At 70.8% G+C, this 55,863-nt stretch carries 52 protein-coding genes and 4 tRNA genes (2 of these 56 cut by a window edge); 27 read left to right on the top strand and 29 right to left on the bottom strand.

What is annotated here, in order from left to right; all coding sequences use genetic code 11:
* The 4 genes in view from J5V16_RS01665 to J5V16_RS01650 are tightly spaced (at most 47 nt apart) and all read left to right on the top strand, a layout consistent with a single transcriptional unit that may run on beyond the window.
* On the top strand, nt 1-1,218 hold the 3' portion of the coding sequence (locus J5V16_RS01665) for a BNR-4 repeat-containing protein (protein ID WP_208494207.1). The gene continues 120 nt to the left of window position 1, outside the view; the window shows 1,218 of its 1,338 coding nt (coding positions 121-1,338); its start codon lies beyond the left edge, outside the window; its stop codon occupies nt 1,216-1,218.
* Nucleotides 1,219-1,265: 47 nt separating this feature from the next.
* Nucleotides 1,266-2,912: a serine hydrolase domain-containing protein gene (locus J5V16_RS01660; RefSeq protein ID WP_208494206.1), complete on the top strand. Its 1,647-nt coding sequence runs from the start codon at nt 1,266-1,268 to the stop codon at nt 2,910-2,912.
* Between the two features lie 10 nt (nt 2,913-2,922).
* Nucleotides 2,923-3,594: a winged helix-turn-helix domain-containing protein gene (locus J5V16_RS01655; RefSeq protein ID WP_208494205.1), complete on the top strand. Its 672-nt coding sequence runs from the start codon at nt 2,923-2,925 to the stop codon at nt 3,592-3,594.
* On the top strand, nt 3,594-4,637 hold the full coding sequence (locus J5V16_RS01650) for a HAMP domain-containing sensor histidine kinase (protein ID WP_208494204.1): 1,044 nt from the start codon (nt 3,594-3,596) through the stop codon (nt 4,635-4,637). Before J5V16_RS01655 ends, J5V16_RS01650 begins: the two co-directional genes overlap by 1 nt.
* 2 nt (nt 4,638-4,639) lie before the next feature.
* Here the strand turns inward: J5V16_RS01650 and J5V16_RS01645 are convergent, their stop codons facing one another.
* The 4 genes from J5V16_RS01645 to J5V16_RS01630 form a co-directional block, all read right to left on the bottom strand.
* On the bottom strand, nt 4,640-5,659 hold the full coding sequence (locus tag J5V16_RS01645) for a WXG100-like domain-containing protein (RefSeq protein ID WP_208494203.1): 1,020 nt from the start codon (nt 5,657-5,659) through the stop codon (nt 4,640-4,642).
* Entirely contained in the window at nt 5,656-5,985 is a 330-nt protein-coding gene (locus tag J5V16_RS01640; protein ID WP_208494202.1) for a hypothetical protein, read from the bottom strand. Before J5V16_RS01640 ends, J5V16_RS01645 begins: the two co-directional genes overlap by 4 nt.
* Nucleotides 5,985-6,338 (bottom strand): YbaB/EbfC family nucleoid-associated protein, encoded by a 354-nt coding sequence (locus tag J5V16_RS01635; RefSeq protein ID WP_208494201.1) that lies wholly within the window; start codon nt 6,336-6,338, stop codon nt 5,985-5,987. Before J5V16_RS01635 ends, J5V16_RS01640 begins: the two co-directional genes overlap by 1 nt.
* A gap of 134 nt (nt 6,339-6,472) precedes the next feature.
* Nucleotides 6,473-7,465, bottom strand: coding sequence for a 2-dehydropantoate 2-reductase (locus tag J5V16_RS01630; RefSeq protein WP_208494200.1), 993 nt, complete (start codon nt 7,463-7,465; stop codon nt 6,473-6,475).
* Nucleotides 7,466-7,664: 199 nt separating this feature from the next.
* Here J5V16_RS01630 and J5V16_RS01625 point away from each other — a divergent pair, with 199 nt between their 5' ends.
* Nucleotides 7,665-9,440 carry a bifunctional metallophosphatase/5'-nucleotidase gene (locus tag J5V16_RS01625; protein WP_208494199.1) on the top strand — a complete coding sequence of 592 codons (1,776 nt, stop codon included), beginning with the start codon at nt 7,665-7,667 and terminating at the stop codon, nt 9,438-9,440.
* Nucleotides 9,441-9,491: 51 nt separating this feature from the next.
* Here J5V16_RS01625 and J5V16_RS01620 read toward each other — a convergent pair whose 3' ends face one another.
* Nucleotides 9,492-10,145: an NADPH-dependent FMN reductase gene (locus J5V16_RS01620; RefSeq protein ID WP_208494198.1), complete on the bottom strand. Its 654-nt coding sequence runs from the start codon at nt 10,143-10,145 to the stop codon at nt 9,492-9,494.
* Between the two features lie 181 nt (nt 10,146-10,326).
* Here J5V16_RS01620 and J5V16_RS01615 point away from each other — a divergent pair, with 181 nt between their 5' ends.
* Nucleotides 10,327-11,517 carry a M20 metallopeptidase family protein gene (locus J5V16_RS01615; protein ID WP_208494197.1) on the top strand — a complete coding sequence of 397 codons (1,191 nt, stop codon included), beginning with the start codon at nt 10,327-10,329 and terminating at the stop codon, nt 11,515-11,517.
* A gap of 56 nt (nt 11,518-11,573) precedes the next feature.
* Here J5V16_RS01615 and J5V16_RS01610 read toward each other — a convergent pair whose 3' ends face one another.
* Nucleotides 11,574-12,965: a GntP family permease gene (locus J5V16_RS01610; RefSeq protein WP_208494196.1), complete on the bottom strand. Its 1,392-nt coding sequence runs from the start codon at nt 12,963-12,965 to the stop codon at nt 11,574-11,576.
* 51 nt (nt 12,966-13,016) lie between these two features.
* Nucleotides 13,017-13,520 (bottom strand): gluconokinase, encoded by a 504-nt coding sequence (locus tag J5V16_RS01605; RefSeq protein WP_208494195.1) that lies wholly within the window; start codon nt 13,518-13,520, stop codon nt 13,017-13,019.
* 148 nt (nt 13,521-13,668) lie between these two features.
* On the opposite strand from J5V16_RS01605, the gene J5V16_RS01600 reads away from it, so the two are divergent.
* The 3 genes from J5V16_RS01600 (at nt 13,669) to J5V16_RS01590 (ending at nt 16,416) form a co-directional block, all read left to right on the top strand.
* A complete protein-coding gene (locus J5V16_RS01600) occupies nt 13,669-14,373 on the top strand; it encodes a FadR/GntR family transcriptional regulator (protein WP_208494194.1) in 705 nt (234 codons plus the stop codon).
* An 89-nt stretch (nt 14,374-14,462) separates the two neighbouring features.
* On the top strand, nt 14,463-14,906 hold the full coding sequence (locus J5V16_RS01595; RefSeq protein ID WP_243900568.1) for a DUF4383 domain-containing protein: 444 nt from the start codon (nt 14,463-14,465) through the stop codon (nt 14,904-14,906).
* Nucleotides 14,907-15,348: 442 nt separating this feature from the next.
* Complete coding sequence (locus J5V16_RS01590; protein WP_208494193.1) at nt 15,349-16,416, top strand: hypothetical protein; 1,068 nt, start codon at nt 15,349-15,351, stop codon at nt 16,414-16,416.
* A 110-nt stretch (nt 16,417-16,526) separates the two neighbouring features.
* Here J5V16_RS01590 and aceB read toward each other — a convergent pair whose 3' ends face one another.
* Entirely contained in the window at nt 16,527-18,116 is a 1,590-nt protein-coding gene (gene aceB, locus J5V16_RS01585; protein WP_408612358.1) for a malate synthase A, read from the bottom strand.
* 109 nt (nt 18,117-18,225) lie between these two features.
* The gene (gene aceA / locus J5V16_RS01580) at nt 18,226-19,539 is read right to left on the bottom strand and encodes an isocitrate lyase (RefSeq protein ID WP_243900567.1); all 1,314 of its coding nucleotides are present in this window, start codon (nt 19,537-19,539) and stop codon (nt 18,226-18,228) included.
* A gap of 130 nt (nt 19,540-19,669) precedes the next feature.
* Here aceA and J5V16_RS01575 point away from each other — a divergent pair, with 130 nt between their 5' ends.
* The 5 genes from J5V16_RS01575 (at nt 19,670) to J5V16_RS01555 (ending at nt 25,306) form a co-directional block, all read left to right on the top strand.
* Nucleotides 19,670-21,301 carry a helix-turn-helix transcriptional regulator gene (locus tag J5V16_RS01575; protein ID WP_208494191.1) on the top strand — a complete coding sequence of 544 codons (1,632 nt, stop codon included), beginning with the start codon at nt 19,670-19,672 and terminating at the stop codon, nt 21,299-21,301.
* Nucleotides 21,302-21,325: 24 nt separating this feature from the next.
* Entirely contained in the window at nt 21,326-22,123 is a 798-nt protein-coding gene (locus tag J5V16_RS01570) for a metallophosphoesterase family protein (RefSeq protein ID WP_208494190.1), read from the top strand.
* A 317-nt stretch (nt 22,124-22,440) separates the two neighbouring features.
* Nucleotides 22,441-23,280: an alpha/beta fold hydrolase gene (locus tag J5V16_RS01565; RefSeq protein ID WP_208494189.1), complete on the top strand. Its 840-nt coding sequence runs from the start codon at nt 22,441-22,443 to the stop codon at nt 23,278-23,280.
* Between the two features lie 180 nt (nt 23,281-23,460).
* Complete coding sequence (locus J5V16_RS01560; protein WP_208494188.1) at nt 23,461-24,069, top strand: hypothetical protein; 609 nt, start codon at nt 23,461-23,463, stop codon at nt 24,067-24,069.
* A 271-nt stretch (nt 24,070-24,340) separates the two neighbouring features.
* Nucleotides 24,341-25,306, top strand: coding sequence for a helix-turn-helix transcriptional regulator (locus tag J5V16_RS01555; RefSeq protein ID WP_208494187.1), 966 nt, complete (start codon nt 24,341-24,343; stop codon nt 25,304-25,306).
* Between the two features lie 222 nt (nt 25,307-25,528).
* Here J5V16_RS01555 and J5V16_RS01550 read toward each other — a convergent pair whose 3' ends face one another.
* The 6 genes from J5V16_RS01550 to J5V16_RS01525 form a co-directional block, all read right to left on the bottom strand.
* Entirely contained in the window at nt 25,529-26,767 is a 1,239-nt protein-coding gene (locus tag J5V16_RS01550) for an MFS transporter (protein ID WP_208494186.1), read from the bottom strand.
* 235 nt (nt 26,768-27,002) lie between these two features.
* On the bottom strand, nt 27,003-27,407 hold the full coding sequence (locus J5V16_RS01545) for a VOC family protein (RefSeq protein WP_208494185.1): 405 nt from the start codon (nt 27,405-27,407) through the stop codon (nt 27,003-27,005).
* Between the two features lie 10 nt (nt 27,408-27,417).
* Nucleotides 27,418-27,861 (bottom strand): helix-turn-helix transcriptional regulator, encoded by a 444-nt coding sequence (locus J5V16_RS01540; RefSeq protein ID WP_208494184.1) that lies wholly within the window; start codon nt 27,859-27,861, stop codon nt 27,418-27,420.
* A 119-nt stretch (nt 27,862-27,980) separates the two neighbouring features.
* Nucleotides 27,981-30,353, bottom strand: coding sequence for an ATP-binding cassette domain-containing protein (locus J5V16_RS01535; protein ID WP_243900566.1), 2,373 nt, complete (start codon nt 30,351-30,353; stop codon nt 27,981-27,983).
* Nucleotides 30,354-30,444: 91 nt separating this feature from the next.
* Nucleotides 30,445-31,086 (bottom strand): LuxR C-terminal-related transcriptional regulator, encoded by a 642-nt coding sequence (locus tag J5V16_RS01530; RefSeq protein ID WP_208494183.1) that lies wholly within the window; start codon nt 31,084-31,086, stop codon nt 30,445-30,447.
* 141 nt (nt 31,087-31,227) lie between these two features.
* Nucleotides 31,228-32,532: a sensor histidine kinase gene (locus tag J5V16_RS01525; protein WP_208494182.1), complete on the bottom strand. Its 1,305-nt coding sequence runs from the start codon at nt 32,530-32,532 to the stop codon at nt 31,228-31,230.
* Between the two features lie 122 nt (nt 32,533-32,654).
* On the opposite strand from J5V16_RS01525, the gene J5V16_RS01520 reads away from it, so the two are divergent.
* Nucleotides 32,655-33,458, top strand: a complete 804-nt coding sequence (locus tag J5V16_RS01520; protein WP_208494181.1) for an SDR family NAD(P)-dependent oxidoreductase — start codon at nt 32,655-32,657, stop codon at nt 33,456-33,458.
* Between the two features lie 130 nt (nt 33,459-33,588).
* Here the strand turns inward: J5V16_RS01520 and J5V16_RS01515 are convergent, their stop codons facing one another.
* Entirely contained in the window at nt 33,589-34,257 is a 669-nt protein-coding gene (locus J5V16_RS01515) for an O-methyltransferase (RefSeq protein WP_208494180.1), read from the bottom strand.
* A gap of 400 nt (nt 34,258-34,657) precedes the next feature.
* Between J5V16_RS01515 and J5V16_RS01510 the strand changes: the two genes are divergently transcribed.
* Nucleotides 34,658-35,092, top strand: coding sequence for an SsgA family sporulation/cell division regulator (locus tag J5V16_RS01510; RefSeq protein ID WP_208494179.1), 435 nt, complete (start codon nt 34,658-34,660; stop codon nt 35,090-35,092).
* A gap of 81 nt (nt 35,093-35,173) precedes the next feature.
* Here J5V16_RS01510 and J5V16_RS01505 read toward each other — a convergent pair whose 3' ends face one another.
* The 5 genes from J5V16_RS01505 to J5V16_RS01485 all read right to left on the bottom strand — a co-directional run bounded on the left by J5V16_RS01505 (nt 35,174) and on the right by J5V16_RS01485 (nt 41,849).
* On the bottom strand, nt 35,174-36,628 hold the full coding sequence (locus tag J5V16_RS01505; protein WP_208494178.1) for a multicopper oxidase family protein: 1,455 nt from the start codon (nt 36,626-36,628) through the stop codon (nt 35,174-35,176).
* Entirely contained in the window at nt 36,615-37,070 is a 456-nt protein-coding gene (locus J5V16_RS01500) for a hypothetical protein (protein WP_208494177.1), read from the bottom strand. Before J5V16_RS01500 ends, J5V16_RS01505 begins: the two co-directional genes overlap by 14 nt.
* 125 nt (nt 37,071-37,195) lie before the next feature.
* A complete protein-coding gene (locus tag J5V16_RS01495) occupies nt 37,196-38,380 on the bottom strand; it encodes an acetate/propionate family kinase (RefSeq protein ID WP_208494176.1) in 1,185 nt (394 codons plus the stop codon).
* Nucleotides 38,381-38,409: 29 nt separating this feature from the next.
* Nucleotides 38,410-40,485: a phosphate acetyltransferase gene (pta, locus tag J5V16_RS01490; protein ID WP_208494175.1), complete on the bottom strand. Its 2,076-nt coding sequence runs from the start codon at nt 40,483-40,485 to the stop codon at nt 38,410-38,412.
* 218 nt (nt 40,486-40,703) lie between these two features.
* Nucleotides 40,704-41,849 carry a citrate synthase/methylcitrate synthase gene (locus tag J5V16_RS01485; RefSeq protein WP_208494174.1) on the bottom strand — a complete coding sequence of 382 codons (1,146 nt, stop codon included), beginning with the start codon at nt 41,847-41,849 and terminating at the stop codon, nt 40,704-40,706.
* A 283-nt stretch (nt 41,850-42,132) separates the two neighbouring features.
* On the opposite strand from J5V16_RS01485, the gene J5V16_RS01480 reads away from it, so the two are divergent.
* From J5V16_RS01480 to J5V16_RS01465, 4 genes are all read left to right on the top strand, one after another.
* Nucleotides 42,133-43,680, top strand: coding sequence for a serine/threonine protein kinase (locus J5V16_RS01480; protein WP_208494173.1), 1,548 nt, complete (start codon nt 42,133-42,135; stop codon nt 43,678-43,680).
* Nucleotides 43,681-43,817: 137 nt separating this feature from the next.
* Nucleotides 43,818-44,000: a hypothetical protein gene (locus J5V16_RS01475; protein ID WP_208494172.1), complete on the top strand. Its 183-nt coding sequence runs from the start codon at nt 43,818-43,820 to the stop codon at nt 43,998-44,000.
* A 163-nt stretch (nt 44,001-44,163) separates the two neighbouring features.
* Entirely contained in the window at nt 44,164-45,657 is a 1,494-nt protein-coding gene (locus tag J5V16_RS01470) for an MFS transporter (protein WP_208494171.1), read from the top strand.
* A 110-nt stretch (nt 45,658-45,767) separates the two neighbouring features.
* On the top strand, nt 45,768-46,412 hold the full coding sequence (locus J5V16_RS01465) for a TetR/AcrR family transcriptional regulator (protein ID WP_208494170.1): 645 nt from the start codon (nt 45,768-45,770) through the stop codon (nt 46,410-46,412).
* Nucleotides 46,413-46,490: 78 nt separating this feature from the next.
* Here the strand turns inward: J5V16_RS01465 and J5V16_RS01460 are convergent.
* The 6 genes from J5V16_RS01460 to J5V16_RS01435 form a co-directional block, all read right to left on the bottom strand.
* Nucleotides 46,491-46,590, bottom strand: a tRNA-Gly gene (locus J5V16_RS01460).
* Nucleotides 46,591-46,656: 66 nt separating this feature from the next.
* Nucleotides 46,657-46,756, bottom strand: a tRNA-Gly gene (locus tag J5V16_RS01455).
* A gap of 66 nt (nt 46,757-46,822) precedes the next feature.
* Nucleotides 46,823-46,922: transfer RNA gene (locus J5V16_RS01450), tRNA-Gly, on the bottom strand.
* 66 nt (nt 46,923-46,988) lie between these two features.
* A tRNA-Gly gene (locus J5V16_RS01445) sits at nt 46,989-47,064 on the bottom strand.
* A 116-nt stretch (nt 47,065-47,180) separates the two neighbouring features.
* Nucleotides 47,181-47,843: a GNAT family N-acetyltransferase gene (locus J5V16_RS01440; RefSeq protein WP_208494169.1), complete on the bottom strand. Its 663-nt coding sequence runs from the start codon at nt 47,841-47,843 to the stop codon at nt 47,181-47,183.
* Nucleotides 47,840-48,502 (bottom strand): GNAT family N-acetyltransferase, encoded by a 663-nt coding sequence (locus J5V16_RS01435; RefSeq protein WP_208494168.1) that lies wholly within the window; start codon nt 48,500-48,502, stop codon nt 47,840-47,842. The genes J5V16_RS01440 and J5V16_RS01435 overlap by 4 nt, the downstream gene beginning before the upstream one ends.
* A 115-nt stretch (nt 48,503-48,617) precedes the next feature.
* Between J5V16_RS01435 and J5V16_RS01430 the strand changes: the two genes are divergently transcribed.
* The 4 genes from J5V16_RS01430 (at nt 48,618) to J5V16_RS01415 (ending at nt 52,246) form a co-directional block, all read left to right on the top strand.
* On the top strand, nt 48,618-48,959 hold the full coding sequence (locus tag J5V16_RS01430) for an ArsR/SmtB family transcription factor (RefSeq protein ID WP_243900564.1): 342 nt from the start codon (nt 48,618-48,620) through the stop codon (nt 48,957-48,959).
* The gene (locus J5V16_RS01425) at nt 48,956-49,201 is read left to right on the top strand and encodes a hypothetical protein (RefSeq protein ID WP_208494167.1); all 246 of its coding nucleotides are present in this window, start codon (nt 48,956-48,958) and stop codon (nt 49,199-49,201) included. The genes J5V16_RS01430 and J5V16_RS01425 overlap by 4 nt, the downstream gene beginning before the upstream one ends.
* Nucleotides 49,202-49,274: 73 nt before the next feature.
* Complete coding sequence (locus tag J5V16_RS01420; RefSeq protein WP_208494166.1) at nt 49,275-51,659, top strand: phosphoketolase family protein; 2,385 nt, start codon at nt 49,275-49,277, stop codon at nt 51,657-51,659.
* Between the two features lie 110 nt (nt 51,660-51,769).
* The gene (locus J5V16_RS01415; protein ID WP_208494165.1) at nt 51,770-52,246 is read left to right on the top strand and encodes a DUF4188 domain-containing protein; all 477 of its coding nucleotides are present in this window, start codon (nt 51,770-51,772) and stop codon (nt 52,244-52,246) included.
* Here J5V16_RS01415 and J5V16_RS01410 read toward each other — a convergent pair.
* Nucleotides 52,243-53,226 carry a phosphotransferase family protein gene (locus J5V16_RS01410; RefSeq protein WP_208494164.1) on the bottom strand — a complete coding sequence of 328 codons (984 nt, stop codon included), beginning with the start codon at nt 53,224-53,226 and terminating at the stop codon, nt 52,243-52,245. The two genes, J5V16_RS01415 and J5V16_RS01410, sit on opposite strands and share 4 nt — an antisense overlap.
* Before the next feature lie 408 nt (nt 53,227-53,634).
* Between J5V16_RS01410 and J5V16_RS01405 the strand changes: the two genes are divergently transcribed.
* Together J5V16_RS01405 and J5V16_RS01400 are read left to right on the top strand one after the other, a co-directional pair.
* A complete protein-coding gene (locus tag J5V16_RS01405) occupies nt 53,635-53,835 on the top strand; it encodes a hypothetical protein (RefSeq protein ID WP_208494163.1) in 201 nt (66 codons plus the stop codon).
* 113 nt (nt 53,836-53,948) lie between these two features.
* The gene (locus tag J5V16_RS01400) at nt 53,949-54,428 is read left to right on the top strand and encodes an Hsp20/alpha crystallin family protein (protein ID WP_208494162.1); all 480 of its coding nucleotides are present in this window, start codon (nt 53,949-53,951) and stop codon (nt 54,426-54,428) included.
* Between the two features lie 52 nt (nt 54,429-54,480).
* On the opposite strand, the gene J5V16_RS24825 is transcribed toward J5V16_RS01400, so the two are convergent.
* Entirely contained in the window at nt 54,481-54,693 is a 213-nt protein-coding gene (locus tag J5V16_RS24825) for a uracil-DNA glycosylase family protein (protein ID WP_307792835.1), read from the bottom strand.
* A 280-nt stretch (nt 54,694-54,973) separates the two neighbouring features.
* Between J5V16_RS24825 and J5V16_RS25300 the strand changes: the two genes are divergently transcribed.
* Nucleotides 54,974-55,863: the beginning of a C39 family peptidase gene (locus J5V16_RS25300; protein ID WP_208494161.1), read on the top strand. It continues 2,035 nt past the right edge of the window; only the first 890 of its 2,925 coding nucleotides appear in the window; the start codon lies at nt 54,974-54,976; the stop codon falls past the right edge of the window.

Genomic DNA, 55,863 nt, shown 5'->3' with positions numbered 1-55,863 from the left:
CCGGTGTCGCAGACCCTCGTGGTCGGGTCGATCGCGGCCGCCGAAGGCCCCGGCGGCGAGGCCCGCTCGGGCAACGTCGAGCTCGCGGTCGTCGACCTGGCGACCGGCGCGTCGCAGGTCGTGGTCCTCCATGAGCGGTTCGAGACCGACGACCACGACGTGCCCGCCCTGTGGCGCCGCTCCGACGGCCGCTGGCTCGCCGTCTACACCAAGCACAAGACCGACGACCTGACCCGTTGGCGCATCAGCGAACCGAACGATCCGACCGCGTGGGGCCCGGAGCGGGTCTTCGACTGGAGCCCGCATACCGAGGGCCGCGGCGTCACCTACTCGAACCTGCGGGCCATGGACGGGCGGCTGTACTGCTTCGCGCGCGCGGTGAACGACGACCAGTGCGCGCTCGTCTCCGACGACGAGGGGGAGACCTGGTCGTACGCGGGCAAGCTGTTCACCAGGCCGAAGGTCGGGTACGTCAACGGCTACACCCGCTATGCAGCCGCCGGAGACCGCCTCCACCTGGTGACCACCGACCACCACCCGCGCGACTTCGACAACTCGATCTACCACGGCTACCTCGAGCACGGCGCGCTCCACAAGAGCGACGGCACCGTCCTGGACCCCCAGGCCCTCAACGGGGAAGCGCCCTCGCAGGAGGGGCTGACCACGGTCCTCGCCGCGGGCTCGCGCTGGAACGGGGTGCGGATCTCGCACTGCTGGACCACCGACATCCGCACCACCGCGAACGGCGGCGTCGCCGCGGTCCTCACCGCCCGCGCGGGCGAGGAGGAGCTCGACCTCGGCCGCCGGCGGGCCGCCCCGGACCTGCGGTTCTTCTACGCCCGCATGGCCCCTTCGGGCGAGTGGACGGTGAACGAGCTGGCGAAGGCCGGGCCCGGGCTCATGCCGCACGAGGAGGACTACACCGGGCTCGCCGCGATCGACCCGTACGACCCCGGTTCGGTCTACGTCTCCACCGCCGTGGACCCGCGCGACGGGGCGGTCCTCCCCCACCGCGAGATCTTCCACGGCCGCGCCGCGGCGGCGGGCCGGTTCTGGGCGTGGACCCCCGTCACCGAGAACTCCGATGCGGACAACCTGCGGCCGATCGTGGCCCCCGGCGACCCGTCCCGCACCCCGCTGCTGTGGTTCCGCGGCCCGATGACCGCCTCGCAGCACTACCGCTGCGAAGTGGTGCTGCTCGACATGCCGCGCCCCTGACGGCTCGTTTACGCCTGGTTCACAGCGCCGCCCTTACGGTTCGGCGCATGAGACGCATTCCCGTTCTACTCGCGGCCGCCCTGCTGGCGGCCGGCTGCACCGCCGACCCTGAAGTGGAGACCGGCGCCTCCGGGTGCGATCCCGCGTTCACCGGCGCGATTCGCGACTGGGCCGCCGCCGGGTTCAGCGGCGCGCTCGCCTGGGGCGACGGCGCCGGATTCGACTGCCGGGCCGCGTTCGGCATGGCGGACACCGAGACGCCGAATGCCGACGAGACCGTGTTCGCGATCGGCTCGATCAGCAAGGCGTTCACGGCGGCCGCCGTGCTCGACCTCGTCGACGCCGGGTCGTTGGCGCTGGACGACCGCGCGGGCGGTCTCCTGCCCGGTCTGGGCGGCCCGGCCGCGGACGCCACGGTGGAGCAGTTGCTGCTGCACACCAGCGGCCTCGAAGGCGAGTACGGCGAGGATCATCGGCCGCTCGAACGCGACGCGGCCGTCGCGCTGCTGAGCGGCATGCGGTCCGCGTTCGAGCCCGGCACCGAGTTCCTCTACTCCAACGCCGGGTACGCGCTGCTGGCGCTGATCGTGGACGAGGCGACCGGCGACTACCGCGGCTACCTGGCCGAGGAGATCCTGGTGGTCGGCGGCGAGCGGATCGGCGGGTTCTGGGACGGCGAGCCGGCCGCGCCGGGGCCGCGCGCGGTCGGCACCGTCGACGGGGCGCCCGCCGTCGAGAAGGGCGGTTTCGCCGGGCCGCACTGGGCGCTCGCCGGGAACGGCGACCTGGCGATGACCGCCGCCGAACTCAGGGACTGGACGGACGCGCTGTTCACCGGCGGGGTCGTCAGCGAGGACGCGGTCGAGCTGCTGCTGGGCACGCGGTTCGACAACGGCGACGGCACCGCGGAGATCCCCGGCTGGGTGTCGGTGGGCCCGGACCTGTTCGGCGCGCCGGTCGTCACCGCGTCGGGCGGCGGCGGCGACACCGGCCACAACGCCGTCGCGGCCTGGCTCCCCGAGACCGGCACGACCCTCGCGGTCGCCTCCAACGGCGACGGCGTCATCGCCGGGGAGCTGGTCGACGCCATCGCGCCCGCGCTCATCGCGGGCGAGCCGATCCCGGCCCCCGAGCCGCACGCCGAAATCGACCCGGCGGAACTGCGAGCGCGCGAAGGGGTCTACACCGCCGGCTCCGGCTCGACCTACACGGTCACGGCCGAGGAGGACGGCCTCCTCGTCGCGGCCGACGGCGCCGACGCCGTCGCGGCCCTGTTCGCTTCGGACGACTTCACCCCCGAGGACGTCGCCGCGCACGAAGCGGCCGTCCTCGCCCTCCTCAACGGCGAGACCGCGGCCGGCCGGGAGGAGCGCGACGCGCTCGAAGCCGAGCTCGGCGCGATCGCGGGCGTGTCGCTCGCCGGGACCACGGCCGGGAACGGGGAGCTGCAGACCTACGTGCGGCTCGGCACCGCGGACGGGGACGTGCTCGCCTGGTACGCGCTCGGCGAGCACGGCGATGTCGGCGCCGTCGCCGTCCCGACCGAGCCGCCCGCGTTTACGCTGGTGCCCATCGGTGACGGCGAGTACCGGCCCGCCGATCTCGCCGGAGCGGACGTGCGGGTCGCGTTCGAGGACGACCTGATGACCGCCGCCGGACCGGGCGGCGGGCTCGAGGCCCGCCGCGACGCGTAGAGGGGTTCATGTGCGCATCCTGCTGGTCGAGGACGACCGCGACCTCGGCCCGGTCCTGGCGCTGGGCCTGCGCAACGAGGCCTACGCGGTGGACCTCGCGGCCACCGTCGCCGAAGCCGAGGCGCTCTTGTGCTGCAACGACTTCGACGCGGCCTGCCTCGACCTCGGGCTGCCCGACGGGGACGGCCTGGCGCTGCTGCGCCGCCTCGGCGCCGATCCGGCGCTGCGCCGCCCCCGCCGCGTCCTCGTGCTCACTGCCCGCGACGCCGTGGAGGACCGCGTGGCCGGGCTCGACGCGGGGGCGGACGACTACCTCGTGAAGCCGTTCAGCTTCGAGGAGCTGGCCGCCCGGCTGCGGGCGCTCGCCCGCCGCGCCGACGTGCGCGACGCGGTCCTCACCGTCGGCGACCTGGCCCTCGACGCCGCCGCGCACCGGGCCTGGCGCGGGAACGGCGAACTCGACCTCACCCCGCGGGAGTTCTCGATGCTGCGCTACCTCATGCACCACCCGGGCCGGACCGTGAGCGCGGAGGAGCTGCTCGAGCACGTGTGGGACGCGCACGCCGACCCGTTCACCAACTCGGTGCGGGTGATCCTGAGCCGCCTGCGGCGCAAGCTGGGCGAGCCGGGGCCGATCGCGACGGTGAACGGGGTCGGGTACGTGCTGCGGGGCGCGCCGTGATGCGCTCGCTGCGCGCCCGGCTCGCGCTGACCGGGGCGCTGGCGATCTACCTGCCGGTGGTCCTGGTGTTCGCGGTGACCTCGATCGACGCGCAGGAGGTCACCGAGACCCTGCCCGGCGGCACCACCCGCCTCGTTTCGGATTCCAGTGTGGACCCGACGGGGTGGGCGTGGTTCACGGTGGCCGCGCTGCTGCCGGTCACGCTGGCACTGGCGTGGTGGTGGGCGGGTCGGGCGGTGCGCCCGTTCGAGCGGATCCGCGAAGCGGCCGAGCGGATCGAGGCCTCGGACCTGAGCCTGCGGGTGGGCGGCGCGGAGGGCACCGCGGAGGCGCGGGGGCTGGCGGCCGCGTTCGACGCGATGCTCGACCGGCTCGAGCGGTCGGCGCGGGTGCAGCGGCGGCTCATCGAGGAGACCAGCCATGAGCTGCGGACACCGTTGGCCGTCTTGATCACCGGGGCCGACGTGCTGCTGCGCCACCCCGAACCGGACCTCGCGCTGTACCGGGAGGGCTTGGAGCGCAGCCGGAACGCGGCCGAGCGGCTGCGGGACGCGGTGGGCGAGCTGCTGGTGGACGCGCGCGGGCGCGCCCGCGCGATCGAACGCCGCCCCGCCGACGTCACGGCCCTGGTGCGCGAGGTCTTCGCGGAGGTCGCGGCCTTCGCCGCTGCACGCGCGGTCCGCCTCGAACTGCGCGGGGAGGCCGCCGAAGCCCCGGTGGACGCCCCGAGCGTCCACCGCGCCATCGCGAACCTGGTCCACAACGCGGTCAAGCACGCTCCGGAAGGCACGGCCGTCACCGTCCATGTCGCACGCACCGAAGCGGGCATCGACGTGGTCGTCGCCGATGCAGGCCCGGGTGTGCCCGCGGCCGAACGGGACCGGGTCTTCGAGCGGTTCTGGCGCGGCGACCGAGCGCCGGGCACCGGCCTGGGGCTGCCGATCGCGCGGCAGATCGCGCAGGCCCACGGCGGCGACGTCGCACTCCTCGGCTCGGACCGGGGCGCCAGGTTCCGGCTGACGCTCCCGGTCCGAGTGGAGTGAGGTCAAGGGCCGCCGTTGTCCTTGCGCTCCTGCTCCATCCGGTCGTCGAGGTTGCGGCCGCGGTTGATCTCGGTCGCCGAGTACTTGAGGACCTTCTGGGCGTTGATCGGGTTCCCCCAGTTGTTCTGGAGCGGGACGAAGGACCTCTGGAGCGTGTCCATGGAGGCGTTGCGCATGTTCTGAGCGCCGTTCATGCTCAGCCGCCCGCCGTTCATGAGCGCCTTCGAGGAGCCCTTGAGGAGCTGGTCGGTGGCGGCGTCCATGGCCTTCTTGAGCCCCTGGGACTGGGCGCCGAAGGTGCGGAACGAGGAGACGTACCGGCCGAACTTCGACATGAGCTGCCCGAGCTTGCCGACGAGGTTCGCGAAGACGCTCACGGCCTTGGAGACGATGCGGGCGATCGCGGCGGCGAGGGTCGCGCCGAACGTGAACCCGGCGGTGGCGAGGGCGCTGAGCGCCCACATGATCGCCTCGGCGATGAAGTTGGTGATGATCTCCAGGAAGATCGTGCGCAGGATGCCCACGGCCACACCGGCGACGTTGACGCCGTTCGCGGTCGTCGCGGCCGCTTCGGCGCTGGAGCGCAGGACCTGCTCGAACCCGGCCGCGGCGGACCGGTAGGCGGTGGCGTCCGCGCCGTCCCAGTCCTCGACGCTCTTGAGCTCGGCCGCCCATTCGTCGGCGGCGGTGCTCATCTCCATCGCGATGTTGTTCCACGTCAACGCCAGGCCTTCGATGGCCTGCGGGTTCCCGGCGACCCAGTCGAGGGGTTCGCGCAGGAACGAGATGTGCTCGAAGAGCCAGCCGACCCCGGCCTGCAGGAGGTGCTTGAAGGGGTTGGCCACGAACGACAGCACGTCGATGCCGGTGGTCACGGTCGCGACCCCGGCGTCGAGGTAGCTGAACTTCTCGGCGGTGAACACCGTGGAGTACGCGGTGGCGGTCTTGGCGAGGCCGCCGATCACCTTGGTGCCCTGGAGGGCCGAGGTCGCGGTGGGGCCTTCGATGAGGGGGTTCGTCATGGGGTGTGCCCGTCCAGTTCCCTGCCGAGTGCGTCGAAGAGCGCCGCGACCTCCTGGTCGGCGGCGAGGTGCTGGATCGCGGTGTCGTTCACGGCCTCCGCGAACCCGAGGCCGAGGTCGTCGGCCGAGGTGAGGGCCGCGCCCGCGTCGTCCAGGAACAGGTCGAGGACGGGCGGGACGACCTGGGCGAAGACGATGCCGTAAGCGTCGACGTCGCCGAGGCGCACCGTGTTCGCGGCGTCGGCGGCGGTCTTGACCCTCGCCATGGGGCCGTTCGCGAGTCGCGCGGCGTGCTCGCGCAGCGCCTGCGGGTCGACCTTGACCATCAGTCCTCCGCCTTCGGGGCGGTGAACGACTGCAGGAGGCCCATGGCCTCCTGGTCGCCGCCGAGCAGGTCGGACATGATCGCGGCGGTCTTGCGCCCCGACTCCTCCACGGCCCGCCGGTAGGTGTCGAGCACGAGGTCGGCGAGGCCGGTCCCGGACATGTGCTTGGCCTCGTTGGAGAAGCGGAGCCCGGTGAGCGCGCCGCCCGCGTTCACCGTGACGGTGACGGCGCCTTCGTCGCTGGCGAGGACCGTCTCCGACGCCGCCAGCGCCTCCTCGGCCCGGCCGGCCTGCTCCTGGATCACGGCGACGCGCCGCTCCAGGTCCTGCATGATCTCTTCGGGGGTGCGCATCGTCGTCCTTCGTCACCGGCGGTGCCGTTGCGGCGCCGCTGATTGGCTGTGCTTGGTGGGGCGGTTGTCAAGCTAGCCACCGGGAGTGAACCGGCAGTGGCGCGTTGCTGAACACGGCGCGGCGCCTCCGCGCTTCAGGCGGCGCGGCGCAGTTCGGCGAGGAGCGCCGCGCCGGTCCAGTCGCGGCGGCCGCCGCGCTCGGCGGCGTGGACGAGGGCGGTGAGGCGGCGGTTGACGGGGGCGGCGGTGCCGTGTTCGGCGGCGAGGGCGGCGATCTCGCCGTTCAGGTAGTCCACTTCGGTCGGCCGCCCGGCCTCCAGGTCCTCCCAGGTGGAGGAGCGGGCGTGCGGGTCCATGGCGAGCATCTTCGCGGCGGCGCGGGTGAACAGCGCGTCAGGCAGGCCGAGCAGGACCGGGAGGAGACGGGGGTCGAGCCCCGCGGACTTGGCAGGGCGCACGCCGGCGGCCCGGTAGGCGGCGAGGGCCTCGCGCTGGGCGAGGGCGAGGCAGCGGCGGTAGTCGCGCTGAGAGAGCTCGGTCTTGAGCGGCAGGCCCGAGAGCGCGTTGACCGCGTTGTTGAGGTTGAGCAGGAGCTTCGCGGCCTGCACGCCCGCCAGGTCGCGCTCGCGGACCAGCGGGAGCCCCGCCCTCGCGAAGTCCGGCGCGAACGCGTCGAGCGCGGCGTGGTCCTCCACCCCGAGGTCGCCCGCCGTGCCCTGGTGGAAGCGGCCGGGCCCGGCGTGGACGACGTTGAACCCGACCGTCCCGGCGAGCACGCGCGCCTGCGGCAGCCGCTCGCGCAGCACCGCCGCGTTCCGCAGCCCGTTCTGGAGGCTGACGACGACCGTCCCCGCCTCGAGATGGGGCGCAAGAGCATCCGCCGCCTCAGCAGTAGCGGCCGACTTGACGGTCAAGAGCACCAGATCCGCCCCGGCCACCGGCGCGGTCCCGTACCGGGGCGACTCGACCCGCAGCTCGGCGCCGTGCAGATCGGTCACGGTGAGCCCGTGCGTCGCCACCTCGGCGGCGATCCGCTCCCGCCCCACGAACACGACCTCGGCCCCGCCCGCCGCGAGCCGCCCGCCCACATAGCAGCCGACGCTCCCGGCGCCGTACACGCAGATCATCCCCGGATGCTACTCGGCCCCTTCACCATCCGGCCGCGCCCGATGCAGCGGTGCAGCATCACCGCCCGCCCGCGGATTCGCGCGAGATCGTTTCGCGATCGACATCCCCAGTTCAAGATGGGGTCATGGGATGACACCCGGATTCGAGTGCAATACTCCTCACATATTCCCCGGACACCCCGTTAAGGAGCGACCCCATATGACCGTCAACCGCAGGACCCTGCTCGGGGCATCGGCCGCCGCGGGGGCGGCCGCTGCCGTCGCAGCGGCCTCGCCCGCCGAGGCGAAGCCCGCCAAGCGATACTCCTTCACCGTGATGGGCACGACCGACCTCCACGGCAACGTCTTCAACTGGGACTACTTCGCCGACAAGGAGTACGCCGACGCCGCCGGCAACACCCGCGGCATCGCCCGCATCGCCACCCTCGTCGAGCGGGTCCGCGCCGAGAAGGGCCGCAAGAACACCCTCCTCATCGACTCCGGCGACACCATCCAGGGCACGCCCCTCGCGTACTACTACGCGCGCGTCGACCCCATCGTCGCCGAAGCCGGCCCCGTCCACCCCATGGCCCAGTCCATGAACGAGATCGGCTACGACGCCGCCGCCCTCGGCAACCACGAGTTCAACTACGGCCTTGACACCCTCCGCAAATTCGAATCCCAGCTCGAGTTCCCCCTCCTGGGCGCCAACACCATCGACGTCGCCACCGGCGAACCCGCCTTCCCGCCCTACCACATGGCCCGCCTGCGCACCGGCTGCGGCAAGGACGTCAAGGTCGCCATCCTCGGCCTCTGCACCCCCGGCGTCACCATCTGGGACAAGGCCTACGTCGACGGCGTCCTCGAGTTCCCCAGCCTCGAGTCCGAGGCCGCCCACTGGGTGCCCAAGCTCAAGGCCATGGGCGCCGACGTCGTCGTCATCTCCGCCCACTCCGGCACCTCCGGCAAGTCCGCGTACGACACCTCCACCGGCCTCGGCGTCGAGAACGCCTCCGCGCTCGTCGCCCAGCAGGTCAGCGGCATCGACGCCATCCTCGTCGGCCACGCCCACGTCGAGATCGAGGAGCTCCGCGTCGCCGACCCCGACGGCCACGAGGTCGTCCTCTCCAACCCGCTCTGCTACGGCCAGCGCCTCACCCTGTTCGACTTCGACCTCGTCCTCGAGAAGGGCAAGTGGAAGGTCGAATCGGTCAAGGCCTCGATCCTCAACTCCAACGAGGTCGAAGAGGACGAGCGGATCGTCGCGATCCTCTCCGACGAGCACAACGAGGTCGTCACCTACGTCAACCAGGTCGTCGGCCAGGCCGCCATCGACCTCGACACCGCCGAGGCGCGGTACAAGGACGAGCCGATCATCGACCTCATCACCAAGGTCCAGGAGGACACGGTGAAGGCCGCGCTGGCGGGCACCGCGCACGCGGACCTGCCGGTGGTCGCGCAGGCCTCGCCGTTCTCGCGCACCTCGGTGATCCCGGCCGGGGACGTGCGGATCAAGGACCTCTCGAGCCTGTACATCTACGACAACACGCTGGTCGCGAAGCTCATGACGGGCGCGCAGATCCGCGACTACCTCGAGTACTCGGCGCAGTACTTCGTGCAGACCGCGGCCGGCGCCGCGGTGGACCCGAACGCGATCACGAACGCCGAGGGCCGCCCGGACTACAACTACGACTACGTCTCGGGCTTCACGTACGAGATCGACATCGCCAAGCCGGCCGGCTCGCGCATCGCGAACCTGAAGTTCGCGGGCGCCGAGGTGGACCCCGCGCAGCGGTTCGTGCTCGCGGTCAACAACTACCGGGCGAACGGCGGCGGGAACTTCCCGCACGTGGCGGCGGCCGAGGAGCTGTGGAGCGAGTCGATCGAGATCCGCACCCGCATCATCGAGTGGGTGACCGCGAAGGGCGCGCTCGACCCGGCCGAGTTCGCCTCGGTGGACTGGTTCCTGACCCGCGAGGGCACGCCGGTCTTCTAAGGGACGCAAGCGAAACGGCGCCTCGGGCTGCGAGGCGCCGTTGTCGCGCGCTCACTCCATCTGGACGCGGTCGATGGCCGGGTCGGGCCGCTCGCCAAGGAACTCGACCCAGGCGTGCTTGACGCACGGGAAGACCACGGCCGCCTCGACCAGCTCCATGAACCCGGCGACGTTGTCGTCCAGGCGCTTGGCGAGCGGGTCGTCGGCGATGCCGCCGTCGTCGCCGAACGCGGCGTGCGCCGCGGCGAGGGAGAACATGTCCGGGTAGACGCGGGCGCCCAAGTGCTCCAACGGGACGCGCAGCGCCCACAGGCCCCGGTTGCCGCCGGCCATGGACGGCGAGGCGGACATGACGAGCACCTGCCGCTGGTGGAGCGGGTGCGGGCGCATGCGCGAGACCCAGTCGATGAGGTTCTTGACCGAGCCGGGCACCGAGGCGTTGTACTCGGGGCAGGCGAGGATGAACGCGTCGGTCGCCTCCAGCCGCTCCCGGAACGCCTCGGCGCCGGCCGGGATGCCTTCGGCCGCTTCGAGGTCGCCGTCGTAGACGGGGACGGGGAAGTCGGTGATGCGGGTCCGCTCGGCGATGCCGCCGTTCGTCTCGACCGCCGCGGCGGCCAGCGCCGCGAGGCGGCCGTTGTACGACCCCTGCCTGCCCGAACCGGACATGACCAGGTATCGCATGGGCCTGATCTCGGCCGCCATGGCCGCTCCCCTCTCCAGCGGTTCCTGAGCTCCTCATGCAGGTGTAGCGGACGGGCGGGGGCGTCGCGGCACGATCCGGGAAATACCCTTCCGGCGTCGTATGCGCGCGTGGCAATATTGCGGCAGCGGACGGGCTTGCCGCCCGGCTAGTAACGACCGTCCCCCGAAGCCAGGAGCGCACATGGACTTCCGTGAAGAGGCCGCAGCGATCGCACCCGAGCTGATCGCGCTGCGCCGCGAACTGCACCGGATCCCCGAGATCGGGCTCGACCTCCCCAAGACGCAGGCGGCCGTGCTCGCGGCGCTGGAGGGCCTCCCGCTGGAGATCACCCTCGGGAGGACCTCGACGTCGGTCACCGCCGTCCTCCGCGGCGGCAAGCCCGGCCCGGTCGTGCTGCTGCGCGGCGACATGGACGCCCTGCCCGTCACCGAGGAGACCGGCCTCGAGTACACCTCGCAGCACGTGGGCACCATGCACGCGTGCGGCCACGACATGCACACCGCCGGGCTCGTGGGCGCGGCCCGGCTGCTCTCCGCGCACCAGGCTGAACTGGCCGGCGACGTCGTGTTCATGTTCCAGCCCGGCGAAGAGGGCCAGGACGGCGCGGGCCACATGATCGCCGAGGGCGTCCTCGAAGCGGCCGGACGCAAGGCCGACGCCGCCTACGGGCTGCACGTCATCTCGGACATGGTGCCGCGCGGCGTGTTCACGACCAAGGCCGGGCCGATGATGGCCGCGTCCTCGGGCCTGTTCGTGAACGTGGTCGGCAAGGGCGGGCACGGCTCCCGCCCGCACTCGACGCTCGACCCGATCCCGGTGGCGGCCGAGATCGTGACCGCGCTGCAGACGCTCGTCACGCGCCGGTTCTCGACGTTCGAGCCGATCGTGATCACGGTGGGCACCTTCCACTCGGGCACGAAGTACAACATCATCCCCGACAACGCGCGGTTCGAGGCGACGGTGCGCACGTTCTCGGAGGAGGCGCTGGCGCAGGTCGAGAAGGAGTCGGTGCAGCTGGCGGAGGACATCGCGGCGGCGCACGGGCTGACGGCCGAGGTGCGGTTCGACCGCGAGTACCCGGCGACGGTGAACCACGCCGACGAGGCGGCGTTCGTCGAGTCGACGGTGGAGGATCTGTTCGGCGCGGAGCGGTACCTCGAGATGCCCTTCCCGGTCATGGGCTCGGAGGACTTCTCGCGGGTGCTCGAGAACGTGCCGGGCAGCTACATGTTCTACGGCGCGACGATCCAGGACGACCCGGACCAGGGCGCGTCCAACCACTCCCCGCGCGCGGCCTTCGACGACTCGGTCCTCGCCGACGGCGCGGCGCTGCTGGCGGAACTCGCCGTGCGCCGCATGGCCCGCGGCTAGCGCGAAGCGGTCGGCGGGACACCTCGCGTCCCGCCGACCGCGCATCCCCGGTGCCGCTAGGCGGCGGCCGCCAGGGCGAAGATCAGCGAGGCCCCGGCGAAGCCCATGAGGCCGATCGTGGTCTCCATGACCGTCCAGGTCTTCAGGGTCGTCTTCACGTCCATGTTCAGGAAGCGGCCCACGAGCCAGAACCCCGAGTCGTTGACGTGGCTGACCATCACCGAGCCGGCGGACATCGCGAGCACGATCGCGGCCAGCTCGACCGCGTTGTAGCCGTTCCCGGCAACGATCGGCTGCACCAGGCCCGCCGCCGTCGTCAGGGCCACGGTCGCGGAGCCCTGGGCGACGCGCAGCGCGGTCGCGATGAGGAACGCCGCCACGATCACCGGCAGGCCGATGTCGGAGAGCGCGCCCGAGAGCGCGTCGCCGATGCCGCTGGCGCGCAGCACCCCGCCGAACATGCCGCCCGCGCCGGTGATGAGGATGATCGCGCAGACCGGGCCGAGCGCCTTGTCGAGCAGGTCTTCGATCCAGGCGCGGGTGCGTCCGCGCCGGGTGCCGAGCACGAAGCTCGCCACGAACACGGTCGCCAGGAGCGCGATCGGCGTCGAGCCGAGCGCCCGAGCCACGCTGAACCAGGCGGCGTCCGCGTCGATCCAGCCCGCCGAGCCGGCCGTGTTGAGGCCGGTGTCGAAGAAGATCATCACCAGCGGCAGGAGCAGCAGCAGGATCACCGTTCGCGCCCGGGGCGGGTTCTCGACGTCGTCGGCCTGCGGGCCGCCGGAGAGCACGTCCGGGACGGGCAGCTCGATGCGCTTGCCGACCCACAGGCCGAACAGGTAGCTGGTCACGTACCAGGTGGGGACGGCGATGAGGAGGCCGAGCGCCACCACGAGGCCGACGTCGGCGCCGAGCAGCGTGCTCGCCGCGACCGGGCCGGGGTGCGGCGGCACGTAGATGTGCATGACCGAGAACGCGCCGGCCGCGGGCAGCGCGTACTTGAGGACGCCGCCGCCCAGGCGCCGCGCCACCGCGAAGATGATCGGCAGCATGACGACGAGCCCGGCGTCGAAGAAGATCGGGAACCCGAAGATCAGCGAGGCCACGCCCAGCGCGAGCGGTGCCCGCCGCTCGCCGAACTTCGCGATGAGCATGTCCGTCAGCGCCTTCGCGCCGCCGGAGACCTCGACGAGCCGGCCGAGCATCGCGCCCAGGCCCACGAGCAGGGCGACGCTCGCGAGGGTGGCGCCGAAGCCGCTGGTGAGCGTCGGGATGAGGTATTCGGCCGGGATGCCGGTCGCGAACGCGGTCAGCGCCGAGACGGTGACCAGGGCGAGGAACGCGTGGACGCGCAGCCAGATGATGAGCACCAGCAGGAGCGCGACGGCCCCAGCGGCGATGCCCAGGAGCGGTGCCGCTCCGAGGGTCTGTGTCCAGTCCATTTCCATGGGTGAGAGCTCCTTTGCTTCACGGAGGGTGTGAGGGTGCGCTGCGGGGCGCTAGCGGTCGAGGCCTTCGCAGACGGTCTCGACGATTCGCGAGGGGGAGGCGGCGACGTCGACGGTGATGCCGTCCTCGTCGTCGCCGAGCGGTTCGAGGGCGGCGAACTGGGAGTCGAGGAGGCTGGGGGGCATGAAGTGCCCGCTGCGGGAGGCCATTCGGGCGGCGATGACCTCGCGGGTGCCGCTGAGGTGGACGAAGCGGACGCGGGCGCTCGCCTCGCGGAGGAGGTCCCGGTAGGAGCGCTTGAGCGCCGAGCAGGTGACGACCGAACCGCGTCCAGCCGCGTCGTGCTCGCTGATCCAGTCCCGGAGGGCCCGGAGCCACGGCTCCCGGTCGGCGTCGGTCAGCGGGACGCCCGCGCTCATCTTGGCGATGTTCGCTGCCGGATGGAACTCGTCGGCCTCGGCCATGGGCAGGCCGAGCCGATCGGCCAGCAGCCGCGCCACGGTGCTCTTGCCCGAGCCAGCAACCCCCATGACCACCAGGCAGGTCGTCGCCATGGACCCCTCCTCATCGAAAGGTAGTACTTAATCCACGGAAAGGTAGCACCAATTGCCCAGCGCCGCAAACACCGGCCGTATAGGATTCGGGCATGGGCGACAGGCGCAAGGAGACAGGACACCGGGACCGCCGGCGCGGGGCGACGGCATGATCGAGCGCCGCCAGACCGGCACCGGCCTCCACGACCCCGTTCTCGAGAAACTCGGCATGGAGATCGCCGCAGGCGAGCTCCCGCCCGGGCACGTCCTCACCCTCGACGGCATCCAGGAGCGGTTCGGCGTCTCCCGCACCGTCGCCCGCGAGGCCATGCGCGTCCTCGAATCCATGGGCCTCGTCCAGTCCCGCCGCCGCGTCGGCATCACCGTCCGCCCCACCGCCGACTGGAACGTCTTCGACCCCAAGGTCATCTGGTGGCGCCTCTCCGGCCCCGCCCGCGGCGCCCAGCTGCGCACCCTCACCGAACTGCGCATCGCCGTCGAACCCCTCGCCGCCGGCGCCGCCGCCCGCGCCGCCACCCCCGCCCAGCGCTCCCGCGCCGTCGAACTCGCCGCCACCCTCCGCCGCCTCGGCGAGGCCGGCGAGCTCACCGAGTTCATGGAGCGCGACGTCGAGTTCCACGGCCTCCTGCTCCAGGCGAGCGGCAACGAGATGTTCGCCGCGCTCGCCGACGTCATCGCGGCGGTCCTGCGCGGCCGCACCCAGCTCGGCCTCATGCCGCACAAGCCCGTCCCCGAGGCCATGGACCTGCACGACGCCGTCGCCGCGGCCGTCGCCGGCGGCCGCTCCGCCGAGGCCGAGACCGCCATGAGAGCGCTCCTGGTCGAGGTCCGCACCGCGATGCTCCCCGGCTGAGTCCAACTTCCCGACTCACACGGTGTGGAAACCGCTTGAAGCGGGTACTCCCCCGCCGATCTCCCGGCCCAACGATGAGGGAGGCGGAGATGTCAGACACTCGCATGGAGGCGACCCGCGGACGGGCGCCCGTACAAGTCGTGACGATGGTCGTCGCGCTGGTGTTCGTCCTGGTCGGCGTCCTCGGGTTCATCCCCGGGGTCACCACCGACTACGACTCGCTCACCTTCGCCGGCCACCACTCGGACGCCGAGCTCCTCGGGATCTTCGCGGTCTCGGTGCTCCACAACATCGTCCACCTGCTGTTCGGGATCGTCGGTTTCCTGATGGCCCGCACGGCGAGCGGATCGGTGACGTTCCTTATCGTCGGCGGCGTGATCTACCTCGTGCTCTGGTTGTACGGGGTGCTCATCGACCTCGACTCGAGCGCGAACTTCGTGCCGGTCAACGACGCCGACAACTGGCTCCACCTGGCGCTCGCGGTCGGCATGATCGGCCTCGGCGCCGCGTTCGCCCGAAGCAGCCGAACCTGACGCGGCCGCTTCACCCTGCCGCGCCGAGCCGGCTCCCGCACCGGCTCGGCGGCAGGTCCCCCTATGTCCCCCGCCCCTGCAACGCGGCCGCCGCTCCGGCGCCGCACCCCCGTTGTCCGGTCCGGCGATTTCCTTCGTGCGCATCGCCACACCCGGCGCTTTGCAACTTGCTGTAGTACATCACGCGTCACATACCCAGAAAGGTTTCCACGACACCCGCACGGCAGCAGCAGTCCCACACCCCAGCAGTCCCTTTTGGCACACGCACCCCCGGCACTGACCACCGGAAATCGCCCCGATCCCGTCCGACCGGACCGTATTTGGGCAGCGACACGGCGTTTCTCCTGGTCTGACCAGTGAGGCACGGTCAGTAACCGCCTAGCATGTGCCACAACACCACCCCGGCCCCCTGGCCGCGACACCACCGCAGATCGGACCAGCCATGCCCGAGTTCACCCCGGTGCGATTGCCGCATTACGACGGCCAAGGCCCGCACTCGCTCCTCGCCGATGTCGCCGCCTGGACCGGCTCCGAGCCGATGCACCGGCTCCTCGCCCTCTTCGGCGGCAGGCTCCCCGGCAACGGCACCGCCGACGACCTCGCCTACCTCGAGGCGTTCTCGGCCGACCACTGGGACTTCCGCGCCGGGCGCGAACGCCACGAGACCGCGCCCCAGCCGCTCGCCCCCGAGCACGAGCACGCCGCCACCGCAGCGGCCCTCGCCCTCGGCCTCGGCGCCGCCGCGACGCCGCGCCTGGCGCACTACACGCACGTCCTCGTCCTCGGCGGCCTCGTCGCCTCCTGCGTCTTCCGCACCCGCTTCGCCGCCGAGATCCTCGCGAACGGCGTCAGCGCCGACCACGTCACCGGCGTCGGCGGCTTCCGGCCCCTCGGCGGGGCCGACCTCGAATCGGCGGCCCTCAGCGGGATCGACTGCGGCGGTTTCGAAGTCGACGCCATCGAGGCGAGCCTCAAGCGCGCCTTCGACCTCGCCGGGAACCCCCGCGTCGACGAAGGCGGCGACCCGCTGCGCGACCCGGGCCGGGCCTGGAAGGTCGCGACCTACACGGCCGGGCGGACCACCGTCCGCGCCGTCGCCGCGCCGTCATCGCAGCCCGGCCGCCGCCGCGCCGACACCGTCGACACCTGCCGCTTCTGGGCCGACCGCGTCGTCGACCTCGCGCCCGGCGACAGCGTCCTCGTCGTCACCTCCGCGCCCTACACCGCGTTCCAGCACTGCGACGCCATCACCCACATGGGGCTCCCCTACGGCTGCACCGTCGACACCGTCGGCGTCGACCCCGCCACCCTCCCCGAGCCCCACTTCCGCAAGCGGCACACCGCCAGCGGCTACCTCCAGGAGGTCCGCTCCGCGATCCGCTCCATGCGCCAGCTCTACCACTCCGCCTACGCCGCGGCCCAGACCCCGATCCGCCCCGTCGAATCCGCGGCGGGCCGACGTTTAACGCTGGACCGGCGCGTCGACCGCCGCCGGTGGAGCGAACCGTAAAATATCGAGTCCGATGTATATCTGTTGCGCGCCTTGGACATGGGCACAGCGGGGCCGGCCCGTGCGGGTACGGGCCGGCCCCGCTGCTTCAGGGGCTGGTGCCGAGGCGCTCAGTGGCCGTTCGCGAGGAACCTCGTGTAGGCCGGGATCGTCAGGAACGTCGGGTACGCCTCGCCCAGCGCGCATTCGGCGAACACCGAGAGCGCATCGTCGAAGCGGTCGCCCTCGAACCGCTCCATGCGGGCGAACTCCTCCTTGAGCAGCCGCTCGACCCAGCCGCGCGTGACGGTCCGGCCGTCATCCGTGGCGGCCTCGGCGTTGATCCACTGCCAGATCTGCGAGCGCGAGATCTCCGCGGTCGCGGCGTCCTCCATGAGGTTGTTGATCGCGGCCGCACCGTTGCCGCGCAGCCACGACTCGATGTACCGGACGCCGACCTCGAGGTTCTTGCGGATGCCCGTCTCGGTGATCTCGCCGGGCGTGGCGGCGACGTCGAGCAGGGCCGCCGCGTTCGGCACGACGTCCTCGCGCTGCTTGTCGATCTGGTTGGGCAGGCCGCCCAGGGTCTCGTCGAAGACCGCCATGGCGACGGGCACGAGGTCGGGGTGGGCGACCCAGGAGCCGTCGAAGCCGTCGTCGGCCTCGCGGGTCTTGTCGGCCCGCACCTTCTCCAGCGCGATCGCGTTCGCCTCCGGGTCCTTGCGGCTGGGGATGAACGCGGCCATGCCGCCGATCGCCGAGGCGCTGCGCCGGTGGCAGGTGCGCACGAGCAGTTCGGTGTAGGCGCGCATGAACGGCGCGGTCATCGTCACCTGGTCGCGGTCGGGCAGGACGAAGCGCGGTCCCCGCTCGCGGAAGTTCTTGATGACCGAGAAGATGTAGTCCCAGCGGCCGGCGTTGAGCCCCGACGAGTGGTGCCGCAGCTCGTACAGGATCTCCTCCATCTCGAACGCGGCCGTGATGGTCTCGATGAGCACCGTGGCGCGGATCGTCCCCTGCGGGAGCCCGAGGAGGTCCTGGGCCATGGTGAACACGTCGTTCCACAGCCGCGCCTCGAGGTGCGATTCGAGCTTCGGCAGGTAGAAGTAGGGGCCGCGGCCGAGCTCGATGAGGCGGTGGGCGTTGTGGAAGAAGAACAGCCCGAAGTCCACGAGGGACCCGGCGACGGGGACGCCGTCGACGCGCATGTGGAGCTCGGCGAGGTGCCAGCCGCGCGGCCGCACGATGATCGTCGGCAGGTCGGTCAGCGTTTCCCCGGTGAGCCGGTACTCCTTGCCCTGGGCGCTGGTGAAGTCGATGCGCCGCTCGATGGCGTCGCGCAGGTTGACCTGCGCGTCGATCACGTTGCGCCAGTTGGGCGTCGAGGAGTCCTCGAGGTCGGCCATCCAGCACTTCGCGCCCGAGTTGAGGGCGTTGATGGTCATCTTCCGGTCGCAGGGGCCGGTGATCTCGACGCGGCGGTCCTCCAGGCCCGGGGCGAGGGTGGCGACGCTCCAGGAGAAGTCCTCGCGCACGTCCTCGGTCTCGGGCAGGAAGCCGGGGTCGACGCCGTTGGCGATCTTGGTGCGGCGCTCCTGGCGCAGCTGCAGCAGCTCCTGGCGGCGGGGCGCGAACGCCCGGTGGAGGGCGGCGACGAACGCCAGCGCCTCCGGGGTCAGGATCTCGTCCTGGCGGTCGACGGCGGGCCCGTTGACCGCGATCGCCGCATCGGTGCGGGTCTCGGTTTGCGTAACCACGTTGGTTCTCCTTATGTGGCAGGACGGGGTCCGGTGTCGCGGACCCCGTCGCAGCGGACAGGTCGCAGGGCAGCTAGTGGAATTGTCCCGCTTCGGTGGAGCCCGCGAGCGCGAGCGTCTCACTTTGGGGGTTGAGCGCGGCGGTGACGCGGTCGAAGTAGCCGGTGCCGACCTCCCGCTGGTGCTTGGTGGCGGTGTACCCGCGCTCCTCCGAGGCGAACTCGCGCTCCTGGAGCTCCACGTAGGCGGTCATGCCTTCGCGGGCGTAGCCGTGGGCGAGGTCGAACATGGAGTGGTTGAGCGCGTGGAAGCCCGCGAGGGTGATGAACTGGAAGGTGAACCCCATGGAGCCGAGTTCGCGCTGGAACTTGGCGATGGTGTCGTCGTCGAGGTGGCGCTTCCAGTTGAACGACGGCGAGCAGTTGTAGGCGAGCATCTGGTCGGGGTGCTCGGCCTTGACCGCTTCGGCGAAGGTGCGGGCGGCCTCGAGGTCGGGCGTGCCGGTCTCCATCCACAGCAGGTCGGCGTAGGGCGCGTAGGCCTTGGCGCGGGCGATGCACGGCTCGATGCCGTTGCGCACGCGGTAGTAGCCCTCGGCGGTGCGGTCGCCGGTGATGAACGGGTGGTCCCGTTCGTCCACGTCGGAGGTGATGAGGGTGGCGGCCTCGGCGTCGGTGCGGGCGATGATGAGCGTCGGGACGTTCTCGACGTCGGCGGCGAGCCGGGCCGCGTTGAGGGTGCGCAGGTGCTGCGAGGTGGGGATGAGCACCTTGCCGCCGAGGTGGCCGCACTTCTTCTCGGAGGCGAGTTGGTCCTCCCAGTGGACGGCGGCCGCGCCGGCGCCGATCATGGCCTTCATGAGCTCGAAGGCGTTGAGCGGCCCGCCGAAGCCGGCTTCGGCGTCGGCGACGATGGGCACGAGCCAGTCCTCGACGGACTGGACGCCTTCAGAGGCCTCGATCTGGTCGGCGCGCATGAGCGCGTTGTTGATGCGGCGCACGACCTGCGGGACCGAGTTGGCCGGGTAGAGCGACTGGTCGGGATAGGTCTGGGCGGCGAGGTTCGCGTCGGCGGCGACCTGCCAGCCGGAGAGGTAGATGGCGTGGAGGCCGGCCTTGACCTGTTGGACCGCCTGGCCGCCGGTCATCGCGCCGAGGGCGTGGGTGTACCCGCCGGTGGCGGCGTCCTCGGTGAGCCGGGACCAGAGGCGCTCGGCGCCGCGGCGGGCGAGGGTGTGCTCTTCGGTGACGCGGCCGCGGAGGCGGACGACGTCCTCGGGGCTGTAGTCGCGCACCGTGTTCGCCCAGCGCTCGTCGGAGGCCCACTCGAGGGCCAGCCGTTCGGCGGTGAGGTCGAGGTTCTCGCGGTCGCGGTTCATGTCGTTCATCGTCGGCTCCGAGCATTCGGGGCCGCAGCAGCGGCCATTACTTGCAGGTAACCACAATCTTTCACTTGCCGCGCGGCCTGAGTAGCGGTTCCGGGTGGAAAGATCGACAGTTCTTCGCAATACTGGGGAAATGACGAACCTGCCCGCGAACGGCCCCGGCCCAGGCGCGAACGACGCCCAGAGCACAGGCGGTGGCAGCGGTAACCCGCGCCCGGCCACGCGTGCGAAGCACACTCGTGTCATTGCGAAGAACGGCGATTCCTCGGATCCGGGGGCCGCCCACCGCCCGTGGGGCGCGGCCGAGGCGGCCGAACTGGCAGCCGCCGACGACCACACCGTGGACCTCATCAGCCTCGGCAAGCAGATCCGGCACCTGCGCAAGCAGCGCGAGATGAGCCTGGACGACCTGGGCGCGGCCGTCGGCTCCGCCGCCTCGCAGCTCTCCCTCATCGAGAACGGCAAGAAGGAGCCGAAGCTCTCGATGCTGCGGGCCCTCGCCCGCGCCCTCGGCGTCTCCTCCGACGAGCTGCTCGGCGCCGAGCCCCCGAACCGCCGCGTCGCTCTCGAGATCGCCCTCGAACGCGCCCAGCGCAGCGCCCAGTACCAGGCGCTCGGCCTGCCGAACGTCAAGCCCTCCGGGCGCACCCCCACCGAGATCCTCGAAGCGCTCGTGGGCCTCCACCGCGAGGTCGAACGGCAGGTCAACCTCCACACCGCGACCCCCGAGGAGGCCCGCCGGGCCAACACGGAGCTGCGTCGGCGCATGCGCGACAAGGACAACTACTTCGGCGACATCGAGGCGGAGGCCCGCACCCTCCTCAACGGCGTCGACTACGCCGGCGGGCCGCTCTCCCAGCACCAGATCGCCGACCTCGCCGCGTATCTGCGGTTCACGCTGCACCACGTGGACGACCTGCCGCACTCCACCCGCTCGGTGACCGACCTCAAGCACCGCCGCATCTACCTCACACAGGTCGGCACCGGCGCCCACGACCCGCGCACCGTGCTGCTCCAGGCGCTCGCCAGCCATGTGCTGCAGCACGACGTGCCGCGCACGTACCTGGAGTTCCTGGGCCAGCGCGTCGCCACGAACTACCTCGCGGCGGCGCTGCTCATCCCCGAGTCGAGCGCGGTGGCGTTCCTGCGGCAGAAGATGACGGGCAAGGAGATCGCGGTCGAGGACCTGCGCGACAACTTCGCGGTGTCCTATGAGGCGGCCGCGCACCGCTTCACCAACCTCGCCACGCACCACCTGGGCATCCGCACACACTTCCAGAAGGTCCACAAGTCCGGGATCATCTTCAAGGCCTACGAGAACGACGACGTGGCGTTCCCGGCCGACCCGACGGGCGCGATCGAGGGCCAGCCGGTCTGCCGGTACTGGACTAGCCGGCAGGTCTTCGACGTGCCCGACAAGTTCAACGCCTTCAACCAGTACACGGACACCGCGACGGGCACCTACTGGTGCACCGCGCGCACCGAGCGCAGCGCGGACGGCCTGTTCTCGCTGAGCATCGGCGTCCCGTACGAGGCCGCGAAGTGGTTCCGCGGCAAGGAGACCAAGGCCCGCTCGGTGTCGAAGTGCCCCGACCCGGACTGCTGCCGCAACCCGCCGCGCGCCCTCGCCGAGTCCTGGGCCGGGCAGGTGTGGCCGACCGCCCGGGCCGCGAGCTCCCAGCTCGCGGCGATGCCGCTGGGCTCGTTCCCGGGCGTGGACGAGACCGAGGTCTACCAGTTCCTGGAACGGCATTCGAAGGACTGACGTTCCGGTGGAACACTTGGGCGCGTGCATTCCTCCCTCGAGCGCATCGCGCTGGTCTCCGACGTCCACGGCAACCTCACCGCGTTCCAGGCGGTGCTCGACGACATCGCCGCGCGCGGCGTGACCCGGGTCTTCAACCTGGGCGACACGGTCGGGAAGGGACCGCGCGGGGCCGCGTGCGTCGACCTCTCGCGGGAGCGCTGCGAGGTGCACGTCCAGGGGAACTGGGAGGCGTCGCTGACGAATCCCGAGCGCTTGGCGGGCTTCCCGATCGCGGCATGGTGGCGCGACGAGCTCGCCGAGGAGCAGGTGAAGTGGCTGCGGGACCTGCCGCTCTCGCACGACTTCCTGATGAGCGGCAAGCGGATCCGCGTCTTCCACGCCTCGCCTCAGAGCGTGTACCACCGGGTGTTCTTCGACCACGGCGAGGCCGAGTTCCTGGGCATGTTCGCGAACACCGAGGCCACCGGCGACGGCCCTGCTCCTGACGTCGTGGCGTACGGCGACATCCACGACCCGTACCTCGAATCCAACCGCCACGGCCGGACCCTGGTCAACGTCGGCAGCGTCGGCAACGCCCTCGACGACCCCACCCCGGGCTACGTGATCCTCGAAGGCGTCCCCGATTCGACCGGACCCGCCCCGTTCTCGATCCAGTTCGTGCGCGTCGCCTACGACCACGAATCCGAAATCGCCTTCGCCCACCGCTCCGGCATGCCCGAAGCCGACGTCTGGGAAGTCGAACTCCGCACCGGCGTCTACCGCGCCACCCACCGCGAAGGCCGCAAACCCGCCTACCACCGCCACAACTGCACCCCCTAAGCCACCCCTCATCCCCCAACCACGAACACCGCTCACATGTCACACCCCCATGAGACCGTGGACCTTTTCGGTTGGTCGGAAGGCGGATGCGGGTGGGAAGGGGCACGCCCTACGCGCCCGCGCGGCCGCCCCGCGCGGCCGCCACCCGCACTACGCAGCGCCGCGAGCCCCGCACACCCACGCGGCGCCCGCGCGAGATCGGCACAGGCGCGCCGCGAGACCCCGGCGCCACGCGCGGCCGAGTGCAGCGAGTGCCGGGCGCCGCGACTGCCGCCCGAAGCACCGACCGCGATGCCGGCCGGTGCGACAATGCCTCCATGACACCGACGTTCGTCCTCATCCACGGCTCCAACGCCAACTCGTTCTCGTGGGCGCCCCTCCAGCGCGAGCTCGCCCTCCTCGGCCACCGCTCACTCGCGGTCGACCTGCCGGGGCACGGGTTCGAGGCGGGCGTCCCCTCCGCGTACCAGACCCAGGACGCGGCGGAGCTGGCCGAGGCCACGTCGAACCTGGTAGGCGTCGGGCTCCAGGCGAACGTCGACCACATGGTGTCGATCCTCAAGCGCGCCAAGGAGCACGGCCCGGTCATCGCGGTCGCCCACAGCCGCGGCGGCGTCACCCTCACCGCCGTCGCCAACCGCCATCCCGAGCTCATCGACCGGCTCGTCTACGTCTCGGCCTGGTGCTGCGTCGACCACACCCCGGGCGAGTACATGCAGCTGCCCGAGGCCGCCGCGTGCGTCCTCGACCAGGTCGCGGGCGTCGCCGCCGCGAACCCGGGCCGACTCGGCGCGGTCCGCATGAACTGGCGCACCGCCGACCCCGTCCTCCTTGCGGCCCTGAAGGAAGCGCTGCTCGCCGACGGCGGCGACGACGAGTTCCGCGTCTTCCTCAGCACCCTCACCCCCGACGAGAGCCTCGACGCGGGCGGCCCGGGCGACCGCGCCGACGCCGCGACCTGGGGCCGCCTCCCCCGCAGCTACATCCGCATCACAAAGGACACTTCGATTCCCGTCGAGCTGCAGGACCGCTTCATCAAAGAGGCCGACGCCCTCACACCCGGCAACACGTTCGACGTGCACACCATCGAGACCAGCCACGTCGGCTTCCTCGTCCGCCCCGAGAAGGCGGCCGCGATCCTCGCCGGCATGGCCTGACGCCGCGCAGTGGCACACCGCGTGCCAACTTCGCACCGGTTCGGCGGCGCAAATGCCGCCGAACCGACCTACAGTCCCGATAGGACACTGCAGTCCCTGATCAGTGCCGTGCGCGTACCCCGGAGAACCGGATCTCGATTCCATACTGAGGCGGTACCGACCCCTGCTCAAGGAGTGCCCATGCGCCTCGTCGTCCAACGGTTCCTCCTCGCGGCCGCGCTCGCCGTCGCCGCGATCCTCTTCATCCCCGCCCCCGCCCAGGCGGGCGGCGACACGATCACGATCTGCCCCCACGAGAGCCTCCCGGATGACTGCTACACCTGGGAGATCCCCATCCTCGAACCCGCATGGGAATGGCCCCCCGTCGGTTGCCCCGAGTGCCGCATCGCCATCGACGTCTTCAAGGGCTACGTCGACCCCGCAGTCTTCGAAGAGTTCAATGCCTATTTCGGCAAGGGCTTCGCGCTCCTGGCCGAATCCCGCTTCGTCCAAGACCCCGGCAAGGCCAAGGAGATGCGGTGGGCATCGGCCGAGTACTTCCTTCACGCCGCGAAGGTGATCGGGAAGGACGAGATCGCGCTCGACCAGGTCGGCTGGTTCGACCCGAAGGCCGGGAAGTACTTCGAGGACCCGAAGACGCAACCGCACCTGGACGTCTTCGGCAAGGAACTCGCCGCAGGCGCCGCGCTCTTCCAGCAGTCGGTGTTCGACCCGCAGCCGCAGCCGAACATCGAGGCGGGCCTGTCCCACCTCGACGCCGCGCTCGACGTCTTCTCGAAGACGTCTTGACCGGCCCGGCATGAGCGATCCGGCCGGGAGCCGTCAAGCACCGGCCGGATCATCGCAGCACCGCCACACCAAGTGGCATATCACATGTCACGCACTCCCGACCGGCTCGGCTTTGCGCATCGGTGCCATATGACCCGTCACGCGCGTTCGGCCGCCGTAGGGGGACGCTAAGTTCCGCTCGATCGGTACGTCCCGATTCAGCCGAATCGCCCCCGCGCCCTTGCCATGTGCAACCGGCGCGCCGCCGCCGGAACCGTGGATACTGGTCGGCATGCGCGCCGGCCGTCTCGTCTCGATGCTGCTCCTGCTGCAACAGCGCGGGGGCATGACCGCCGAGCGCCTGGCCAGGGAACTCGGCGTCTCGGTCCGCACGGTCTACCGCGACGCCGAAGCCCTTGCCGCCGCCGGGATCCCGATCTACGGCGAGAGCGGCCACGCGGGCGGCTACCGGCTCCTTGACGGCTATCGGACAAAGCTGACCGGGCTCACCGAGGGCGAAGCGGAAGCCCTCGCGCTGTCGGGCGTCCCGGCGGCGGCGGTCGACCTCGGGCTCCAGACCGAGCTCGCCGCGCTCGAACTCAAGCTCTCGGCCGCGATGCCGCAGGCCCAGCGGGAGCGCGCCGAGGAGGCCAAGCGGCTCTTCCACCTCGACGTCGTCGGCTGGTTCCGCCGCGCCGAACCGGTCCCGTTCCTGGCCCTCGCCGCGAACGCCGCCTGGGAGCGGCGTCGACTGCAGGTGCGCTACTCGCGCTGGGCCGAGCCCAAAGAAGTTGAGCGCGAACTCTGCCCGCTCGGCCTGGTCCTCAAAGGCGGCCAGTGGTACCTGGTCGCGACGGTCGAAGACGGGCCGGCGCGGATGTACAAGGTCACGAACCTGCTGGCGGCCAAGAAGACCGACAAGACCTTCGAACGCCCCGACGACTTCGACCTCGCGGCGTGGTGGGCGCGGCAGCTCGACGACTTCGACGCCCGCCGCTACCAGGGCGAGGCACTGGTGCGGCTCTCGCCGGACGCGGTGGCGAAGGCCCCGGACAACCTCGACGCGGACTCCGTGGCGGCCATCGCCGAAGGCACGGTCGAGCCGGACGGCTGGACGGTCGCGACCATCCCCATCGAGACCCACGCCCACGCCGCCGGAGAACTCCTCCGCCTCGGCGGCGTCGAAGTCCTCGAACCCGCGACCCTGCGCACGCTCATACGCGAACTCGCCACCGAAGCGGCTGCCCTCCACACCTGAACGAACAAGCCGCCGAACCGCCGCGCCTCCACCATCCCCACGAATGCGAAGACAACTCAATGTCGGACCCGCATGAGAAGGTGGTCCTTTTCGGTTGGTCGGAAGGCGGATGCGGGTGGGAAGGGGGCACGCCCTACGCGCGCAGCCCGGCGCCGCCACGCGCGGGCGGCGCTGAGCGCCTTGGCATGTCAGACCACTGTGCGATCGTTGATTCGGGGGCGCTCACGACGCGACACCCCCGACCCCGGGGACCGGAGCCACACCGCTCACCCTGCCCCGCAAGGTCACCGCCGTCACCACGAACGCCGCCGCGCAGACCGCGCCGAGCAGGTAGAACCCGTAGCGGATATGCGTGGTGTCGGCGATCCACGCCACGAGGACCGTCATCGCCGCCGACAGGCCCAGCCCGACCGCGTTGATCGCGCCGAACATCCGCCCGGCCCGCCGCTCGGGCACCGCCGCCAGCAGCAGCGACCGCATCCCCACCCGCGACAGCCCGATCATGAACGCCGCAGGCGGAATGCAGATCAGCAGCGCCGCCAGATGGATCGGGAACACGAACGAGCACAGCGCGCACACGATCCCGCCGACCGCCGCCGTCCGGAACTCTCCGAACCGGCCGATCACCTTGGGGTACAGCGCCGCCGCGATGCAGAACCCGAGCCCGGCCAGCGCGTCCACGAGCCCGTACACGCCTGCGCCGCGCCCGAAGCCCTCGTAGACGAGCACGATCAGGGTCGTGTTGCTGACCATCGTCATGACCTGGCAGACCGCGTAGAGGAAGCCGAGCCGCAGCAGAGGCGAACCGTCCACTTCGTTCAACTCGGCTTGTGTTTCGCCAGCATCAGTCGAGCGGGGCGCGCGGCGCAGCGCCCACATGGCGAGCGCGGAGGCGAGGAACGTCGCGCCGTTGAACACGAACAGCGGTGCGGTGCCGACGAAGTGGATGAGGAAGCCGCCGATCGAGGCGGCCAGGAGCGTGCCGAGCTGGAGCGCCATCTCGTAGTGGGAGCTGAAGCGGGCGACACGGGCGGGGTGGACGCGTTCCTTGATGAGCGCGTTGCTCGCGGGCATGAACATGGCGGCGAGCAGGGCGAGAGCGAACGCGGTGCCATAGGCGACGGGACCGGAATCGCCGCCCACGAGCATCCACAGTGGCAGGACGAGTGCGGCTGCGGCGCTGGCGAGATCGGCGATGAGGCAGAGGGTGCGGCGGTCGAAGCGGTCGGCGATGCCGCCGAACCAGAGGGAGAGGAGGGCGGGCGGGATGGAGACGAGGATGTACAGCCAGCCGACGGCGAGAGCGCTGTGGCCGGTGGTGAAGACGAGGACGGCGGCGGCGACGAGTTGGATGCCGTTCCCGAGGCTGGTGATGAAGGTGGCGGGCAGGAGGAGCCGTTCGGCGCGGCCGGGGCGCGGCAGGGACGGTGCGGGCGGTGCGGCGGACGCGGTGATGGTCATGCGCTGGAGCATGCACGAAGTTCACTGACGTCTTGTGTCAGTGAACCTCTATGGAATGTCACACAGCATGGCTCTGAGCCGAGTTCGACTCCCCGACGAGAGCAGGTGGCATGTCACATGGCACTGCGCCCCGGACTGATTGCGCCGCGGCCTGCCAGAGGGCTCGATGTGCCATGTGACATGCCACCGCGCCCGGCCGAAGGATGCGGCCGGGCGCAGTGCGGTGCGGTGCGAGTTACTGCTGCTTGATGCGGACCATGTTGCCGGCGGGATCGCGGAAGGCGCAGTCGCGGATGCCGTATGGCTGGTCAGTAGGTTCCTGGACGACCTCGGCGGTCTCCTGGAGCTTCGCGAAGACCTCGTCGAGGTCGGGGGTCGAGAGGTTGATGGAGGCGTAGGTGCCCTTGGCCATCATCTCTGCGATGGTCGCCCGCTCTTCGTCGGTGATGCCGGGGTCGGCGGCCGGCGGGTGCAGCACGATGGAGACGTCCGGCTGGCCGACGGGGCCGACGGTGATCCAGCGCATCCCCTCGTAGCCGACGTCGTTCCGGACTTCGAATCCGAGCACGTCCCGGTAGAACCCGAGCGCGGCTTCAGGGTCGTTCTGCGGCAGATAGGCCTGGTAGATGTTGATATCCATGCGGCCAACTCTATTTCTTGGCGGTACCGGGTGCTTCTCGATTCCTGATCGGTCTGCTGATCTGCTTGGAGACGCACGCGGGGATGCCCTCGGTCGCGTCGGCCGCCTTCTCCTTGTAGACGCTCGGAGGCATGCCGACGAGCTCCGTGAATCGCGTGCTGAACGTGCCGAGCGAGGAGGAGCCGACCGCGAAGCACACCTCGGTCACGCTCATCTCCCCCATGCGCAGCAAGGACATCGCGCGTTCGATCCGCCGGGTCATGAGGTACGAGTACACCGATTCGCCGTACGCGGCCTTGAACTCGCGGCTGAGGTGCCCGGCCGACATGTGGACGCCGTGGGCGAGGGCTTCGACGTTGAGCGGTTCGGTGTACTCGCGGTCGATGCGGTCGCGCACGCGGCGCAACAGCGCGAGGTCGCGCAGGCGCTGCTCGGAGGTCGGTCGGCTGGTCACCGCCCCATTTTGCCATCGCTGCCGGCCCTCGGCCAGGGACGGCGCTCCCCGTAAGGAGGCGGCACGCCCGCGGCGCGGGGCCGCGGGCGTGCCGTCTCGATCTGCGCGTGGGGAACCGGTCAGGCCCCGACGTATTCGGCGAGGTGCTGGGCGGTCAGGGTCGAGCGGTCGGCGACTAGGTCGGCGGGGGTGCCTTCGAAGACGATCTTGCCGCCGTCGTGGCCGGCGCCGGGGCCGAGGTCGATGATCCAGTCGGCGTGGGCCATGACGGCCTGGTGGTGCTCGATGACGACGACGGTCTTGCCGGAGTCGACGAGCCGGTCGAGGAGGCCGAGGAGGTTCGCGACGTCGGCGAGGTGGAGGCCGGTGGTCGGCTCGTCGAGGATGTATGTGCCGCCCTTGTCGCCCATGTGGGTGGCGAGCTTGAGGCGCTGCCGCTCGCCGCCGGAGAGGGTGTTGAGCGGCTGCCCGAGGGTGAGGTAGCCGAGGCCGACGTCGGCGAGGCGCAGGAGGATCTTGTGCGCGGCGGGGGTCTTGGCCTCGCCGTCGCCGAAGAACGCCTCCGCTTCGGCGACGGGCATGCCAAGGACCTCGCTGATGTCGCGGCCGCCGAGCTTGTATTCGAGGACGGTGGCCTCGAACCGCTTCCCGCCGCAGTCCTCGCAGGGCGTGGAGACGGTGTCCATGAAGCCGAGCTCGGTGAGGATGACGCCGTTGCCGTTGCAGGTGGGGCAGGCGCCCTCGGAGTTGGCGGAGAACAGCGCGGGCTTGACGCCGTTGGCCTTCGCGAAGGCCTTGCGGATCGGGTCGAGCAGGCCGGTGTAGGTGGCGGGGTTGGAGCGGCGCGAGCCCTTGATGCCGGTCTGGTCGACGACGACCACGCCGTCCTCGTCGGCGAGGTGGCCGTGGATGAGGGAGCTCTTGCCTGAGCCGGCGACGCCGGTGACGACGGTGAGCACGCCGGTGGGGATGTCGACGTCCACATTGTCCAGGTTGTTGGTCGACGCGCCGCGGATCTCGAGCGCCCCCGAGGCCTTGCGCACGTCCGTCTTCAGCGTCGCCCGGTCGTCGAGGTGGCGGCCGGTTACGGTGCCGCTGGCGCGCAGGCCTTCGAGGTCGCCGCGGTAGCAGATGTCGCCGCCGCCGGTGCCCGCGCCGGGGCCGAGGTCGACGATGTGGTCGGCGATGGCGATCGTCTCGGGCTTGTGCTCGACGACGAGCACGGTGTTGCCCTTGTCGCGCAACCGGAGCAGGAGATTGTTCATGCGCTGGATGTCGTGGGGGTGGAGGCCGATGGTGGGCTCGTCGAAGACGTACGTGACGTCGGTGAGCGAGGAGCCGAGGTGCCGGAGCATCTTGATGCGCTGGGCCTCGCCGCCCGAGAGGGTCCCGGAGGGGCGCTCGAGACTGAGGTAGCCCAGGCCGAGCTCCACGAAGGAGTCGAGGTTGTCGCTGAGCGCCTTGAGGAGCGGCGCGAGCGACGGCTCGTCGATGCCCTTGACCCATTCGGCGAGGTCGGTGATCTGCATGGCGCACACGTCGGCGATGCTGGCGCCCTTGATCTTCGAGGAGAGCGCGGACTCGCTGAGGCGCGTCCCGCCGCAGTCGGGGCATTCGGCGAAGGTGGCGACGCGCTCGACGAAGGCCCGGATGTGCGGCTGGAGCGATTCGAGGTCCTTGGACAGCATGGACTTCTGGATCTTGGGGATCAGGCCCTCATAGGTGACGTTGATGCCCTTGGCCTTGATCTTGGTGGGCTCCTTGTAGAGGAAGTCGTGGAGCTCCTTCTTGGTGAACTTCGTGATCGGCTTGTCGGGGTCGAGGAAGCCGGACTCGCGGTAGGTCGCCACCATCCAGCCGTCGGCGGTGTAGCCGGGGACGGTGATCGCGCCTTCGGCGATCGACTTGGTCTCGTCGAAGACCCGGGTGAGGTCGATCTCGGAGGTCTTGCCGCGGCCTTCGCACCGCGGGCACATGCCGCCGTGGTAGACCGCCTCGCGCACGATGGTCTTCTCGCCGGTCGCGGAGGTGAGCACGCCGCTGGCCTTGCGCGCGGGCACGTTGAACGAGAACGCGATCGGCGGGCCGATCTGCGGGGAGCCGAGGCGGCTGAACAGGACGCGGAGGATCGCGTTGGCGTCGGTGACGGTGCCGACCGTGGAGCGCGGGTTGGCGCCCATGCGCTCTTGGTCGACGATGATCGCGGTGGTCAGGCCGTCGAGGACGTCGACCTCGGGGCGGGCCAGGGTGGGCATGAAGCCCTGGAGGAACGCGCTGTACGTCTCGTTGATGAGCCGCTGCGACTCCGCGGCGATCGTGTCGAACACGAGGGAGCTCTTGCCCGAGCCGGAGACGCCGGTGAACACGGTGAGCCGCCGCTTCGGCAGCTCGACGCTCACGTCCTTGAGGTTGTTCTCGCGGGCGCCCTGCACGCGGATCATGTCGTGGCGGTCGGCGTCGTGCGTATCGGAGGACTTCACGGCTTTGCTCATGGACGCCACTCTAGAGGGAGCCTCCGACGCGTGCTTCTCGAATCCTGATCGGTCGGCGAGCACGTCCGTGACCAGGGCTGACGCCGCCGGATCAGTTCCCTTCGAGGTAGGCGAGGACGGCGAGGACGCGCCGGTTGTCGTCCTCGGACTGGCCCAGGCCGAGCTTGCGGAACACGTTCGCGGAGTGCTTGCCCACGGCCTTCTCGGTGATGAACAGGCTCGCGGCGATCGCGGCGTTGGTGCGGCCCTCGGCCATGAGGGCCAGGACCTCGAGCTCGCGAGGGGTGAGCGCGTCGAGCCGATTCTGCTGCTTGCCGAGGAGGCGGGCCACGACCTCGGGGTCCATGGCGGTGCCGCCGGCGGCGACGCGGCGCAGGGCCTCGATGAACTCGGCGACGTTCGAGACGCGGTCCTTGAGGAGGTACCCGACGCCGCCGCGGCGGTCCCCGAGGAGTTCGCGGGCGTACAGCTGCTCGACGTACTGGGAGAGCACGAGGATCGGCAGGGCCGGGATGTGGCGGCGGGCCTCGATCGCGGCGCGCAGGCCCTCGTCGGTGAAGGTCGGGGGGAGGCGGATGTCGACCACGGCCACGTCGGGCCGGTGCTTGAGGAGGGCCGCGGCGAGCGCGGGGCCGTTGTCGACCGCCTCGACCACATGGAAGTCGTGGGCCTCGAGCATCCGGGTCAGGCCGTCGCGGAGCAGCGAGTGGTCTTCGGCGAGGACGACGTCCATCTGGCACCTCTTGTCGGTTCGGCTGGCGCTCGGTGCCATGTGACATGGCATCGGCGGCGGTCCCTTGCTCGTGTCATCAGTGCCATGTGACATGGCACCGGTGACATACCACTGCGCCCGGCGGCGCGTCCCGGACCGGCGTCAGTCCGGAGCGGGCCTGGCCGCATTATGGGCGCTGCCGAGCTCGACGACGGCGGCGGGGAGGTTCATGGTGACGACCGTGGGGCCGCCCTCGGGGCTGTCGACCTCGACCGTCCCGTCGAACGCGGCGAGGCGCCGCCGCACCCCGTCGAGGCCCCCGCCGGTGGCGAACGCGGCGCCGCCGATCCCGTCGTCGCGGACCTCGATCACCACCCGGTCCCGCTCGCGGTTGACGACGACCTGCACCTGGGTCGCCTCGGCGTGCTTCGTGATGTTGGTCAGGACCTCGTTCGTCGCGAAGTACGCGGCGGCCTCCAGCGGCGCCGGCAGCTTGTCCACCAGACGGTCCACAACGGACACCGGGAGCGGGTGGTCGAGCGCCATCGCCTGCAGCGCACCGGTGAAGCCCCGGTCGGCCAGTACCGGCGGGTGGATGCCGCGCACCAGCTGCCGGATCTCCTCCAGCGCGTCGGAGCACGCTTGCCGGGCCTCCCCGACGAGCGCGGCGGCCTGCTCGGGCCGGTTCCGGCTCAGCAGCTCCTCGGCCATCCCTAGGGTGAGGCTCAGCGCCGCGATGCGCGCCTGCGCGCCGTCGTGCAGGTCCCGCTCGATCCGCCGCAGTTCGGCGGCGGCGTGGTCGGCGGTCTGGTCGCGGGACTGACGCAGCTCCGAGACCTGCTCGGTGAGCAGCGCCTTCGCGGTCGGCCCCAGCAGCAGCACGCCCAGGTGCGCGTACCAGCGCAGCAGCAGCTCGCCCCAGCGCCACCACGCCACCCCGCACGCGAGCGCGACCGGCACGAGCATGAGCGTCTTCGCGGGCGTGTCGAAGTCGTAGAACCCGAAGTCGTTCACGAACGGGCTCGGCGCGCGGTGGAAGACCGTCGCGAGCAGCAGCGGCTGCACCAGGTAGTAGACGGCGATGCTGAAGACGCCGAGGTACAGCAGGTTCACGATGAACCCGAGGGTGGCGTCGATCGCCAGCCACGCGAAGTCCCGCCAGGTCGCGGCCTCGCGCACGAGCCACAGGGCCTGCTGGTCGAAGCGGGTCTTCGGGCGCGGCCGGTACGGGGCGGGGATGTGGACGCCCAGCTGCTCGCCGATCACGCGCCGCTGGGTGTTGGCCCAGACGCGGATGGCGAGGAGCACGAACACGGCGACGGGGATGCCGATCCAGAAGACCACGAGCGCGCCCGTGACGACCGCGGCGGCCAGCAGGGCGCCGGCGACGAGCGTGAGGCTGAACCGCAGGACCGACCAGCCCGGAAGGGCCAGTCGCCGCGTGATGGGATTGGCCGGGATCGACATGGTGCGGCAAGAGTACCCGCCCCCGATTCGCTCCCGGCGCCGCTGCCTGCGGTGTCGCCGCCCGCAGTGCGCCCCTCGCTAGGCTGGTGCCTGCTGATCGACTACCGCTGAAGGGGACCGGCATGGGCGAGGGGACGTGGGCGCTGGTCACGGGCGCTTCCGCGGGGCTCGGCGCGGCCTTCGCGCGGCAGCTGGCGGCCCGCGGGCACCACGTGGTCCTCGTGGCGCGTTCGGAGGAGAAGCTGGAGGCGCTCGCGGCCGAGCTGCGCGCGGCGCACGGCGTCAAGGCGCGGGTGGCGGTGCAGGACCTCGCGGCGCCGGGCGCCGCCGAGCGGATCGCCGAGGCCGTGGCGGGCGCGGGCATCACCGTCGAAGTGCTGGTCAACAACGCCGGCATCGGCACGTTCGGCCGGGACGCGGAGATCGGCGCGGACTACAACCGCGACGTTGCGATGGTGAACGTCGTCGCGGTCGCGGACCTGGTCCAGCGGTTCCTGCCGGGCATGGTCGCGCGCGGGTCGGGGGCGGTCGTGAACGTCGCCTCGATGGCCGGGTTCCAGCCGCAGCCGTACATGGCGCTGTACGCGGCGACGAAGGCGTTCGTCGTGAACTACAGCCTCGGGCTGTGGGTGGAGGTCAAAGGCTCGGGCGTGAAGGTGCTCGCCGTCTGCCCGGGGCCGGTGGACACCGACTTCCCGATCGCCAACGGCATCAAGTACGACGAGGGCCGCCTCGGGTGGCTCCTGGCCGACCCAGAGGCGATCGTGCGGCAGTCGCTCAAGGCCCTCGACCGCGACAGGGGGTACGTGGTGCCCGACTGGAAGAACTGGCCCGAGGCGCACCTGCTGCCGCGGCGCCCGCGCCGGCTCATGACCCGCCTCATCGGCCTGGTCCTGCGCCGCTTCGCCGACTACCAGCGCCGCTGACTCCCACCCTCCACCCCCCACCCACCACTTGAGGGGAGAATACTGTAGGCCCAGCGTCCCGCCCGGGTACGACGGAAACCGGGCCTCGCCGGCGCCGTGTCACTCGAAAGAGTGGCGGTTCCAGCGACCGCTAGGCGACGACGCGGGCGATCGAGAGGCCGTCGTAGCCCTTCACGCCCACGGTCTGCATGACGGTGCCTTCGAGGCGCGGGTCGGCCGCCACCTTCTCCAGATAGGACCGTACGCCTTGGACGTTCGCGTCGCGGCTGAGCCCGTCGGCGACGGCGCCGCCGCGGACCACGTTGTCGGCCACGATGAGTCCGCCCGGCCGCGTCAGCTGCAGCGACCAGTCGAGGTAGTCGGGATAGCCGCCCTTGTCCGCGTCGATGAAGACCATGTCGAACGGCTCCCCGCCCTCGGCGGCCAGCTTCGGCAGGTTGTCGGCCGCGGCCCCGACGCGGATCTCGACGACTCCCACGAGCCCGGCGCGCGCGATGTTGCCGCTCGCGACCTCGGCGTGCCGCGGGCTGTACTCGAGGCTCACCAGGTGCCCGTCCTTCGGCAGCGCCCGCGCCATCCAGATCGCGCTGTAACCGCCGAGCGTCCCGATCTCGAGCACCCGCTTCGCGCCGAGCGTCTTCGCGAGCAGGTATAGCAGCTTGCCCTGGGCGGGCGACACCGAGATCGGCGGCAGGCCGGCCCGCCGGCCCGCGGCCGTGGCCTCGGTGAGGGCGTCGTCCTCGCCGACGAGCAGCGATGAGAGGAACGCGTCGACTTCGGTCCATTGCGCCTGGCCCATGGTTCGCCCCTTCCGAGGAGTCCGAGAACGTCGGTCAAACGCTATCACCGCCGTGCCGCCCGATTCACGTCGATAATTCCGCGGAATCGCAACCGAGTCGCAACACCGATTTGCGACTACCGGGACTGAGGGTCGGGAATAGTACCGCTAAAGGGTGAAGGACGTTGTTGTAATTACGACATGGAACGCTGATTGACCGTGGTCTTTTGTCAGAATTTGCCCCCTTATCAGGGGAACGCGCCGGTCTCGGTCTTGCGGATCGTCGTACGGCGCAACGGCTTGAATGATAGACCTGAATCACGACTTGTTCGCGACCGAAGTTCCGGACCTCCGGTGCGGTCGCGGATTGGAATGACGACCGGCTTCGGGGGGAGCCGGTCGCACACTGGGGGGTAACGCTATGAGCATGGCACGATCGGCGACAGTCGATATCGGCACCACCATGCGGCTCGTCGCGCCCGACTTCGCGACGGTGAGTGTGCGCGCGAGCCTGCGCTACGACCCGGACGATCCCTACGCCGTCTGCGTCATGTTCCACCCCGACGGCACCGACGCCGACCAGGTGGCCTGGTCCTTCTCGCGAGAGCTCCTCGCGAAGGGGCTGGAGGAGCCCACGGGCATCGGCGACGTCAGGGTGTGGCCCTGGACCACCCCGCGCGGCGAATCGGTCGCGCTGGCACTCTCGTCCCCGGACGGGAACGCCCTCTTCGAGATCAACCGCGGCGTCGTGCAGCGCTTCCTCCGCCGGGCCTACAGCCTGGTGCCGCGCGGCCGCGAGTCCGGCTACGTCGACATGGACTCGACCCTCATCAAGCTCCTGGCCGGCGGGGTCTGACGACCGCGCCGACCTGCCTTACCAGCGAGCGGAAGGGGCGGTCCGGGGAGACCCGGGCCGCCCCTTCCGCGTCCCCTCCGCCTACTCGGGACGGTTGCCGGCGGGACCGCCGATGAGGAACGGCTCGCTCACCCCTTCGTACGCCAGATGCGCGACCAGGCCCTCGGCCGCGTGCGGCAGGTTGTGGCAGTGGTCCATCCAGATGCCGGGATTGTCGGCGGCGAACGCGATCTCGTAGACCTCGCCGTCGCGCACTTCGAGCGAGTCGACCCACCAGGGGCTGCCGGTCGCGGCGACCCCGTCGCGGGAGAGGACGACCGCGTGGTGGCCGTGCAGGTGCATCGGGTGGGCCTCGCCGCTGTCGTTGGCGATCCGCATCGTCACGATGTCGCCGTACGCGACGGTGAACATCGGCACCTCGGGGACGAGTTCGCCGTTCACGGTCCACCAGAAACCCGGCTTGCCGTCGAGGAATCCGGGGCGGCGGTCGATACCGAACTCGAATTCGCGGTCGGCGTCGCCGGGGTCGAATCCGATCGGCGCGGATGTTCCATAGTGGAGCAAGTCGAGGGTCTCGGTCGGCGGGATGGAGGCTTCGACGGGGGCGTCGCCGACGAGGAGGGCCGTGGAGGCGCTGAGGTTGACGCGGACGCCGCCGCCGGGCGGCACGGTGAACTCGAGGTCGCCCCGGCCCCCGGCGGGCACTTCGACGGCGACGTCCTCGACCTGTTGGGGCTCATGGAGTTCGGTGCCGTCGACGGCGGCGACGCGGAACGGCGCGCCGTCCACCCACACCGGCATGACCCCGAAGTCGGTGTTGACCACCCGCACGCGGACGGTGCTGCCCGCCGGGGCGTCCACATGGTCGGTGCCGTCGCGGCCGTTGACGGTGCGGCGGCCGTCGTAGAGGTGCGCCAGCACCACCACGTCCACATCGGCCGCCGCTGCGCCTTCCGCGGGGGTGACGACGAGGGGGCCGAGGAGGCCGCCGAAGACCTGCTCGTGGGAGACCTGGTGCGAGTGGTACCAGAAGGTGCCGACCTGGTCGGCGATGAAGCGGTAGACGAAGTCGTCGCCGGGCGCGACGGCGTCCTGGGTGACCCCGGCGGCGCCGTCCATGGCGCCGGGGACGTCGACGCCGTGCCAGTGGAGGGTCACGCCCTCGTCGACGTTCGAGTTCTCAAGGACGACTTCGACGAGCTGGCCCTGCTCGGCGCGGATCTCGGGGCCGGGCGAGGTGCCGTTGAGGGTGTAGCCGTCGACGGTGCGCCCGGAGTCGAGCGTGATGGTGCCGCGGGCGGCGGTGAGGGTGGCGCGCACGTCGGCTTCGCGGTCGTCGGGCACGGTGAGCGCGTCCACCGGGACGGTGGACGCGTCGTCCGTGCCGGTGTGGCCGCCGTGGTCGTGGCGGCCCATGTCGGCGATGGAGTAGGACTCCGGCAGGAGACTGGCCTGCCAGATCCAGGCGACCGGCGCGAGGACGATCGCCGTGGCGGCGAGGGCGGTGAGGGTCTTGGCCCTCCTAGAAAGGCTCATTCCCGACCGCGGCTTCGGGTGCGGGCTTCTTCGCGCGGAAGCCGGCCATGAAGGCGGTGCCGTAGACGGCGAACGCGACGAGGCCGTGGAGCAGGCCGAAGATCGCGGCCTCGTGGCCCCAGAGGCCGAGGAAGATCTGGACGACGACCCAGCCGAGGAGGAGGAGCGCGAAAAGGACGCCGCGTTTGATCTTGGCGAAGAACGAGATGATGAGCAGGATCAGGGCGAGGGCCGGGACGACCATCATGCCGTTGATGCCGTGGAGCATGAAGCCGATCGCCTCGTCGAACGGCGGCTCTTCGCTCTCGAGGACCGCCGCGTCGAGGACGCCGCCGTCTTCGACCCAGATGCCGAGCCCGGCGATGGCGTAGGCCATGAACGCGGCCTGGAGCGCGACCTCGGCGGCGATGATGTACGCGAGGACGCGGTAGACGACTCTCATGGTGCGGGCCCCTCTCTCGGACTTCCGATTTCCGAAAGTGATCATAGGCACACTAAGCGTGTCGAAGTTCGCGGAAAACACAGAGCCGCGCCCCGAAACCGGGGCGCGGCCGCAGGTGGTGAGCGCTAGGAGCGCAGGAGCGCCGCCGTCTGGGAGGCGATCTCGCCCTCCTCGTTGGTGGGGACGACCATGACCGTGATCGGCGACTGCGGGGTGGAGATGACCGGCCCGCCCGCGGCGTTCGCGGCCTCGTCGAGGTGCACGCCGAGGGCGACGAGCGACCCGAGCGCGCCGGCGCGCACTTCGGCGCTGTTCTCGCCGACGCCGGCGGTGAACGCGATCGCGTCGGCGCCGCCGAGCGCGGCGATGTACGAGCCGATGTACTTGCGGATGCGGTAGCAGTAGATCTCGAGGCCGATCTGCGCGGCCCGGTCGCCGGACGCGGCGGCGGCCTCGACCGCGCGCATGTCGATCTGGCCGGTCAGGGCGAGCATCCCCGACTCCTTGTTGAGCGCCGCGTCCAGGTCCTCGAACGAGGCCCCGGTCTGGCGGTGCATGTGGAACACGATCGCCGGGTCGATGTCGCCCGAGCGGGTGCCCATGACGAGCCCTTCGAGCGGCGTGAGCCCCATGGAGGTGTCGATCGAGCGGCCGCGCTCGACGGCGGTGACCGACGCGCCGTTGCCCAGGTGGGCGACGATCACGTTGACCTCCTTGGGGCTCTTGCCGAGCAGCTCGGCGGCCTTGCGGGAGACGTAAGCGTGGGAGGTGCCGTGGAAGCCGTAACGGCGCACGCCGTGCTCCTCGCGCCAGGCGCCCGGCACGGCGTACAGGTGGGCCCGCTCGGGCACGGTGGCGTGGAACGCGGTGTCGAACACGGCGACCTGCGGGAGCTTCGGGAAGAGCTTGCGCGCCACCCGGATGCCCTCGAGGTTGGCCGGGTTGTGAAGCGGTGCGAGTGCGGCGAGGTCCTCGATGGCCTGCTCGACCTCGTCGTCGACGACGACCGGCTGCACGAACCGCTCGCCGCCGTGCACGACGCGGTGCGCGACCGCGATGAGCCCGGCGCGCGAGAGCGGGGTCCCGTGCGCCTCGAACGCGGCGACCACGGCCTCGAGCCCGGCCGCGTGGTCGGCGAGGTGCGCGGTGGACTGGTGCTTCTCGCCGTCGTGCCTGTGGGTGAGGACCGACTCCGCCTGGCCGATGCGCTCGATCACGCCCGAGGTCGAGGCCTCCAGGGTCTCGCCGTCGATCAGCTGGTACTTGATCGACGAGGAACCGGAGTTGATCACCAGGACCGGTGCGCTCATGGCGTTCCTTTCTCGCGAGCCCCGGGGGCTCAGCCGGGCTGGCTCGCCTGGATGGCGGTCAGCGCGACGGTGTTGACGATGTCGGGCACGGTCGCGCCCCGCGACAGGTCGTTCACGGGCTTGCGCAGGCCCTGGAGCACCGGGCCGACGGCGATCGCGCCGGCGGAGCGCTGCACGGCCTTGTACAGGTTGTTGCCGGTGTTCAGGTCGGGGACGATGAAGACCGTGGCCTTCCCGGCCACTTGCGAGTCGGGCAGTTTCGTGCCCGCGACGCCGGCGTCGGCGGCGGCGTCGTACTGGATCGGGCCCTCCACCAGGAGTCCGGGCCTGCGGGTCCGGACGATCTCGGTGGCCGCCCGGACCTTGTCCACGGCTTCGCCGTGGCCCGAGGTGCCGGTGGAGTACGAGAGCATCGCCACGCGCGGTTCCACGCCGAACTCGATGGCGGTGTCAGCAGAGGATAGCGCGATGTCGGCCAGCTGCGCCGCATCGGGGTTGGGGTTGACGGCGCAGTCGCCGTAGACGAGGACCCGGTCCTCCAGGCACATGAAGAACACCGAGGAGACCACGGCGACTTCGGGTTTGGTCTTGATGATCTCGAAGGACGGCCGGATGGTGTGGGCGGTGGTGTGGACCGCGCCCGAGACCATGCCGTCGGCCATGCCGGTGTGGACCATCATCGTGCCGAAGTAGGAGACGTCGGCGACCGTGTCGTAGGCCTGCTCGACGGTGACGCCCTTGTGGGCGCGCAGCTGCGCGTACTCCTTCGCGAACCGCTCGCGGATCTCATGGTCGCCCGGGTTGAGGATCGCGACGCCGCCGAGGTCGACGCCGAGCTGCCCGGCCTGCGAGCGGATCTCGGACTCCTCGCCGAGGAGCGTCAGGCGGGCCACGTCGCGGCGCATGAGGATCTCGGCGGCCTTGAGGATGCGCGGCTCGGCGCCCTCGGGCAGCACGATGTGCTTGTCGAGGGCCTTGGCGCGCCCGATCATGGCGTGCTCGAACATGACCGGGGTGACCACGGTCGGCTTGGCGAGCGCGAGCCGGTCGAGCAGGTCGTCGCCGTCCACACCGGCCGCGAAGTCCTCGAGGGCGCGGGCGATTTTGCGCTGGCCGCCGGCGGCGAGCGAGCCGGAGGTGTCGCCGACGAGGTTCGCCATGTCGAACGTGTCGTGCTGGACCAGGGCGATCGGCAGGCGCGAGTCGAGGCCGGCGACGATGTCGAGGATCTGCGGCTCGGGCCGGATGCCGCCGGTGAGGAACACCGCGGAGAGGCTCGGCGTGCCTTCGGCCTGGTGGGCGGCGAGGAGTCCGAGGAGGACTTCGGAGCGGTCGCCGGGGAGGATCACGGCCTTGTCGTCGGCGAGGCGGGTGAGGAGATTGGGGAGGGTCATCGCCGCGACGACGACGTCCCCGACGGTGCGGGTGAGGACGTCCGGGTCGCCTGAGATGAGGGTCGCGTCGGCGGCCTCGATGAGCTCGCCCACGGTGGGCGCCACGACGACCGGGTCCTCCGCGATGACGCCGGTGCCGGGGTGCGCGGCCTTGACGAGTTCGACGTCCGCCGGGTCGACGCGGTTGACGACGGTGCCGAGGACCGTGGCGTGGTCGGCCTCCGCCTGAGCGGTGCCGAAGCGCAGGGCGGCGGCGATCTCGGCGGGGCTCTTGCGGTGGCCGGCGACCACGAGGAGCATCGGCGCGGCGAGGTTCACGGCCACGCGGGTGTTGTAGGTGAACTCGACCGAAGCGCCCACATCGGAGTAGTCGGAGCCGACGACGAGGACGACGTCGTGCGCGTCGGCCAGCGCGTGGTAGCGCTCGACGATCGAGGTGAGGGCGGCGTCCGCGTCGGAGCGGACGTCGGAGTAGGTGACGCCGACCGAGGCCTCGTAGGGGCTCGGGAGGCGGTACTGGTCGCGGAGGAGGGTGATGACGGGGTCGCCGGAGAGCGTGTGCTCGTCGCGGACGATGGGGCGGTACACGGCGACGGAGCCGGCGCGCCGGGTGAGCAGGTCCATGACGCCGACCGCTACGGCGGACTTGCCGCTGCCGGGGTCGAGACTGGCGAGGTAGAGACTTTGAGCCACGGCTCCAACGCTATCCATCCCGTGCGAGCCGCGCAGCGTATCTGCGCGGCGGCTCACCTGTGAGCTTGCGCCCGTGCGGCGCCGCTCTCGTGACTGCCATCCCTATCCCCCACCCACCCGGGGGAAAGGTAGGTCCCACCATGGCGCGGGGGTCCGACAAGAACGCCGCGAACCGGCGGCCGTGTCACCTGAAAGCGTGAACGGCCGCGAAGCCCGCTCGGGCCGCGGCGCCCGTGTCAGCTGGCGAAGCCGTCCGCGGGGACCGGCTGCGGCGGCGGGGTGCCGACGTAGCGGGCGCGCGGGCGGATGATCTTGGAGTCGCGGGCCTGCTCGAGGATGTTGGCGCTCCAGCCGACGACGCGGCTGGTCGTGAACGTCGGGGTGAACATGGTGCGCGGCACGCCCGCGAGCTCCATCACGACCCCGGCGTAGAACTCCACGTTCGTGTAGAGCTTGCGGCCCGGTTTGACCTCGGCGAGGATCTCGACCACGCGGCGCTCGACGGTCTTGGCGAAGTCGACGATCTCGCCGTCGAGGCCGTCGGCCACGTCGCGCAGGTGGAGCGAGCGCGGGTCGTCGGTCTTGTAGACGGCGTGGCCGAAGCCCATGATGCGCCGCCCGGCCTCGAGCTCGCCGCGAATCCAGGCGTCGATGTTGTCGGGGCCGCCGATCGCGTCCAAAGCGTCCAAGGCCCGCGCGGGCGCGCCGCCGTGCAGCGGGCCGGAGAGCGCGCCGATCGCACCCACCAGGGCCGCACCGAGATCCGCTCCGGTGGAGGCGATGACGCGGGAGGTGAACGTGGAGGCGTTGAAGCCGTGGTCGATCGTGAGGATGAGGTACTGCTCTACGGCGCGCGCGTTGGCCTCGGAGGGGACCTCACCGGTCATCATGTACAGGTAGTTCGCGGCGTACCCGAGGTCTTCGCGGGGGTCGAGCGGTTCGAGGCCCTGGCCGATGCGCCACATGGCGGTGAGGATCGCGGGCGTGACGGCGCACGCGAAGAGCGCGTCGTCGGCGCGGGCGGCCTCGTCGATGTCGAGGACGGGCTTCATGGGCCGGGCCGCGCACGCCGCGGAGAGCGCGGTGCGCAGGCCGTCGAGGGGCGTGGCGCCCTTGAGGAGCGGCAGGAGCCCGCGGAGCCCGGAGGTGAGGGTGCGGTAGGGCGCGACCTGGTCCTTGAACTCGGCGAGCTGGTCGCGGGTGGGGAGGGCGGCGTGGGTCATGAGGTACCAGACCTGCTCGAACGAGCACCGCTGCGCGAGCTCCACCGCGTTGTACTGGCGGTAGTGGTAGAAGCCCTCTTCGCCGCGGACGTCGCCGATCTCGGTGTCGGCGACGACGACACGGTCCAGGCCTTTGGGGACTTCGATGAATTCGGTCATTGGCTTCTCCTCGTCCGGCACGCCTGTGGGCCGCCTGGTGACGCTTGCTGTCGCGATCGCCGCTCCGGTTCGCTTGACAGCCTACGGGATTTCGCGCGGCCCGGACCTGAACGTCCGCCAGGCGTCGCGCTTCACGGCCCGGGCGGCGGCGGGGTCTTGGCGGGCGCGTCTTAGAGTGGAACCTCCTGCCCGACAGCAGCGCCGACACCGCGAGCCGCCGGTTCACGACCCTTATTGGCCCGCAGGCGGTCGCGCGATTCGACACCCCGAACGAGGACTGCCCGTGGACTCCGGAACGCTCATCGCCGGCCGCTACCGACTCGACCGCGTGATCGCCTCAGGCGGGATGGGTTCGGTGTGGCGGGCCGAGGACGAGCGGCTCGACCGCACGGTGGCAGTGAAGGTCCTGCACGCGGGCCTCGACGGCTCGCAGCGGCCGCGCGACCGGTTCGAGCGGGAGGCGAAGACCCTGGCGAGCCTGAAGGGCCCGGGGTGCGTGGAGGTCTACGACTTCGGCGAGGAGGCCGACGGGGACCGGACGGTCGTGTTCCTCGTGATGGAGCTCGTCGACGGCGTCTCGCTGGCGGAGCTGCTGCACCGGGAGGAGAAGCTCGACCCGGCCCGGACGATGACGATCATGGCGCAGGCGGCCGAGGCCCTGGCGGCGGCGCACCGGCGCGGGATCGTGCACCGGGACATCAAGCCGGGCAACATCCTCATCGACGCCGAGGACAGGGTCAAGGTGGTGGACTTCGGGATCTCGCTGTTCCAGAACCGGTCGCGGCTCACCCCGAGCGACCAGGTGCTGGGCACGGCGCCTTACGTCTCGCCGGAGCAGTTGCGGGACAAGGGCGTCACGGGCGCGTCCGATCTGTACTCGCTGGGGGCCGTGGCGTACGAGTGCCTGACCGGGACGCCGCCGTTCGACGCGGCGGACCCGGCGGCGGTCATCCACGGGCACCTGTACTCCGAGCCGCCCGCGCTGCCGGCCGACGTGTCGGCCGAGGTCGCCGGGATCGTCTCCCGGTCACTCTTGAAATCCCCTGAGGACCGCTGGGAGTCCGGCGACGTGCTCGCGGCGGCGGCCCGGGCGGCCACGACCGGGCAGCACCCGGTCGAGACGCCCCCGGCGGTGAAGTCCTCAAAGGACGCAACGACCGCGGATGCCCCGCCCGCGGCGCGGGCGCCGTTCCCGCCTCCGGTGACGCGGCCCGCGCAGCCTGCGGCGGTCGAGCAGCCGGATCCGCGCCGGCGCCGCCGGATGATCCTCGTCGGCGCGGCGGTCGCATTGGTGGCCGTCGTGATCGCGGTCCTGGCACTGAACCCGTTCGCGGGCGACGGGCGGGTCGCCGAAGGCGCGGAGGGCCATTCGTCCACAGGGGCGTCTTCGAGCCCGACGGCGGAGCCGAGCACGACCGCCGGTGCCGACACCGCTACCGCTGAGGCGGGCGCGACGAGCGCAGCCGAGTCGAGCGCCGCCGAGGGCGACACCGGCGGTTCGGAGGGCGATGGTGCGGGGGACGGCACCGAGGACGGCGGCCAGACCGGCGGCGGCGAGGAGGACTCGGGCGGGGACGACACCGTGAAGGAGGGCAGCGGCGAGGTGCCCGATGTGACCGGCGTGTCCACGTTCGACGCCCGCGACGAGCTGACGCAGGCGGGGTTCTCGAACGTGGTCGCGGCGATCGGCTACTACTACTACAGCCCCGAGCCCGCGCACTGCACGGTGATGCAGCAGAGCCCGACGGCGGGAGAGACCGCCGACTACACCGCCCAGATCACCGTGTACTTCCACGAGCGCACGTCCGAGGGCACCAGCTGCTCGTGGTGACGGATAGGCGGCACTGCGGCGGAACGGGTTGACCGGTCCGGCTCCGCACTGAATGATTGAATGGGCGACCGGGGCGACCGTCGAGGCGCGGTCGCCTCGTGGCACGGTCGGTCGGCTCTGACGGGATAGGGATCAAAGTGGACGAAGGAATCAACTCCGCGCCCGGCGTGGTGGTCGGGGTGCTGCTCATCCTCGCGGCAGTCATGTGGTTCTCCCCCGGCGCCCGGCACAAGTTCCGCAAGGCCACACTGTGGCTGGTGATCGTGGCGGTCGCGATGATCATCATCTTCGGCTACCTGAACGCGGGCCAGCAGACCTAGAACCCGCTTCTTGCAACGCCCGGTCGGGTTCGACCGGGCGTTTTCGCTGTTCATCGGGTCCTTGAAAATTTCCCAGCCTTCGTAGTGGAACAGATCATTCCGGTCTGTTATAGTGGAATCAAGCGTTCCGTTCCACAGCTTCAACGAGAGCCCGGAGGCAACCGTGACCCTGACCGCCGAAATCCCGACCAACGACGCCGCGCGCCCCGCCGCGGCCGTCGACACCGCCGAAACCGCTTCGGCCGCAAATGAAGCGCCCTTCCCGCGGCGCTGGCTCGGGCTCATCGCGATCCTCGCGACGACCCTCCTCAACCTGCTCGACGCGTCGATCGTCAACGTCGCCGCTCCCGCGATCCGCACCGAACTCGGCGGCACCGCCGCGACCATCCAGTGGCTCGCCGCCGGATACACGCTCGCTCTCGCGATCGGCCTGCTCACCGGCGGTCGCCTCGGCGACATGTTCGGCCGCAAGAAGGTCCTCATGATCGGCCTGGTCGGCTTCCTCGCCGCCTCGCTCGCGTGCGGCGCGGCCGGGACGATCGAGCTGCTGCTCATCGCCCGCGTCGTGCAGGGCGCGTTCGCGGCCGTGATGGTGCCGCAGTGCTTCGGCCTCATCCGCGACATGTTCGGCCGCGAGATGGGCAAGGCCTACGCGCTCTTCGGCCCGATGATCGGCCTCGCCACCATCGGCGGCCCCATTCTCGCCGGCCTGCTCGTCGACGCCGACCTGTTCGGCTCCGGCTGGCGCTCGATCTTCCTGCTCAACCTGCCCCTCGGCATCGCCGCGCTCGCCCTGGGCGTGAAGATCCTCCCGGCGGGCGCTCCCACGGTCAAGGGCCTGAAGCTCGACCTCGGCGGCGCGGTCATCGCTGCGGTCGGCATGAGCCTGCTGCTCATCCCGCTCGTCGAGGGCCACGAACTCGGCTGGCCCGCCTGGTCGATCGCCATGCTCGTCGCCTCCGTCCCGGTCCTGGCCGTCTTCGTCCGCCTCCAGGTCCGCCGCGCCCGTAGCGGCAAGACCGCGCTGATCGAGCTGAGCGTCTTCAAGAAGCGCTCGTACACCTCCGGCATCGCGTTCGTGGTCGTCTTCTTCGGCTCGGTGACGGGCTTCTCGCTCGCGGTCGGCCTGTTCCTGCAGCTCGGCCTCGGTTACAGCCCGCTCAAGGCGAGCCTGGCGATGGCCTCCTGGGCGGTCGGCGCGTTCATCGGCTCCGGTGTCGGCGCGGGCATCGCGCCGAAGCTCGGCCGCAACATCCTCCACATCGGCCTCGCCGGCATGGTCATCGGCCTCTCGATCCTGTTCTTCCAGCTCGGCGGCGACTCGGCCCCCGGCCCGTGGGCGTTGGTCCCGGCCCTGCTGGTCTTCGGGATCGGGATGGGCGCGATCTTCGTGCCGCTGTTCGGGATCATCACCGGCGACCTCGAAGACCACGAGGTCGGCTCGGCCTCGGGGCTCCTGGAGTCGTTCCAGCAGGGCGCGGCGGCGCTGGGCGTGGCCGGCCTCGGGACGGTCTTCTTCAGCCAGTTCGCGATCGGCGCCGGAGCCGCCGCGGCGATGGGCGCGGCGCAGCTGGTCACGGGCCTCACGGTCCTGCTGACCGTGGTCGCTTTCGGGGTGGCCTTCGGTCTCCCGAAGCAGGCCAAGGCCGAGCACTAGATGCCATGAGTCCCCTGACCGGTCGGGCCCTCGCGGGCGCGGCCGGTCAGGGGCGTCTCTCGAGAAAGGTGCAACAGAATGAATCGCTCTGTTCCGGATAGGATGCCGTCATGACCGACAAGCCGCTCAGCGGGCGCAAGGCCCAGGCCGCCCGCAACGACAAGCTCATCCTCGAAGCCGCCCACGAGGTGTTCGTGGCGAACCCCGAGGCGCCGATCGCGGAGGTCGCGAAGCGCGCCGGCGTCGGCATCAGTGCGTTGTACCGGCGGTACCCGAGCAAGGAGGACCTGCTCCGCAAGCTCTGCGGCGACGGCCTGGCCAAGCACGTGGCGCTGGTGCAGGAGGCGGTCGACGCCGAAGGCGACATGTGGGAGGCGTTCTGCCGCTTCATGAGGCAGGTCGTGGCGGCGGACACGGCTTCGATCACCGTGAAGCTGGCGGGGACCTTCACGCCGACGCCCGACATGTTCGGCGCGGGCGCGGCGGCGGCCGAATTGAACGACGTGCTCATGCGGAAGCTCCACGAGGCCGGCGCGATCCGCGAGGATGTGAAGATCGGCGACGTCATCATGATCACCGAGTCGCTGGCCTCGATCGACATCGGCGACGCCGAACGCACGCGGGAGGTGCGGCTGCGGAGTCTGGAGCTGTACCTGCAGGCGCTGCAGGCGCCGGCCAGGGGCCCGCTGCCGAGCTCACCGCCCAGTGAGGAGGAGATGAACATGCGTTGGATTCCCAAGGACGCCAAGGGATAAGCGAGAGGGCCGTCCGACGGGCGGCCCATCGATAAGCAAAGCGAAAGGCCCGGTCGGAAGACCGAGCCTTTCACTCACTGGAGCGGACGACCGGGATCGAACCGGCGACCTACACCTTGGCAAGGTGTCGCACCAGCGCGAAGCGCTGCAAAGGCACAGCCAACTGCGCTACGTCCGCCCCGAGCCAGCCCCAGTTCCCGGGCAAGAGTAAAGGCCCGGTCGGAAGACCGAGCCTTTCACTCACTGGAGCGGACGACCGGGATCGAACCGGCGACCTACACCTTGGCAAGGTGTCGCACCAGCGCGAAGCGCTGCAAAGGCACAGCCAACTGCGCTACGTCCGCCCCGAGCCAGCCCCAGTTCCCGGGCAAGAGTAAAGGCCCGGTCGGAAGACCGAGCCTTTCACTCACTGGAGCGGACGACCGGGATCGAACCGGCGACCTACACCTTGGCAAGGTGTCGCACCAGCGCGAAGCGCTGCAAAGGCACAGCCAACTGCGCTACGTCCGCCCAGAGCCAGCCCCAGTTCCCGGGCAAGAGTAAAGGCCCGGTCGGAAGACCGGGCCTTTCACTCACTGGAGCGGACGACCGGGATCGAACCGGCGACCTACACCTTGGCAAGGTGTCGCGCTACCAACTGCGCTACGTCCGCATTTCTCCGGTGTTGACCGGGGAACGATGATTACTTTAGCGCATCGTTCCCCGGGCCTTGATAGGGCCTTGGGACCGATTGGGGCGCGGCTCACGCCTGGGCCGCGCCCGTCCCGGTCAGGCTTCGGCGCCGTCGAGGCCGAGCGACGCCAGGACCTCGGCGTCCAGGCCCTCGATCGCGACCTCGTGTTTGCGGTTCGCTTCCCAGTCGGCCCGGGTGAGCCGCCAGCGGTTGTCCTGGCGGCGCACGCCGTTGAGGACCTTGTGGTCGATGCCGTCGGCCTTGTAGCCGAGCTTGCGCGAGACGCCCTCCGACGGCCCGTTGCCCTCGAACGAGGCGCTCAGCGCGAAGTCGGCGCCGAGCCCGGTGAACACGAACTCGAGCACGGCCGCGCGCATCTCGGTGCCGAAGCCCTGGCCGTGGTGGGCGAGACCCAGCCACGAGCCGGTGTGCGCCTCGCGGGTCGCCTTGAAGTCGGTCGCGCCAACCTCCTGCATGCCGATCACCTTGCCGTCGTGGAGGACGACGAGCGGCAGCATCCACCGCTCGGGGGTGATCCCGGCGATGACGCCCATCTGGTGCAGCAGCGTTCGGCGGCCGCGCTCGACCGGTTCGCACTCGGTCCACGGCACCAGGAACGGCATGAAGTCCGGTCCGTGGACGCCCGCGGCGGCCTCGTCAGCGAGGGCCACGAGGTCGTCGAGGTCCGGGAGGCGCAGCTCGAGCCGGTCGGTGCGCAGGCGCAGCCGGTAGGCCGGCAGGTAGTCGGTGAGCGTCACGGGGTCTCCTTCGCGAGGCCGAGCATGTCCAGTACGTCGTCGTCGAGGCCGTCGATCACGACCTCGTGCTTGCGGTTCGCCTCCCAGTCGGCGCGCGAGAGCCGCCAGCGCCGCAGGTGCCGCCGCTTCCCTTGGACGACGTGGAACTCCTCGCCGTCGGCGCGGTAGCCGAGGCGGCGCGAGACGCGCTCGGAGGCGTCGTTGCCGATGTATGAGCCGCTGCGGGCGGTCTGGGCGTCGAGTCCGGCGAACGCGAGGTGCAGGATCGCGGCGCGCATCTCGGTGCCGAAGCCGTTGCCCTGGTGGGCGCGGCCGATCCAGGAGCCGGAGTCGACCTCGCGGGTGATCTTGAAGTCCTTGCCGGCGACGACCTGCGAGCCGATCGCCTTGCCCTCGTGGAAGACCAGGAACGGGATGCCCCAGTCCTGCGGTTCCCAGCGGCCGATGGCCCGGTGGTACCAGACGATCGTCCCGCGCGCGACCGTCGCGGGGTCGGCGGCGGTCCACGGCACGGAGAACGGCATGAAGTCCGGGTCGTGGACGCCCGCGGCGGCGGCCTCGCCGAGGGCGGCGAGCTCGTCGAAGTTCGCGGGCAGGCGCAGTTCGAGGCGTTCGGTCCGCAGACGGAGCCGGTGGATCGGGAGGTGGTCGGCGATCATGCCTCGATTCTTTCCGGGCGGGCGCTACGGGGCAATCGGTTTAACCGCGGCCCCGGGCCCGCAGACGGTCCTGACATGTGTCAGAATTTTCTGACATGCGACAAGGATGGTTTTCATGGGAACCGAGGAGTTGACCGGCGCGGCCCTGCTCGCGGTGGGCTCGGCCCTGGCGAACCCGCACCGGCTGCGCATCCTCGGGGCGCTCGCCGACGGGCGGCAGTACGTGAGCCACCTGGCCCGCGAACTCGGGATGAGCCGCCCCCTCCTTCACATGCACTTGCAGAAGCTCCAGTCCGCGGGCCTGGTGAAGGGCTCGCTGGAGCTCTCGGAGGACGGCAAGGCCGTCAAGTACTTCGAGGCGGTCCCCTTCAAGCTGGAGATCACCCCGCAGATCGTCAAGTCGGCCCTGCCGACGCTGCCCCCGTCGACCGACAAGAGAGAGGGAACCTCGCCATGAACATGGGACAAGCCGGGATGCTGTTCGTCTTCGGATTCGGCCTGCTCGTCACCGCCGTCATCATCGCGGGCATCGTGTACGCGGCGACCACCGCGAAGGCGAAGGCCTCGGTGGCCCGCGAGGACGCCTACCACGAGCTCGCCGCGAAGATGAGTCTGGACAGCACCGAGGTGCAGGCGTCCCTGGCAGAAATCAAGGGCCGCTTGGCGAATGTGGAGCGGATGCTCAAAGAGGTCGACTGAGCCGCGGCGGCCGATGCGAAGTATTCCCGCGAATCGCGGTTCAGGCCCGCCCTGATGCGGCACCCTCGGACGCATGGACACGACGCAATCCGGCCTGTCGACCGCGCCTTTGAGCGATGAGGAGCTGGCCCGCATCGACGCCTACTGGCGGGCCGCCAACTACCTCACCGTCGGCCAGATCTACCTGCTCGACAACCCCTTGCTCCGCGAACCCCTGCGCCCCGAGCACATCAAGCCGCGCCTGCTCGGCCACTGGGGCACCAGCCCCGGCCTCAGCCTCCTCTATGCGCACCTCAATCGGTGCATCACCGCCCGCGACCTCGACATGATCTACGTGACCGGCCCCGGCCACGGCGGCCCCGCCATCGTCGCCAACACCTGGCTCGAAGGCACCTACCCCGAGCTCCACCCCTCGGTGAACCACTCCGAGGAGGGCATCCGGCAGCTGTTCCGCCAGTTCTCCTTCCCCGGCGGCATCCCCTCGCACGTGGCCGCCGAAGTGCCCGGCTCGATCCACGAGGGCGGCGAGCTCGGCTACGCGCTCTCGCACGCGTACGGGGCCGCGTTCGACAACCCGGACCTCACGGTCGCGTGCGTCGTGGGCGACGGCGAGGCCGAGACCGGCCCGCTGGCCGGCTCGTGGTTCTCGAACGTGTTCCTCAACCCCGTCTCCGACGGCACGGTCCTGCCGATCCTGCACCTCAACGGGTACAAGATCGCGAATCCCACGATCTTCGCGCGCATCTCCGACGAGGACCGCACGTCGTTCTTCCGCGGCGTCGGCTACGAGCCGTTCCTCGTGGAGGGCGACGACCCCGCGAGCGTCCACCAGAAGCTCGCCGCCGTGCTGGACGCGTGCTTCGACCGGATCGCGGAGATCCGCGCCGACGCGCGCCGCCGGGCGAACGGCACGCCGATCCGGCCGCGCTGGCCGATGGTCGTCCTGCGGACCCCGAAGGGCTGGACCGGACCGGACGATGTGGACGGCGTGCCCGTCGCGGGCACGTGGCGGGCGCACCAGGTGCCGCTAGCGGCGGTGCGCGGCAACCCCCAGCACCTGGCGATGCTCGAGGCGTGGATGCGCTCGTACCGTCCCGAGGAGCTGTTCGACGCCACCGGCAAGCCCGCGCCCGAACTGCTCGAGATGCATCCGCGAGGGGCGCGGCGCATGAGCGCCAACCCGCACGCGAACGGCGGGCTGCTCCTGCGCGACCTCGTCCTCCCCGACTACCGCGAGTACGGCCAGGAGATCAAGGGCCACGGCCGCACCACCGGCGAGGCCACCAAGGTCCTCGGCAAGTGGATCCGGGACGTCATCGCCGCCAACCCGGACCGGTTCCGGCTCTTCGGCCCCGACGAGGTCGAGTCGAACCGCCTCGGCGCGGCCTTCGAGGCCACCGACCGCCAGTGGGGCGCCGAGATCCTGCCCACCGACGAGCACCAGGCCCCGCAGGGGCGGGTCATGGAGGCCCTCTCGGAGCATCTGTGCGAAGGCTGGCTCGAGGGCTACCTGCTCACCGGCCGGCACGGCCTGTTCACCAGCTACGAGGCGTTCATCCACATCGTCGACTCGATGTTCAACCAGCACGCGAAGTGGCTCGACTCGACGAACTCGATCCCGTGGCGCCAGCCGATCGCCTCGCTCAACTACCTGCTCTCGAGCCACGTGTGGCGCCAGGACCACAACGGCTTCTCCCACCAGGACCCCGGGTTCATCGACCACGTGATGAACAAGAAGGCCGACATCGTGCGCGTCTACCTGCCGCCGGACGCCAACACCCTGCTGTCCACGATGGACCACTGCCTGCGCGGCCGCCAGTACGTGAACGTGGTCGTCGCCGGGAAGCAGCCCGCACTGCAGTACACGAGCATGGACGAGGCCGTGCGCCACTGCGAACGGGGCCTCGGCATCTGGGAGTGGGCCTCCACCGACGACGGCCAGTCGCCCGACGTCGTGCTCGCCTGCGCCGGGGACGCGCCCACACTGGAGGTCCTGGCCGCCGCCGACCTGCTGCGCCAGGCCCTGCCGCGGCTGCGCGTGCGCGTGGTCAACGTCGTAGACCTCATGCGGCTCCAGCCCGACTCCGAGCACCCGCACGGCCTCGGCGACCGCCAGTTCGACACGATCTTCACCGCCGACAAGCCGGTGCTCTTCGCGTTCCACGGCTACCCGACGCTCATCCACCGGCTCACCTACCGGCGCGCGAACCACGACAACATCCATGTGCGCGGCTACAAGGAGGAGGGCACCACGACCACGCCGTTCGACATGGTCATGCTCAACGACCTCGACCGCTTCCGCCTCGTCATGGACGTCATCGACCGCGTGCCCGGTCTGGGCCAGAACGCCGCCGGGCTCCGGCAGCGCATGGTCGACGCCCGCCACGCCGCCCGCGAGCACACCCGCGCCCACGGCGAGGACCTGCCCGCCGTCGCCGAATGGCAGTGGCCGCACTGATCGAGAATCCCAGTCGCGCAGCCGATTTCGTCCGGCGTCTTGACACCGGATGAACACGCTTCGTTAGTCTCTAAGGGGAGGCATGCTCACAACCCCTGGGAGGACTCCACGTGGCGAAGGTCAGGCCCGGTCGCGTCGTGGTCGACTACGAGGACGACCTCGTCGTCTTCACAGTCGGCATGCGGATCAACAAGTTCTGGAAGTTCGGCAAGTGGTGGCCGGTGTTCACCTCGATGCCGAGGATGCTCCGCGAACTCCAGGCCGACCCCGACCTCGGCCTGCTCGACTCGCGCACCATGATCGGCGGCCGCGTCATCATGGTCGTCCAGTACTGGCGCAGCGAGGAGCACCTGGAGCGGTACGCGCACTCGCAGGTCCACGCCCACCGCGGCTTCTGGAAGTGGTTCAACCGCAACGTCAAGAGCAACGGCGAGGTCGGCCTCTGGCACGAGCTCTACAAGGTCAGGGCCGGCGAGTACGACACCTCGTACATCAACATGCCGCCGTACGGCCTCGCCCGCGCCACGAAGGAGCGGGACGCGACCCGCACCGACCCCGACGACCACGAGGCCGACGCCGTCCACTAAGGGCGGTCGGCCTCCAGCAGCGCGAGGTTCTTGAGCAGGCTCTCGGTCGACCAGCCGCGCTGGCCCACCGTCTGCTCCTCCTCGAAACCGCGCACGTCGCACTCGGCGATGAGGATGAGCATCAGATAGACGCGGTAGAGCGCGAGCCGCCGCTCCTCCCCCGGGGTCATCTCCCGGCCCAGGAAGCCCTCGACCGAAGCGGCCTGCTCCACTTCTGAACCGAACGTGATCGACACGATTTCGGCGATCGGGTCGCCGTAGAACGCCCGCTCGCCGTCGATGAACGCCTCCACGCGCCAGCCGTTCTCGCCGGGTTCGACGAAGATGTTGCCGTCCCACAGGTCGAAGTGGACGAGCGCGGGCCGGGTCACCTCGTCGAGCAGCGCCTTCTCGGCGTGGACGATCGCGGCGATCTCCTCGGCCGGGCGCGGCAGCGGCGAGCCGTTCTCCGCGATGTCGGCGAGCACGTCGTCGACCATCGCCAGGAACGACTCGGACCACGAGTCGGCGACCGTGCGGCCGCTCCGGCGCGGATACCCGAACCGCTCTCCGGTGACCGTCGCGAAGCGGGCGCTCAGCTCGCCGATCTCGCGGCGCAGGGCCAGGAACTCCGCATCGGACATCTCACTCCGGGCCTTCGGCAGCGAGACACCCTTGAGGCGGTCGATGATCATCACGCCGCTCTCCGGGTCGCCGTAGTGGAGCGCCGGCATCGGCACACCCGCCTCCAGGCCCCGCTCGAAGCACTCGATCTCGGTGGCCATGAGGTCCACCTCGTATCGCAGCAGCTTCAGGCTCTTGTCAGGGGCGACCTTGACGACCACGTGGCGACCGTCGGCCAGCGCGAGGGCGTGGGCGGCGTTGAAGAACCCGTCCTTGAACTCTTCATGGCCGGTGACCTCGATCGGGCCGGGGAGGTGCTTGCGGACGAGGGCCTCGACGTCGGCGCGGTCGAGCTTGGGGCGGATGGCGATCTCCATCGCGCCATTCTGACGCCGCCGCGCGGCGCGCGCAATCGGGTATCGGTGCGGCTCTCGCCTGGTGGTACGCAGACGCATAGCGAGGAAGACCGACCGGGAACGGACATAGGAGGCGCTACATAGACACACCTCGACTGCGCAGGCTGCGGCCGGGCGACCTCGGCTGGATCGTCTACACCCAAGGGAAGGGCTACTGGGAGCCGTTCGGGTGGAACGAGGAGTTCGAGGCGCTCGTCGCGCGGATCGTGGCCGACTACGCCGAGCGGCACGACCCCTCGCGGGAGGCGGGCTGGATCCCCGAGATCGGCGGCGAACCGGTCGGCTCGATCGTGTGCGTCGACGCGGGAGGGTCGGTCGCGAAACTGCGGCTGCTGTGGGTCGAGCCCGCCGCGCGCGGGCAGGCTCTTGGTGCGCCAGCGCGTCGAGTTCGCGCGCGAGACCGGCTACGCGTCGATGACGTTGCGGACCGTGAACCTCCTGCACTCGGCCCGGCGGCTGTACGAGGAGGAGGGGTTCACGCTCACGAGCGAGCAGCCGGTGCGGATGTTCGGGAAGGACGACCTGGTGAACCAGGTGTGGGACCTGCCGCTGCGCGACTCCACCGCGTAAGCTCGCCGCGTGATCTGGGCCACGGCCGAAATATTCGGATCGGGGCGGGCGTCGTATAGGTCGTTAGCACTCTCCACCACCGAGTGCTAATCCTGAGGAAGGAGACAGCCATCATGATCGTTCGCTACCAGCACCCTTACGCGGCGTTCCGGCATTTCGACCGGGAGTTCGAGCGCCTGGCTCGGGCCGGTTTCGGCCAGCGCGCAGTCCAGTACACGCTCCGCTCGGACGTCTACACCGAAGGCGAAGACCTCGTGGTCACCGCCGCGGTCCCGGGCGTGAGCCCTGAGGACGTCACGGTCGAGCTCGAGGGCCGCCGTCTTTCGATCACCGCCGAGCGCCGTCAGCGCGAAGCGGCCGAGGGCGACCGCTACCTCGTGCGCGGTCTCGCCGGCGGCACGTTCCGCCGCGAGTTCACGCTCCGCGAGGGCGTCACCGCCGACCAGCTCAGCGCGGAGGTCGCCGACGGTCTCCTGACGATTCGCATCTCGGGCGCCGTCAAGCCGGCCCCGCAGGCGCAGCGCATCCCGATCAAGGGCGTGGAGCCGAAGGTCGAGATCGAGGGCGAGGCGACGTCCGAGGACGCCGAGTAAGCACCGGAAGCGTACGGCCCCAGGGGAAACCCCTGGGGCCGTTGCCGTGCCTTCAGTGCGCCTGGTCGAGGAGGCGCCCGGCCGGACCGACGAACGGCTCGCCTTCGCGGTCCTCCACGTCGCCGGGCTGCTCCCCGACGAGGAACAGGCGGGCGTCCTCCGGACCGTCGCCGAAGACGGTCTGCGTGGCCTCGCGGTAGAGGTCGCAGCCTTCGCAGGACCGGGCCGCCTCGCGCAGCCGGGTGATCCCCGCGCCTTCGGGCACCCATGCCTGGGCGCCGGGATGCCGTGCCAGGTCGTCCCCCTGCCGTTCGGCTTGAGGCAGTGGATACCCCGCGGGCCGGTGAACACTCGGCGCGGGCGGGGGCACGGATGTTCATATTTCCGGTCTTTACGGGATGACATCGTTTGCCATAAGATCAGGCCGCTCGATTCCGCCGGGGCCGGCCCATCCGTCCCCCTGACCCCGACACCCCCGATCCCAACCTTCCCCATCAGACCGCCGGGCCACCCCATCGGCCCGGCCCTCGCTGTCAGGAGACAGTGTGTCCAACTTCAGAAGACGGGCGACCCTGCTGCTCGCCGCGCTGGTCGCGGGCATGGCGGCGGTCATCGCCGTCGCCGCGCCGGCGCAGGCGGCCACGTACGGCCCCTACACGGCCAAGGTCAACATCGACGCGCGCGGGTCGATGGACCCGAACGACCGCACCGCCACCGACTGGTACAAGGCCGGTCAAGGCGTCTACATCCAGTGCCAGGACTGGGGCATGGCCGCCGGCGGCTCCACCCTCTGGGACTACACCGCCGCGAACTGGTGGATCCCCGACGCGTACCTGACGACCGGGTACTCGGGCCGCATCCCCGGCGTGCCGCTCTGCTCCGACCTCGGCATCGACGGCTCGCCCACGGGCGTCGGCTTCAGCGCGGGCCCGTTCAAGGCCAGCACCGCGATCGACGGCCGCGGCTCGATGGACCCGAACGACCGGGTCAAGACCGACGCGTACCTCGCGGGCGCGAGCCTGTACGTCAAGTGCCAGGACTACGGCCTGAGCGCGGGCGGGTCCACGCTGTGGATCTACACCACCGACGGCTACTGGGTCCCCGACGCGTACGTCACCACCGGCACGTCGGGCATGATCGCGGGCGCCCCGCGGTGCATCGCGATCGGCATCAACGGCACGCCCGCGAGCGGCGGCGCCAACTCCGGGCCGTACCCGGTGAAGGTCGCCATCGACGGGCGCGGCAGCCCCGACCCCGACGACCGGGTCCGCGTCGACGCCTACCCCGAGGGCTCCTCGCTGTACATCCGCTGCCAGGCGCAGGGCATCAGCACCGGCGGCTCCACCTTGTGGGACTACACGACCGACGGCTACTGGGTGCCGGACGCGTACGTCACCACCGGCACCTCGGGCCAGATCCCGGGCGTCCCGCTGTG

It is taken from the genome of Glycomyces niveus (assembly GCF_017592475.1).
GTDB classification, from domain to species: domain Bacteria; phylum Actinomycetota; class Actinomycetes; order Mycobacteriales; family Micromonosporaceae; genus Glycomyces; species Glycomyces niveus.
This window is presented reverse-complemented; position numbering and strand designations above follow the sequence as displayed.

Excerpts from the sequence above, each read along its gene's own strand:
- J5V16_RS01660 (WP_208494206.1), top strand. The coding sequence starts at position 1,266 with ATGAGACGCATTCCCGTTCTACTCGCGGCCGCCCTGCTGGCGGCCGGC.
- J5V16_RS01650 (WP_208494204.1), top strand. The coding sequence starts at position 3,594 with ATGCGCTCGCTGCGCGCCCGGCTCGCGCTGACCGGGGCGCTGGCGATC.
- J5V16_RS01645 (WP_208494203.1), bottom strand. The coding sequence starts at position 5,659 with ATGACGAACCCCCTCATCGAAGGCCCCACCGCGACCTCGGCCCTCCAG.
- J5V16_RS01640 (WP_208494202.1), bottom strand. The coding sequence starts at position 5,985 with ATGGTCAAGGTCGACCCGCAGGCGCTGCGCGAGCACGCCGCGCGACTC.
- J5V16_RS01635 (WP_208494201.1), bottom strand. The coding sequence starts at position 6,338 with ATGCGCACCCCCGAAGAGATCATGCAGGACCTGGAGCGGCGCGTCGCC.
- J5V16_RS01630 (WP_208494200.1), bottom strand. The coding sequence starts at position 7,465 with ATGATCTGCGTGTACGGCGCCGGGAGCGTCGGCTGCTATGTGGGCGGG.
- J5V16_RS01625 (WP_208494199.1), top strand. The coding sequence starts at position 7,665 with ATGACCGTCAACCGCAGGACCCTGCTCGGGGCATCGGCCGCCGCGGGG.
- J5V16_RS01620 (WP_208494198.1), bottom strand. The coding sequence starts at position 10,145 with ATGGCGGCCGAGATCAGGCCCATGCGATACCTGGTCATGTCCGGTTCG.
- J5V16_RS01615 (WP_208494197.1), top strand. The coding sequence starts at position 10,327 with ATGGACTTCCGTGAAGAGGCCGCAGCGATCGCACCCGAGCTGATCGCG.
- J5V16_RS01610 (WP_208494196.1), bottom strand. The coding sequence starts at position 12,965 with ATGGAAATGGACTGGACACAGACCCTCGGAGCGGCACCGCTCCTGGGC.
- J5V16_RS01605 (WP_208494195.1), bottom strand. The coding sequence starts at position 13,520 with ATGGCGACGACCTGCCTGGTGGTCATGGGGGTTGCTGGCTCGGGCAAG.
- J5V16_RS01600 (WP_208494194.1), top strand. The coding sequence starts at position 13,669 with ATGATCGAGCGCCGCCAGACCGGCACCGGCCTCCACGACCCCGTTCTC.
- J5V16_RS01595 (WP_243900568.1), top strand. The coding sequence starts at position 14,463 with ATGTCAGACACTCGCATGGAGGCGACCCGCGGACGGGCGCCCGTACAA.
- J5V16_RS01590 (WP_208494193.1), top strand. The coding sequence starts at position 15,349 with ATGCCCGAGTTCACCCCGGTGCGATTGCCGCATTACGACGGCCAAGGC.
- aceA (WP_243900567.1), bottom strand. The coding sequence starts at position 19,539 with ATGAACGACATGAACCGCGACCGCGAGAACCTCGACCTCACCGCCGAA.
- J5V16_RS01575 (WP_208494191.1), top strand. The coding sequence starts at position 19,670 with ATGACGAACCTGCCCGCGAACGGCCCCGGCCCAGGCGCGAACGACGCC.
- J5V16_RS01565 (WP_208494189.1), top strand. The coding sequence starts at position 22,441 with ATGACACCGACGTTCGTCCTCATCCACGGCTCCAACGCCAACTCGTTC.
- J5V16_RS01560 (WP_208494188.1), top strand. The coding sequence starts at position 23,461 with ATGCGCCTCGTCGTCCAACGGTTCCTCCTCGCGGCCGCGCTCGCCGTC.
- J5V16_RS01555 (WP_208494187.1), top strand. The coding sequence starts at position 24,341 with ATGCGCGCCGGCCGTCTCGTCTCGATGCTGCTCCTGCTGCAACAGCGC.
- J5V16_RS01550 (WP_208494186.1), bottom strand. The coding sequence starts at position 26,767 with ATGACCATCACCGCGTCCGCCGCACCGCCCGCACCGTCCCTGCCGCGC.
- J5V16_RS01545 (WP_208494185.1), bottom strand. The coding sequence starts at position 27,407 with ATGGATATCAACATCTACCAGGCCTATCTGCCGCAGAACGACCCTGAA.
- J5V16_RS01535 (WP_243900566.1), bottom strand. The coding sequence starts at position 30,353 with ATGAGCAAAGCCGTGAAGTCCTCCGATACGCACGACGCCGACCGCCAC.
- J5V16_RS01530 (WP_208494183.1), bottom strand. The coding sequence starts at position 31,086 with ATGGACGTCGTCCTCGCCGAAGACCACTCGCTGCTCCGCGACGGCCTG.
- J5V16_RS01525 (WP_208494182.1), bottom strand. The coding sequence starts at position 32,532 with ATGTCGATCCCGGCCAATCCCATCACGCGGCGACTGGCCCTTCCGGGC.
- J5V16_RS01520 (WP_208494181.1), top strand. The coding sequence starts at position 32,655 with ATGGGCGAGGGGACGTGGGCGCTGGTCACGGGCGCTTCCGCGGGGCTC.
- J5V16_RS01515 (WP_208494180.1), bottom strand. The coding sequence starts at position 34,257 with ATGGGCCAGGCGCAATGGACCGAAGTCGACGCGTTCCTCTCATCGCTG.
- J5V16_RS01510 (WP_208494179.1), top strand. The coding sequence starts at position 34,658 with ATGAGCATGGCACGATCGGCGACAGTCGATATCGGCACCACCATGCGG.
- J5V16_RS01505 (WP_208494178.1), bottom strand. The coding sequence starts at position 36,628 with ATGAGCCTTTCTAGGAGGGCCAAGACCCTCACCGCCCTCGCCGCCACG.
- J5V16_RS01500 (WP_208494177.1), bottom strand. The coding sequence starts at position 37,070 with ATGAGAGTCGTCTACCGCGTCCTCGCGTACATCATCGCCGCCGAGGTC.
- J5V16_RS01495 (WP_208494176.1), bottom strand. The coding sequence starts at position 38,380 with ATGAGCGCACCGGTCCTGGTGATCAACTCCGGTTCCTCGTCGATCAAG.
- pta (WP_208494175.1), bottom strand. The coding sequence starts at position 40,485 with ATGGATAGCGTTGGAGCCGTGGCTCAAAGTCTCTACCTCGCCAGTCTC.
- J5V16_RS01485 (WP_208494174.1), bottom strand. The coding sequence starts at position 41,849 with ATGACCGAATTCATCGAAGTCCCCAAAGGCCTGGACCGTGTCGTCGTC.
- J5V16_RS01465 (WP_208494170.1), top strand. The coding sequence starts at position 45,768 with ATGACCGACAAGCCGCTCAGCGGGCGCAAGGCCCAGGCCGCCCGCAAC.
- J5V16_RS01435 (WP_208494168.1), bottom strand. The coding sequence starts at position 48,502 with ATGATCGCCGACCACCTCCCGATCCACCGGCTCCGTCTGCGGACCGAA.
- J5V16_RS01430 (WP_243900564.1), top strand. The coding sequence starts at position 48,618 with ATGGGAACCGAGGAGTTGACCGGCGCGGCCCTGCTCGCGGTGGGCTCG.
- J5V16_RS01425 (WP_208494167.1), top strand. The coding sequence starts at position 48,956 with ATGAACATGGGACAAGCCGGGATGCTGTTCGTCTTCGGATTCGGCCTG.
- J5V16_RS01420 (WP_208494166.1), top strand. The coding sequence starts at position 49,275 with ATGGACACGACGCAATCCGGCCTGTCGACCGCGCCTTTGAGCGATGAG.
- J5V16_RS01410 (WP_208494164.1), bottom strand. The coding sequence starts at position 53,226 with ATGGAGATCGCCATCCGCCCCAAGCTCGACCGCGCCGACGTCGAGGCC.
- J5V16_RS01400 (WP_208494162.1), top strand. The coding sequence starts at position 53,949 with ATGATCGTTCGCTACCAGCACCCTTACGCGGCGTTCCGGCATTTCGAC.